This is a genomic window from Companilactobacillus tucceti DSM 20183 (assembly GCF_001434665.1).
Taxonomy (GTDB): Bacteria; Bacillota; Bacilli; order Lactobacillales; family Lactobacillaceae; genus Companilactobacillus; species Companilactobacillus tucceti.
In genome coordinates this window covers 1-57,671 of record NZ_AZDG01000003.1, presented here as the reverse complement: position 1 = coordinate 57,671, position 57,671 = coordinate 1, and the positions used below count along the sequence as shown (strand labels likewise).

Below are 57,671 nucleotides of genomic sequence, written 5' to 3'. Positions count from 1 at the left end.
AATCAATTAGAGGATTTAAGAAAGTTTGCAAAAACAATAGTTGTTGTTTTTGATAGGAAACAAATTCTAAAAACAGAAGAGTACTGGGAAAATAAAAAAATTCTAGATTTAGAGGATCAAGCAAAAAAAGATGATAATTATGTTGAATTGACACATCAGTTAAGAATGAAGGCTAGCAAAGAAACAACAGATTGGATAAATGACTTTGTATATAACGGTATATTGCAACCTTTACCTAGAGATGTTAATTATGATATTAAAATTATGAATTCTCCAAAAGAACTTCATGAAAAGATTATAAATAAAAATCGGAATAAAGAATATGGACATGGGCTTTCTAGAGTGCTGTCTACATTTGATTGGTCATATAAACAAAAAGGTAGTCCTGAAGGAGAGAAATATTGGAATGTTAGAATTGGTGATTGGAAATTACCTTGGAATTTACAGTTACCAGTTTCTGATAAGAAAGTTAAACACTTACCTTGGGCAGAACAACCACAAACTATTAATGAAGTTGGTTCAACTTATACGATTCAAGGGTTTGATTTAAATTATGCAGGTGTAATTATTGGCCCAGCTGTTAAATTTAGAGATGGTAAAGTTGTATTTTGTCCGAAGGATAGTAAAAATAATAACGCTATTCGTAATCGTACTTTAGAGGATGGAACTAAGGTCAATGTTGCACAAGAATTATTGAGAAATGAATTGAATGTTTTGCTTACTCGTGGTGTTAATGGTTTGTATTTGTATGCTGTTGATGAGAAACTTCAAAAGGAATTGATTAAATCAATTAGGTAATATTACATACTAAATGGATAATATATTAAATAATTTTTTAACTTCTGGTTGGGAGAACATAAACAATGATAAGAGTAGTAGATTTGTTTTCAGGTGTTGGTGGACTAACATTTGGATTTCAAAAAAAGATATATAGAAATAGGTTTGTAGATGATGACAGATTTGATGTATTATTTGCGAATGAATGGGATAAATCAGCGGCAGTGGCTTTTAAAAAAAACTTTTCTAATATAACAATGTTAAATACTGATATTAGTGAAGTTGATCGTAGTTATTTAGATAAATTGAATATTAATGTAAATAATGTAGATTTAGTTATTGGAGGTCCCCCGTGCCAATCTTTTAGTACTGTCGGTAAAAGACAGTATGACAATAGAGCTAAAATGTATAGAGAATACAGACGAATGTTATCTATTTTGAAACCCAAAATGTTTATATTTGAAAATGTTCTAGGTTTATTAACTATGCATAATGATTTAGGAAATCCAGTTATTGATGATGTTAAAAGTAGCTTTGAGAATCTAGAAGAGTTTGGCGAGAATTTTGGATATAAAGTGTATGAATCGGTGCTAAATGCAGAAGATTTTGGAGTTCCACAGAGTAGAAAGAGGGTATTTTTGGTAGGAGTGAGAAAAGATTTGAAATTGAATAGGGAGTGGAAATTTCCATCACCTGTTAATTCCAAACATATCACAGTTTCTGATGCTATAAGTGACTTGCCATATTTAGTTAGCGGATCAGGAACAAATGCTTATCATATGAAACCTAAATCAAGATATCAATATTTAATGAGAGGAAATCAAAAAATTCTAAAGGATCATATAAGTGGTGTCTATGGAGAAAGAATGAAAAAAATAATTGCAGCAGTTCCAGAGGGTGAAAGTAAGCCATATATTAATAAACTTGTATTGGAAAAGAAATTACCTAAAGAATTATATTTAAGTTCCGGATATAATAATACTTATGGAAGGCTTTGGTGGAATAAGCCGTCTACTACGATAACAAATAATTTGTCTACACCTTCTTCATTAAGATGTATACATCCAAAGCAAGATAGGGCCTTAACATCCAGAGAAGGTGCAAGAATCCAATCATTTCCGGATGATTTTTCATTTGTGGGGCCAAAAAATAAGATTAATTCTCAAATAGGAAATGCTGTTCCCCCTGTTTTGAGTATTCATCTTGCAGATAGTATCTTTGATTTCTTTAAAAATAATCTTTAATAAGGGGTTTCAAATGGGTAAAAAAAATAGTATAGGAAATAAAATTAAGTTTTCTTTTTCATACTCGGATTTAATTTTATTGGGTAAAAATTTATATTCAAATGCATGGGCTGCACTATCAGAGCTTGTCGCTAATGGATTAGATGCTAGAGCAAGTACGGTTAATCTTTATATAGATATGAGAGATAAAAAAACGCCACTATTGAAGTTTTTGATGATGGAGTTGGAATGTCGTATAGTGAATTAAACACAAATTATGTAAAGATTGGAAGAAATAGGAGACTTGATCAGGATGACACGGATAATGTTATGGGACGAAAAGGTATTGGGAAATTAGCTGCACTTTACCTTAGTAGAAATTACTATGTTTCTTCCAAACGTAAAAATGATCAATTACTTACTTATCAAATGAATTTTCCTAAAAGCAAAGATATTGTTGATAATGAAGAACCTGAAATGTCTTTTATAAACAACCCCAAATTTTGTAATGATAAATTTTTGAAATATGATAGCGGAACAATGATAAGTATGCGTGAAGTTGATTTGAGAGGCTATGCTAAAATTTCTGTGGACTCTTTAAATAATGTATTGTCTGATTTTTATTCTATTAACAATTTGTTAAATCAAAATATAAAATTAAAAATCGTGTCAAGTGATGAAGATATAAACTCAGATTTTAAAGAAATAAAGAAAGTCACTCCTTTTAAAAATATGGTAAAAATACTGTGTTTTGATGAAGATACCTTTAATAGAATAAATAGTTCGTACTAAGGTAATTCGTTTAATTTGCCATATAAGAAATATAAGAATAAAGAATATACAGGTATCACTGATATAGTGCAGGAGAATATTGGATCAGATGCAAAGGATGAATTACATTTTTTAACAGATAGTGGAGTGGATAAGGAAGGTGAAATTAAAGGATGGATGGGTATTCATTCAAGTATTAATTCAGAAGTGGCAAAAAAGAATGATGATAATTTCAAAAAAAATAAATTATACAATCCGCTAAAACTGAGAGTATATGTAAGAAACAAGTTAGCAATAGATGATTTCCTACCAGTTATAAATAATAATCAGATTTATGCAAACTTCATTGAGGGGGAAATTAGTTACAATATTTTAGATGATGATGATTTCCCTGATATAGCCACGACTAGTCGGCAAAATATGGACGAAAATGATGACAGAGTTATATCTTTAGCTCGAATTTTAAAAAGAGAAATTTCTAATTTAATTAGTTCTAGACTTAAAGTTAAAAATCTAATGAAATCAAGTGGAGATAAATTAGATGAAACATCTAACAGTAGTGCTAAAACAGAACTTTCAAATGTTTTAGATAAAACATTTAAAAAGTCTATTGATGAAGGTCATTTAGACGAAAGTAATTTGAATAATATGAAAAAGACAATATTGCAAAATGTTCGTGGAGAAGTTTTAAAGAAGGACCATATGATTTTCTTTTCACATTCAAGAAAAAATAAAAATATTATGGATTTTTTCTATTATTTATTGAAATCAATTGGAGTGAATGAAAGTGAGATGTTTTACACAAGTAGAGAAGATAGATCACAGATGAACGAAAATGAGGTTCTAGAAAAGGTATCTAAAAATAATATAATTAATACCAATACTGAGGTGTTTTTTTATACGACATCAGAGTTTCAAAAATCTGAATATTGTATGTTCGAAGGCGGTGCAGCTTGGGCCACTAGAACAGAGGATGATATATTTGTAATTTGCGATAATTATAACAATGTCCCCCGTTATCTAAATAACAACGATAAATTTTTATTTCAGATAAATAAAGATACTGATATATACAAAGGTGAAAATTATAATAAGATAATTCGGATTTTAAATTTTTTAATAAATCATATAAATAAAGGTAGAGAATTAAATTTTGGAAATAAAATACCATTATTTGAAGAATCTGAATTTCCAGATAGAGTTGAAGAAAAAAATGGAAAAAAGGCTCAGTTAAATAAAGATATAGAAGAATACTGGTCAACATTTGTATCAAATAAAGATTAGTATAAGATTTTAAATATAAAAGGTATTAAAGTATCTTTGATTATTTCCCCCCTCCAAAACAAAACTATTTTCAGAAAAAACTTACGAAAACAATTTTTTTCTGGTATATTAATCAACTGTTGCAACAAATTTGGAGGTATTTTATGAGTAAAACTCAAACTATGAGTGAACAAGTGAAACATCCATACCTTGCTTTAATGGGTGTTCTAATTGGTGGATTTGTTGGTATGTTCAGTGAAACTTCACTAAATATTGCTTTACCATCTATCATGAAAGCTTTTTCTATCGAAACTGGTACGGTTCAATGGTTGGTTACAGGGTACATGTTGGTCATTGCCATTGTCTTACCGCTATCAAGTTTATTAACAAAGCATTTTTCAACTAGAGGATTAGTTAGATTTGGATTGATCGACTTTATTATTGGTTCAATTATTGCCGCGGTTGCTATGAATTTCCCTATTTTATTAGTAGGTAGAATGATTCAAGGTATTGCTACTGGTATCATCTTGCCACTGATGTTCTCAATTGCTATGAGAATTTTCCCACCTAATAAATTGGGTGCTGCTCTTGGTGTAGCAGCGTTAGTTATCATGTTTGCACCGGCTATTGGACCTACACTTTCCGGTATTATTTTAGGTGTATTGTCATGGAGATTTATTTTCTGGTCATTCATTATTTTCTTAGTTATCGGTTTAGCATTTATGGAAAAGAATTTAGTTAATGTCTTCGAGGTTACAAAGCCTAAAGTAGACTGGTTGGCTATTATTCTTTCTACTATTAGTTTTGGATTGATTGTTTTTGGTATTAGTTTCTTGACTAAGAGCATTCCTGTAGCCTTGATTTCATTGGTTATTGGTTTGATTTTTTTAGTTGTATATATCAGACAACAATTACATGCTAAAACTCCAACTCTAGACTTCTCAGTATTGAGTAAGCCTGAATTCGTTACTGGCTCTGTTTTAGTTATGTTAAACTTTGGTATTACATTATCAGCCATGTACATTTTGCCAATGTATTTACAAAATGGATTAGGTATAGCTGTTGCCTTAACTGGTATGGTTATGCTTCCTGGTGGTATTGTTAATGCTTTAGTTTCATTCCTAGCTGGCCGTGCCTATGATAGTATCGGTGCTAAATTGATGTCACGTTTAGGATTTTTGATTTCAGCTATTGGTGCAGTAATGTTTCTTTTTAGTAATGAAAATAGTTCATTGGGTTACATTATTTTTGCCCATATTGTCTTAATGATCGGTGTTCCACTAGCAATGTCACCATCACAAACATATGGATTGAATTCACTTGATGAATATCAATCAGCTGATGGTTCAGCCATTATTAACACGTTCCAACAGGTTATTGGTGCGGTTGCTACTGGTATTGCTACGATCTTATTGAGTACAGGACAATCCAATTACTTAGCTAATGGTGGACATTCAATGTCACTAGCTTTTACACAAGGTGCACATTATGGATTTGCCTTTACTTTAGTATTAGCTCTTCTTGGTTTTCTATTGGCTTTCCGAGTTCATGCTAAAAAAGCCTAAATCAATTATTGAAAACAATTGAGAGAGTGTGACAAAAGGCGTTTTGTTACACGTTTGGGCTATAAAAGTTCAAAATGCAAAAGAGGCTGTGGCATTCACAGCTTCTTTTTGTATGATATACTATTAAAAAGTAGCTCTTGAATTAAGAGTCCATGTCCATTATAATGGTATGGTTGAATTAGAAATATACAAATGAGGGAGGAGGGATTCTAGATGTCACAAAATACACATAAAGGTTATACTGGTCACCGCCGTCCCGTTAACGCTAAGAATGGTGCTGAACGCGTAAACAAAACACAAGAAGTTAAAGAATTTTTGAAGAGCCGTGCTGAAAAGGACGCTAAATAATTAATTAAATGGGTCCCCAAGTTTACTGAACTTGGGGGCTTTTTTTGTTTTCATTAAGTATAATTGTACTTATACAAATATACTTCAGGGAGAATAAAGATGGAAAAAAGTAGGGCGAGGCATAAGATAAATAAAATATTATTAGCTACTCCATTTCTTGTGATTGGTGGAATAGTTGGAATTGATCAAGATATTGTAAAGGCAGATGTTACACCACAAGTAGATACAGCTAATACTGATATATCCACGAATTATATTGCTACAAGTAATGATTATGGAAAAATCGGTGGTGAGAATGGTAGTGATTGGACGATTGATTCTAACGGGGTTCTACGTATCCAATCTGGTACATGGAATGACGAATCTGTTGCTAAATTTTGGAGTAGTTTAAAATCTGATGATGGATCAAATATTAATGCAGGAAACAAAATAACATCAGTTATATTTGAGGGTAATATTATTACTGGAAACAGCTTAGCATCGCTATTTGATAGTTTGGAAAATTTGAAATCTGTGACTGTGGCTTTAGGTGCTAAGTTTGATACTTCAAAAACGGAAGATTTTCAAAATATGTTTTCGAATGACTCTTCCTTAGAGAGTATAGATATGCATATGTTTAATTGGGAAAATGTTACTAGTAGTTTGAGTATGTTTTATCAGACCGGGCTGAAATCTGTTGATATGACCAACATCAATGCTCCAAAATTATCTGATGCATCAAGTATGTTTTATAATTGTAAATCTTTAAAGAGTGCTAAATTTGATGGGACTAACTTTAGTAAGGATGGTGTTAAACTTCCTCAATTTTTAGCATCCTGCTCAGACTTAGCAGATGTGTCACTTCAAAATTCTTTTACTGGAAAAATTACAGACACTTCGTTGATGTTTGATGGTGACATCAATTTGGAAGACTTAGATGTTTCATCTATGAATCTTAGTAGCGACACAAAGACTAGTTTTATGTTTCAAACAAGTAATAATGTGCAAGATATTCGTAGAAAATCGATAACATTACCAGCTGATCCTAATATTACAAATAGTAAAATTGACGAGTATAACACGGATAGATATAAAGGTTGGTCTAGCAATTTATCGGGTGATATTGTTCCGAGTTTAGAAACTTATTACTCTAATAACGCTAATGTTGGGAAAACAACTTGGACGTTGGTGGAAAAGGATAAATCTCAATATAAGGTCAATTATATAGATCAAGACGGAAACTTAATTGAGACTAAAAATGAAAGTGGTATTATTGGCAATCCCATCAATACAACAAAAATATTAGGATATTCAGATCCTAAAAATTCCGAATCTCAACCTGATTTAATGTCAATTGCCGATAATAATGATCAGGAGTTTAATATAGTTTTGAAAAAGTTAGCTCCATATAAAGTAAAAATAGATGTTGAATATGGGGATGGTCATCCCAGTGAATCATTTAGTGTCGATATTCCTTATGGTTTGACCAGTTCATCTGCTCAAGTTGATCAATCAATACTAGATAAATTGGCAAGTAATGATAGCCTGGACTTGGATAAATCTAAGGCATTCATACAGAGAATTGCTTCAGGTAATCCTGCTACTGAGGGTGATGGTTTTTCTTTATCGACTGTTATAAGTGGATTTAATATAGATGGATCTGATTTTAAGAGTATCTTTAATGGAACTATAGATTTTGTAAATGAACAGGTAGATTCTGCTATTTTAGAAGGGGCATCAGGTCAAACTTTCGATGCTTTTGAAATTTACTTTGACAAATATGAACAGTCAGAAAGCCATAATAATGGTGGTTCAACTGTTTCTAAAGAAATAACTGACATCAACCAGAAGTCAGCAACCTTTGGCGATAAGGAAACAAAACTTTATAACAGTAATGGAGTCTTAATTCCAAATATTCAACTGGCTAAAAATTCTGATTGGAAAAATGATAAACAAATGATACTTGATGGAACAAAGTATTATAGAGTATCTACGGATGCCTGGGTAAAGGCTAGTGACGTCTATGTATATACTGATAATATTTCTAAGATTCGAGTTCATGCTGACAACCGCTCAAGAATTATAAGGCCAAATGGTGATTTATCTGATCGAGCTTTAGAAAAATCTACTGAATGGAAAACTGATCGATATACAACGATAAATGGCGAGAAGTACTATCGTGTTTCAACTGAAGGATTTGTTAAAGCTAGTGAAGTAAGTGAATATAAGTAAGAAGTTGTGGGCTGTATAAATATGCAGCGTAAACGTGCAACGATACACAGCTTTTTCCGCTTAAAACAAACGCCCCTATCAATCCAAAATCGGATTGATAGGGGCGTTTGCCTTAATGCTCGAAAGCTGAACGTGTATCATTACACTCTAAAACTTCAATCATATAATTCAACGAGTTTAAAAAGTTTAACAGGGCATGATAAGACATAATTATTGTTTCTGTATTAGTGCCAGCATGGAATCCTAAATCGTTTTTGCCTACTAAATTAGGATTGGCCAATATTCTTAAAGGCATGTCTGCTTCCAATATCAATGGGCTGACCATTCCGGAAAATGTTTTTAAAACTTTAGTGTCCGCAAAATTTAAGCTACTTTTGCTGGTATTTAATTGTTTCGCTAATTTTTTAAAATCTAGTCGGTCATCTGCTGTTTGTAATATCAAATAATATTTTTCGTGTTTTTTATCAAAGACAAATAAATTTTTGACTAAGGTGCACTTTTTCTTTATTTCAGGCAGATCATCCATGTGAAAAACTGGCTTATGCGTGATAACTCGATAATCTATATGTAATTTTTTGAGTCTGTTCAAATAGATATTATTTTCCAAGATAATCTACCTTTCTATATTTTCCACTATATTGTATCGCTCTTTACAAGGTATTGGAGTATACAGATACAAATAAAAAAAGCCGATTATTATTCGGCTTTTATTGGGTGTTTAACTTTGTATAGACATCGCTTGGCATATTTTTCTTGAATACTTCTTTATATGTATAAACGTAACTACCTTTAGTGTCTAATTTTAAGTAATGGTTTTGTTTCAGCTTTCCCATCCCCATAAACTCTATTTTGTGCGGGTTTCCGTTTTCATCATAACTGATTAAATTGTAAGTATAGTTACCATAACCATCCTTATCTTTAGCATCAGAATTATCGATTTTAACGTAACGTGATTCACGTTTAACTAGAAAATTGTATTGATTGATTGCTTGGGAGAATTGATCAGTACTATCTTTAGCATGAATACAAACTGCTAAATACAAACCTCCGGCAACAATAACTGATATAAATAAAAACTTTAGTAAATTTCTCATTTATCTTACCTCCTGAGAATATACTAAAGTTTTTGTTGTTATTTAGACATTTGTTCTACTTACAATACTCTTACGGATTTGTAAGTTCTACTTGAATCCCCACCAGTCGAAGTTGATGGTATAGTCTACAATTCCGTTGAATATGCGTGCAATTAAGTTCCACATAATAACACCTCCAACTTTTTATAAACCTTTTCTACAACTTCTTTATAACACTAATTGAAAACGTTTTCAATTATATTAACCCCATACTTCATCAATAATTGACTTAACTAATTTCAACTTATCCCATTCTTGATTTTCTGAAAGAGTATTACCTTCTTCGGTAGAAGCAAACCCACATTGAGTGGATAACCAAAGTCTATCTAATGGTAAATATTGGCTTGCTTCTTTAATACGATTGATGATAACTTGACGGTCCTCTAATTTTCCATCTTTAGAAGTGATCAATCCTAAAACAACATTTTTATCTCCGGAAACTTTGGCTAATGGTTCAAAATTACCGGCTCTGGAGGAATCGTATTCAAGAAAATAAGTTGAGACATTTTCATGGGCAAATAAAGTATCAGCAACTGGTCCATAACCACCAGCAAAGGCAAAATCAGAATGATAATTTCCGCGACAAACGTGAGTATTTATTGTCAGACCTTCAGGTAGATCTTTAATTGCGCCATTGTTTAGTTGTAAAAGAATGTCTTGAATTCCAGATTCGGCATAAGCCTTGCCGTCAGGAGTGGATAAGAATTTATCATCTAAGAATAATCCCCATGAACAATCATCTAGTTGTATAACACGTGCACCTTCATCATAGAGAGCGATAATTGCATCATGATAAGCTTTTTTAATATCTTCAAAGAGATCTTCATCAGTGTCGTAGAATTCTTTGATTTTATCGGCATTAGTGCCACGAATTAATTCGATATAAAGTTGAGCAGGGGCGGGAATAGTCTGCTTTGGTTTAGCTGTTGTTCCGTCTGTTAAAGATTTTAGAAACTTAAAGTGTTTGATAAAAGGGTGTGTATCTTTATTGAACTTGATTTTTACTGAAAGAATGGCTGTATCATCGCGAGTTTCTTCGTGAGCAAAATTATATCCTTCCCCATAATGAATATGGTCGATACCTTCGAATCCCCAGAAGAAATCAAGATGCCAGTAAGAACGTCTAAATTCACCGTCAGTTACATAGTCTAGGCCAGCATTTATTTCTTTATTTACCAAATCTCTGATGGCTTCATCTTCCACAATAGTTAAGTCTTCTTTGTTAATTTTTTTATCAGTAAAATCTTTTCTAGCCTGTTTTAGTACAGCTGGTCTTAAGAAACTTCCTACATGTTGAAATCCAATCTTTTGTTTTGTAATAGTCATATTTAAAATCCTCCAAAAATTATTATTTTTAAAATTTATTCAATAAAAAAATCGCCCCTACATATACAGAATTTATCTGTAATGTAGGGACGATCACCCGTGATACCACCCTAATTCATATCTTGCTTACACAAAATACCTCAACGACACTAACATGTCCGGGATGATATCGCATCCTTGCGTACCTTTGGCTTTCACCTAGATAAGACTCCAAGCTCATCTTCAATCAAGTTTTCGTTCCGCCTTTTCACTATCCAGCGGTCATTATGCAAACTACTAATTGATCTACTCTTCTCTTCAACGTCTAATAAAATTAAATAAGTTTTAATTGATTGGTGAATAAGTTACACCTTGCTAAATTACTTGTCAAGATTATTTATGAGTATCAACAATATTCTTTGCTTTTTTACCAGAAATCATTGCCTTATTGTCGTTCATAGAATCAAAAATCATATTGTGAACGGCACGTTCAGTATAAAAAGCTGTATGTGGCGTGATAATCACATTGTCACGATGAGCGAGATTTTGGAAAACCTCATCGTCAACAGCTTCGATACTATCAAATTCATTTTGGAAGATGCCATTTTCATTTTCCAAAACATCTAATCCAGCTCCAGCAATTTTTCCACTATCGAGGCCATCGATCAAGGCTTGATTATCCAATAATCCACCACGAGCGCAGTTTATCAAGTATACTCCGTTTTTCATTTTGGCTATAGCATTAGCGTCCAACATATGATGATCCTTCGGTGCAAGTGGAGTATGAATTGAAATAATATCAGATTTTTCCAGTAACTCATCAAGTGTGTCCACATAAATACCTAGATTTTCTAGAGCAGGGTTAGGGTCGATATCATAAGCAATAACATTAGCTCCGTAACCGAACTTCATAATGCGAGCGAAGACACTACCAATGTGTCCAGTTCCAATAACACCAACGGTCTTACCACTTATTTCTGTACCAATAGTAGGGAACCATTTGAAGTTTCCACTTTGGAATTTCTTATCAAATTCTGGAACACGGCGAAGCAGGCGACCAACTAAAAATGATGCATGCTCGGCGATAGCGTTGGGGGAATAGACAGGGACATACGTTAAAGTAAAACCAAAGTCATTTAAATCCTTAAAGTTAAATCCGTCTAATCCGACGTTTCTAACTGAGAATTTGCTGATGCCAAGGTCATGGATGATCTCAAGAGCTTTTCTACTATAGGGTTGTGTTTGTAACGCAACAACCCCATCTGCACCTTTAGCCAAATTAGCCGTGTCTTCAGTCAAAATATCAGCAGTATATTCAACATCGACATCTGTATTAGCGGCTTTCCATTGGTTTAAAGGTTCAATTTCGTCTTCTCGGAGACCAAAAACGTATATCTTCATAAAAATCCCTCTTTCTTTAAAATTAATTAGAAATCTAATGTTTTTCTAATTAAATGTTAATGTTTATTAGTGTAACTCAAATTTTGAAAAATGGAAGAGGGGATTTCGCCTCCGGTCAAGAGGACGTGTGGTCTGCTGTTGGAACGGTTCAAGCCTTGGTCTTGAACCTCGATTTCAAGCTTTGCTCCGCAAATCTTGGAATACGTCAGTGGTGTAAGGTTGCAAGCAACCAACACCACTGTAACTGCTGACCACACATCCTCTTGAACTCCGGCTTTTATAGTAATTTAGGAAATAAAAAAAGTAACAAAATATCAGCATCTAATCAGAGGATTGTTGATAGTTTTTGTTTGCTAAATTGCCAAGTAGTTTAAAGGCGAATAAAATTAATATAGAATATACTATATTTATAGCAAAGAGGTAAGGTCGCTCCCTATCAAACTGGCTTAGCAAGCGTGTGCGGTACTACACCCCTCAGTTTAATTTCAAAAAATCGAGGTGGTAGTTATGCATACTACTCTAGAAAGGTATTCGGCGTATGTCGTTAGTTGTAACGATATATATGTTGTCCATGTCGGCGGTTAACATTGCTAAGGTCATTTTATTATTAGCAAAAGCCTACATGGCAATAAAAAAAGCTAACCTAAAAGGTTAGCTTCACCAAATACCGTACTAGACTTGCGTTGCAGGAGTTCTCGCATAACTCCTGCTTTTTTGTACAAATGCATTATACTATCGCCGGAGGATTTTATCAATTATGATAAACATAAAAGAGGCCATTCAAAAATTACTAGCTTTTTATGAAGTTGTTGAAAATAATAAATAAACTATTTAACTAGCAGAAAATGTTTACTTTTCCTGCTTTTTTTTATGCTTTCATTTAGGTAAATAATTTCCTAATCTAGTTTCAAATATTTTTAACACTTCCAGATACAATCATTTAATAATCTTGTTATATATTTATGGGTTTATTTATTCTATTAATATCAGCTGGAGGATTTGAGTAATGGAACCAGTTGTGAAAGTGGAGTTGAACGCTTGCGTTCTTACTCCACCGACGATTCGAAGATTTGCGTAAGCAAAGCTTCAAATCGAGACTTCAGACCTCGGCTGAAGTCGTTCGCACAACAGGTGGAATTACTCAAATCCGGAAGCGACAACGCAACAAAAAAAGTAGCACGACTAACGTCGCACTACAAAAATTAAATACTATTTATTTGTGTCAATTAATGTATCTGGTGTTTTGCCTTCAATCAAAGCCTTATTTGAATCAAATGATATCTTGATCATATTGTGAACGGCTGTTTCAGTATAGAAGGCGTTATGTGGTGTGATGATAACATTCTTACGTTCAGCCAAATTCTTAATATCTGAACTTGGAAGGTTATCAATGCTACCCCATTTCTTACCGAAGACTCTGTTTTCGTTATCGAGAACATCAAGTCCGGCACCGGCAATTTTCTTATCATCAAGCCCTTTGATCAAAGCCTCTGAATCGATCAATTCACCACGAGCACAGTTGACGATGAATACACCGTCGTTCATTTGTTCGATAGCTTTCTCATTGATCATATGTTTGTTGCTGTCAAATAATGGGACATGAAGTGTTATAACGTCTGATTGCTTGTAAATATCTTCAAGTGAGTCTACGTATAATCCTTGTTTTTCAATATCAGGATTGTGGTAAACATCATAGGCAATAACCTTTGCACCGAATCCTTGCAAAATCTTGATAACTACGCGGCCAATATGACCAGTACCGATAACACCGACTGTTTGTTCACGGTATTCTTTACCAATAGTTGGAGCCCAAGTAAAGTCACCATTATCAAACTTAGTATCTACTTCTGGGACGCGACGAAGCAAGCGACCCATTAATAGAATAGTATGTTCAGCAATAGCATTTGGTGAATATACTGGTACATTAGTCAACTTAAAGCCTAAATCATTTAAATCTTTAAAATTAAAATTATCAACACCAACATTGCGAATAGAAATGGATTGGATACCTTGTTCCTTCAAAGCTTCAAGTGCACCTCTCTCGTAAGGCGTTGTTTGAAGTGTTACTACACCGTTGGCACCATCAGCTAATTTAGCTGTCTCCTGTGTCAACAATTGATCTGTATATCCAACCTCTACATCTGGATTTGCTTTCTCCCACTTCTCCATAGATGGTTTTTCATCATCACGAATTCCATAAGCAAAAATTTTCATAACTTGGTGTGACCTCCTTATTAATTTGTGTTGGTATCGTACCTGTTTAGAATGTAAATAGCGAAGATAACAATTATTGAACCTATAATTTCAACAAAATTGACGCTATAAGCAAGAAACATGACACTCAATACTAAGGTAGTGAAAGGTTGCACCGCATCGGTGATACTTATTGTAGCAGCGGTAGTGTATTTAGTACTGAATACCATCAACAAGAATGCAATAACATTACTAAGCAGAATAACAGCACCTACACCTAGTATACTCTTAGTTGACAGATGAGGGTGATTAATCCAGATTGGTGTAAAACAGTTTGAAACTAAACCAGCGACCAACATACCCCAACCAGTAACTAAAAGTCCATTATGTCTGGCAATAAGGCGTTGTTGTATAACGATATAAAGCGCAGCCGTTATACCGCTTCCGATTCCCCAAAGTAGTGATACAAAAGGGATAGAGAGGTGACCAAAGTCTCCTCTAGTAATTAATAGGAATACACCTAATAAGGCCAATGCAAATGAAATAATATCAATTCTTAGAACTTTTTTGTGCATAAATAAGACCGCACCCACCATGATGAATAGTGGCGATAAGTATTGTAATATCGTGGCAGTCGAAGAATTACCAGTTTGAATAGCGTAGAAAAATGTATACATATTGGCTAATAGTCCAAAGACAGCAAATGCAATCAAAGTTAGAGTATCTTTCCACGATTTAAAAATTGAAAAGAACTCCTTTTTTGGTAGTACAAATAATGAGATAACCAGCAGAATGACCCCGGCTATTGTTGTTCTGGTACCAACGAACCACATCGCTGGAATATTAGAATCTTTGGCAACGATTTGTTGAATAGCACCAGAGACCCCCCAAACCATAGATGCAGCGAAAGCAAGAATAAATCCCTTTCTCAGGGTTTTCTTGGCAAGCAGCTTACTTTCTTCCATAATTTCCTCCTAAAAACTCATACCCAATATTATACATGCAACTGAAGAGAAGGTTCATTTTTTTTTAATCAAACTGATTATAGATTCAATTGTAAAAAAAATAAAAAAACACGCCTTAAAAAATTAAGGTGTGTTTTGAGTTTAAAGATTTTTATCCATATTAAATGTCAATTTGGACATGTTGATCGACTTAGTAAATAGTTCTCCATAAAGTTTCTTAGTCTTATCTTCAGTTTCAGCGACAAGTTTTTGATTTCTGTCAGTTAAGAATTGAGTTAAATCATCTCCAGAGTGATCTTTTGACAATTTGTCAGTTTCAATAATACTTGCGCGGAATTTTTCATTTAGTTCAGTTATATAGTCAGTGTCATCTTGAACAAAATTATTGTAATGAGATTCAACTAGAGCTGAAAGTCCCTTGTACATCCAGTAAGAGTTTGTGACATCAAATGTCATAGATGTATTTTGGTAACTCTTAGCTGTATCATTCATATTTGTATAGAAAGGAATATAAGGTGAGAAGCTAGGGAAACCAACACATAACCACATAATAGCAGCAATTTCTTCAGGAACGTCATTTCTGATTTGAAGGACGTGTGAATTTTGTGTACGGTTCAAACCGATTGGGCGGTAACGATACTTATCGTCATCTGAAGCATCAGGACTGAATGGATCAAATTTTGTTTCGTTGTAATGTGATCCCAAAACATATTCGATATCTTCAACAGAGATTTTGTGGTCTGTCTTCATGATGAAAGGTAATTCACCATCTTCAGGATCTTGTTTTATTTCTGGATTGAAATATCTTTGACCGAACCAAACACGTGGAGTGTTATAGTGACGATCTTTAACATTGTCAGTACCAAAAATATGACGGAAGTTCCAGCCAGTTTTATCAGTATTTAAATGATTCTTTTCGACAAATTCTTGAATGCCATCTGACCACATGAATTGTTTAGTATCATTAAAGTCAACTTGTTGAATTGATACTCTATTGGCAGCAACAGCGTAACTGTCATCAGGAATTCTTTGTGCTACCCAGTGATGACCAGTAACGATTTCCATATACCAAACGTCATCTTTATCACTGAACAAAAGTGAGTTTCCGGCTGGTGAACCGTATTCTTTGATCAAATCACCAGTACGTTTAACAGCATCAACTGCAGAGTCAACAAATGGCAAAACCATTCTGACAATAACATCTTCGTCCATACCATCTTTTACAAGTGGGTCAACTGATAAGGCACGTTCGTTACCGTAAGTACTCTCTGTGGCAGACATTGCAACGTTTTTACCATTGATACCACTTTCGTCATAATATCCTTCGTTCTTATAGTCCACATTTGGAACAGCAGGCCATGAATAACCATTTTCAGGGATAGGAGCTTCAAAATTGTTAAGCCATGACTTAACAACTCGATTCTTTTCTCCTTTAACAGCTGGATTTAAGACAAAGTTATGTGGTGAAACGGGTAGAAAAGTATCATCGTTTCTGGCAATCATTGTTGATCCATCCAAACTAGCATTTTTACCAACTAAAATAGTTGTACATGCATCATCCAAATGATTCTTCTTCATACTATAATTCCTCCTCTAATATTACGTTATACGATAGAACATTCTATCACAAAAGAACTAAGCCATTTTAGAAAAAGATTCCTATTTAAGGAAGCTATGTTATATATTTTCTGAAAAAATGCTATAATTTGTGTAATTTATAGGAGGAAAAGTAAAAATATGGACTTAAAAATGCAGGATTCTGAAGATTCATTCTTAAAGAATCTTCTATTAGGGTTTCAACATCTTTTGGCAATGTATTCTGGGGATATTTTAATACCGATTTTAATTGGTGCGGCTCTAAACTTTACTGCTACGGAGATGACTTATCTTATTTCTGTAGATATTTTTATGTGTGGTGTAGCAACATTACTTCAAATCAAGCGTACACCTATCACAGGTATAGGATTGCCAGTTGTTTTAGGCTCAGCTGTTGAGTATGTAACGCCGTTACAAAATATTGGACATCATTATGGTATTGCTTATATGTATGGCGGTATTATTGCATCAGGAATTTTCATTCTATTAATATCAAAGTTCTTTGCTAAATTAAAACGTTTCTTCCCTCCAGTAGTAACTGGATCTTTGATCACATTGATCGGTTTTACTTTGATCCCAGTTGCCTTTCAAAATATTGGTGGTGGAGATGCTACTGCTAAAGGTTTTGGTGGTTCAACTGATTTAATATTAGGGTTTACAACTGCTTTGATCATTGTTTTGATTAATATTTTAGGAAAAGGTTTTATAAAACAAATTTCTGTATTAATTGGAATTGTTGTCGGTTCAGTTATGGCCGGATTTATGGGAACAATGGGATTTGCTAGTGTACACAACGCACATTGGTTCCAACTTCCAGTACCATTTTATTTTTCCGCTCCTAAATTTGAATGGTCATCAATAATTATCATGATTTTAGCAGCTTTAACATGTATGATCGAATCTACTGGTGTTTATTATGCATTAGCCGAAATAACTAAACGTGATCTAAATGAAAAGGATCTTCAACATGGATATGCTTCTGAAGGTATTGCCGCTATTTTAGGCGGAATCTTCAATACCTTCCCATATTCAACTTTTTCTCAAAATGTTGCTATTGTTCAATTATCAGGAATTAAGAAAAACAAGCCCGTTTATTTCTCCGCTTTTCTTCTAATTATTTTAGGATTGATACCAAAAGTCGGTGCCATTGCCACATTGATCCCGACATCAGTTCTAGGTGGAGCAATGTTGATAATGTTTGGTACCGTTGGTGCTGAAGGAATCAAAATGCTAACTAAAGTGAGAATGGATAACAATAATCTATTAATAATGGCCGTAGCCATTGGATTGGGATTAGGAGTTACCGTTCAACCAACATTACTTCATATCTTGCCATCAAGTTTACAAACAATTTTGAATAACGGATTAGTTGTCGGAAGTTTTGCAGCTATTTTGTTAAATATTTTGTTAAATCCTCAAGGCGAGAAGAAGTTTCATAGTTAAGAGCGTGATTAAACACGCCCAGCTTCTGAGTATAACGTAAAAAATGGACCGTATTTACAAAGTAAATGCGGTCCATTTTTGTAGTTAAACGGAGGAAGCTGTGTTTAATCACGCGTTTAAGCAGCAGTAAGAATAAGAAGAAATAAAACGAGAATTCTTTAAAAAGATAAAGTAGTTAAACGGAGGAAGCTGTGTTTAATCACACGTTTAAGCAGCAAGAGGATATGTTTAAACATAAATCACAAAAACTTCACATTTTATTTATATAATCGCCGAAAATAAAGATGAAGGCGGGTTAAATATTATGACAGCAACTAAATATTATTTCCCAAGTCGAATTATAGAAGCGATGGGCATTCCATTCATCATAAAATTGGCTACTAAGAATTATGATGAAGTTACTCAAGATATTTTTCACCAAACCTGTTATTCAGTAGAAAAAGAAATTGCTGAAATTATTGAAGAGCCTTATCCATTTAGAGGTAGTTCTTTAATATCTGAATTTCAGAACAATAACGATGATTCTGTGGATTATGACACATTTCAGTCGGTAATTGATCAAGTAAAGATTTCTTCAAGAGTAACCAATCGAGCTTTTTTGAGCCATAAATTAGATGAAGATTCACATAACCTACTCAAAGGATGGACTATTGAAAGAATTTTTGAAAAAGATCTATGTCCCTTATTAGGCAATTCGGAAATTAGTGGTATTTCTCTAGGCGGTAGTGGGGATATGCGAGTGGCTACAAAAAAAGATGATGATTTTTATTGGAAAATAGGAATCAAAAATCCCGGTAATCCTCAAATGATGACGGGATACTATTTGAAAAATGGTGCAGTTTCAACTTCTGTAGCTGAGAAAAATAATCCAGATAACAGTATTCAACAAGTCACTGTTTTTAGTAATGATTTAGTCGGTGCTGATATTTGGTCAGTTACCGGAGCGTCAGTAGGTATGGAAAAATTTTCTCGCATTATTTGGAAATCAAAACTTACAGGCATTTTGTTTGATTGTAATCAAGGCGGTATTCCTTTTAGAGATGGAATTTTAGGTCGAGCATAAACTTCTTATTAACGACACCTTAAAGTCATAGGAACTTCATAAATAGATTTTATACTTATGTATACAATCAAATAAAAAGGAGCTTGCCTATGGTAGAAAAATATAATTCGTTAAGCTGTAAGGTTGGCGAAACGAATAATCAATATTCAATCAAACTAATTACAAGTGATAATAATGAATCTGTAAAAGAACTTTTTAAAAATGCTTCAAAAAATATCGAAAATTACTTAATTGAGATGGATAAGGAATTCTCTCCTGAAAGAAAGGATTCATTGATCTCTAAGTTTCAATCAGGTAGTCAAAAACCTTTGATAGAATCAGATGCTTTTAGTGATATCTATACTCAAACGGTCATTGCTGAACAAATGACGCATCACTATTTCAGTACAAACTTTGGAAGTAAATATGATCCAACAGAACTTATCAAAGGATGGATAATTGATGAAGGATTCAATAAATATCTCAAACCACTATTGAATAAAAGTGACATTGTAGCAGTTAAGTTCAATGATTCCAGTAACATTAAAATAAGTACTAAGTCTGGAAGCGATTATCGTTGGGTAGTTAATATCCCAAAACCTGATTCTGATAAAATAGCGGCAACTTATTACTTACAAAATGCATCCATTTCAACTTTACAAGATAAAGATGTTAAACATGCCCTAATAAGTAATAAGAGTCATATTCAACAAGTTACAGTGATCAATAGTAATGTAACTGACGCTAGAGTTTGGGCAATCGCTGGGTTAGCTGTTGGAACAAAAGAATTTCCTAAATTAATTTCTGAAGCTCATTTAACAGGAATGATGATCGATAAGAAACTTGGAAATATTAATTTTAGAGAAGGGTCTTTAGGTGATATCTTGATTAAAAAATATTAAAAAAGCTTGAAAGATAAAATCTTCCAAGCTTTTTATTTGCAGTGAATTGTTAATTAGTCGTCCCATTCTTCGACGGAATCTTTATAACCATCTGGATTACCATGCCATGTAAAGCTTCCATACCAAAGACTTCTCTTATCAAGATCAAAGCCATTGATTTCATTTACATCGTCATCGCTTAATTCGAAATCGAATATGTCAGCGTTTTGTTCGATTCTAGCTTCATGAGATGACTTAGGGATAGTAATGATGTCACGTTGTAAGTCCCAACGTAAAATAACTTGAGCTACTGATTTATTATATTTATCAGCAATTTTTTGTAGTCTTGTATCTTTTAGAACGGAGCCACTTCCTAGTGGCGACCATGCTTCTAGATAAATATTTTGTTCATCACAGAAATTCTTGATGTCTTCTTCTTGGCAAAGAGGATGAAATTCCATTTGGTTAACAGCTGGTTTAACTGAAGCGGTCTTTAAAATATCTTGTAATTTAGTGATATTAAAGTTTGAGACCCCAATTGCACGTGCTTTTCCTTGACGATATATTTCTTCAAGGGCTTTCCAAGTTGATAAGTAAGTTCCATCAACTGGCCAGTGAATCAATAATAGATCTACATAATCAGTTTGTAGATTTTTTAATTGACCTTCAAATTGTTCCAAAGTTGATTCATAGCCTTGATCACCATTATAAATTTTAGTAGTTAAGAAGATATCTTCGCGCTTAAGGTTGTTATCGGCGAGTCCTTTTTTAAGACCAATACCGACACCTTTTTCGTTACCATATTGTTTTGCCGTGTCGATTGCTTTATATCCATGTTTCAAAGCCCATTCAACTGATTGAGCAGCTTGGGTATTGTTAACTTGCCAAACTCCCATACCTAATTGGGGCATTTTAACACCGTTGTTCAAAGTTACACATGATTCAATATTTAAACTCATAAATATACCTCCATAAATAATATTTTAACGCAATTTATATTGTGAAACTTGGAAAACAATTGAATATTTGGTATAGTTCAAGTTGTTGCATAGTGTCAACGTATAAAACCTTTACATTAGAAAGAGGTCTACTAGGGATTATGGAAAAAATATTCACAACCAGTAATGAAATTAAATCAGAAATTATCAACCTTTCGGCGATTTTAAACTTACCAAAGGGAACTGAAGCTTTTGTAAGTGATATTCACGGTGAATATGATGAATTTGCTCATATTTTAAGAAATGGTTCTGGAAATACTCGTCAAAAAATTTCCGAATTATTTACTGGTCGACTTACAGCTGATAGTCAAAAAAAGTTGGCCTTTTTAATATATTATCCTTCAGAAATTTTAAAGCAGACTAAAGAAAGCATGCCAGATGAGGCTAGTTTATCTCAATGGTATATTGATACCTTTAATGAATTGATTGAAATGCTTCGTTATACATCAAGCAAATACACTCGTTCCAAGGTCAGAAAAGCTATTAAAGATGATTTTGTTTATATAACCGAGGAGCTTCTTTATGCTGATTCGAACGATAATGCTAAATATAAATATTACTATGAAGTAATGGATAGTATCGTTCGATTAGGTATGGCTGATTCATTTATTATTTCCACATGTCATACTATTCAAAGATTAGTGGTAGATCATCTTCATATTATTGGGGATGTTTATGATCGTGGACCACATCCTGATTACATTATTGACCATTTGATGAAACGTTGGGGTAGCCTTGATTTTCAATGGGGAAATCATGATATTTTGTGGATCGGTAGTGCAGCTGGATCCAAACTTTGCATGGCTAACTTAATTAGAATCAGTGCTCGTTATAATAACCTGCGTTTATTGACTAATTATGGAATAGGATTAAGTGATTTACGTGAATTTGCTGAAAAAAATTATAAGCCACTGGATTCATTTAAACCTAAGTCAGATACCGGCGCCAAAATACCAGATGACGATGCTTGTTATGACAATTGTGTTCAACAAGCTATTGCAATTATGCAATTTAAACTTGAAGGTCAAGCTATTCAGCGTAATCCTGAATTTCAAATGTCAGGCAGAATGTTATTAGATAAATTGAGTCCAGACAGAAAGACTGTAGAAATTGATGGGAAGAAGTACCCAGTTATTGATGGTTGTTTCCAACTAGTTGATCCGGATGATCCATATAAATTGACTGATGAAGAAGAGAAAATCTTGATCGATTTATCTCAACAATTTATCGATGCACCTAAATTACGTTATCACATGGCATATATGATGAATAACGGATCTATGTATTTGAAATATAATGGTAATTTATTGCTTCACGGTTGTGTGCCAGTTGATGAAGAAGGAAAAATGCTTAGTTGGACCGTTGATGGCAAAACATATGCCGGCAAGAGTTTATTTGATTTCTTCGAGAAAGTTCTTAAGGAAGGTTTTCAAAAACCTAGTTTAGTTGATTGCAAGAAATCTGATATTATTTGGTATCTTTGGACAGGTAAAATGTCACCATTATTTGGTAAGTTAGCAATGACCACCTTTGAAAGATATTTTGTTGAAGATACGCAAACACATCATGAAGTTAAGAATCCATATTATTCTTTGAGAAAAGAAGAATGGTTTGCTGATGAGTTGCTAAAAGAATTTGGACTAGATCCAGAAAATGGCCATATTATTAACGGTCATACTCCAGTCAAGTTGGGTCATTCACCAATCATGGCTAATCGTAAAATTTTTGTTATCGATGGTGGTATGTCAAAGCCTTATCATAAGACTACGGGAATTGGTGGATATACTCTATTATCTAATTCATATGGGTTCCAATTAGTGACACATGAACCATTTACGACTCGCAAAAAAGCTATTGCTGATATGACCGATGTTGTCTCGACTAAGCGTGTTATTGAACAGTCGGTCAAACGTACAACAGTGGGAGATACAGATATTGGTGCTAGTTTGAAGAAACAAATTGAACAATTGACAGCCAGATTAGAAGCAATTGATAAAAACCAAACAATCCGAGTTTAATTGATTAGTTCATCTTTGATTTAAAGCCTTTTTTAGACTATATTTTTAATGAAAATATTCACAATCCCCCTTTACTTAAAAAAATATAATCCTATACTGGTGTTGTAAGGGAGGCGGAACAATAATGATGAAGAAGAGTTCCGATTGTACAGAAATATTAGTAGGAAAGGGAGCAACAATGGACGGTTCGACTATTGTAGCCCGTAATCAAGATGGTTATGGTCCTATCAATCCAATCAAATACATCGTCCATGAGGCAAAAGATCAAAAGAATGCAACATTCAAGTCAGTTGTAACAGGTGTCAGTGTACCTCTACCAGATAATGCATATCACTATACTTGTACACCACAAGCCGATCAAAGTGACGGTCAATGGGAAGAATCAGGTATTAATGAATTTAATGTTGGTATGAGTGCAACTGAAACTACTGCTACAAATACACGTGTTCTAGGGTATGATCCATTAGTTCACGATGGTGTTGACGAAGAAGCCATGGTTTCACTAGTTTTGCCATATATCAAGACTGCTAAAGAGGGTGTCGAAAGACTCGGAGCTATAATTGAAAAATATGGTACCGGTGAAAGTAATAGTATTGCATTTAATGATAATAATGATGTTTGGTTATTAGAAATCGTTGGTGGACACCACTGGGCAGCTATGCGTTTGCCAGAAGATACATATGCTATAGTTCCTAACCAAACTTTGATTCAAGAAATTGATCCTAATGATAAAGACAATTTCTTAGTTGCTACAGATTTAGTTGAATTTGTTGAAAAATATCATTTGAATCCAAATCCTGGTAAATTTAATTTCCGTGAGATCTTTGGTACTCAAGGTGAAGATGATGCTTATTACAACACTCCACGTACTTGGTATGGACAAAAGCTATTCAATCCAGAAATCACAGATCAAAAACCAACTGATCAAGATATGCCATTGACTCGTAAACCAGCTAAGAAATTGGCTATTGAAGATGTACAAAAATTCCTATCATCACATTATAACGGCACACCATATGATCCATTCGGTACATACGCTTCAGGTACAGCTGATGAGCAAAGAAAGTATCGTTCGATTGCTATGGACCGTAATCAAATTTCGTCTATTCTACAAATTAGAAATGGTGTTCCAGCAGAATATGCTGCTGTACAATGGATCGCAATGGGATTCTTTGCATATGCACCATATGTTCCATTCTATACAAACGCTAATGACACTCCAGAAGACTACAAGAATACAACTCAAGAGGTTGATGTTCACAACGTTTACTGGTTGAATAAGACATTGTCAGTATTGATCGAGCCTCATTTCCATGAATATGTTGAAGCTATCAATGCCTTTAGAAGCGCTTGCCAATCATATGCTCGTTCAAGAATTGCAGCTACAGATGAAGAAGTTTCTGGTAAGAAAGATATTACAGATACTTTGACAAAGAGCAATATTGAAACAGCTAATGAAATTTCCAAGAGAACATATAAGTTATTTGATGAATTAGTAAAGCATGGATTGCTATTATCAAAGACAACTTGGGAAAAAGGTCAAAACTTATAAAAAAGTGTAAAAAAAGGCGGTTTGCCACCGAAGCATAGCCTAGAATCACGAATGATTGGTATTATCAATCATTTGTGGTTCGTAGCTATGTGGAGGTTGCAGCCTTTTTTTACACGTTTAGGCTATAAAAATTAATAACTAATACAAAAAGCCATCTGAAATTATCTTCAGATGACTTTTTGTATATATATATAGCATAAACGTGGAAAAAATATAGCTTTTTCCGCTTAAAATAAGTAGGCTCAATAATCCAAAATCGGATTACTGAGCCTACTTGCCTTAATGCTCGAAAGCTGAGCATATTTTTTTCCACTCTGTTATTTTATTGTTCAGATAAAGCACGTTTAGGAAGAACTAGGTTTAATAAAATACCTACGATCGTAGCAACACCAATACCTGTGAATTGGAAAGTTCCAATCTTTAAGTAGGCATTACCGATACCGATAACTAGAATTGCAGATGCAATCATTAAATTGTGCTTTTTGTTAAAGTCAACTTTGTTATCAACCAAGATTCTTAAACCACTAGATGCGATAACACCGAATAATACAAAACTGATACCGCCAATTACTGGTCCGGGAATTGTTTGAATCAAAGCACTTAATTTACCGACAAATCCAAATAGTGCGGCAAAGACAGCGGCACCAATGATTACGTAAACACTAAAAATCTTATTAACAGCCATAACACCAATGTTTTCACCATATGATGTTATTGGTGGACCACCGACTAAACCAGCAAAGATGGAAGCTGTACCATCACCAGCAAGTGTTCTGTGTAGTCCAGGATTCTTGAAAAAGTTTCTATGTGTTAATTCGTCAAGCACCATAATGTGTCCTAGATGTTCAGCCATAGTAACAAATGCTATCGGGGCAAAACTTAGGATCGCGTCCCAATAGATTTTTTTAGGAGTATAACTTATAAATGGAAATTCAAAGTTTGGTAATTGGAACCAAGGTGTTGAAATTACCTTTGAAAAGTCAACGATACCAAAGGCAACAGAGATAATATATCCACAAACGATACCTAAGAGGATCGCAATGTTACTCCAAAATCCTTTAAAATACATATTGAATAATACCGTTAAGAATAAAGTGATCATAGCTATAATGAAGTATTTTAAATCGTAGTGCCCGTTGTTCATCATAGCGTTGTCAGCCGCATTACCCGCAACTGATAGTCCAATAACAATGATGATTGGGCCAACAACGATTGGTGGTAATGCCTTGTCGATCCAATCAGAACCGATGAATGCAATCATTAGGGCAACTATTAAGTAAACAAGACCAACGGCGATTGTACCTTGAGCTACTCCAGCATATCCGGCTGTTTTCATTAAAGCGATACTTGGAACAATGAATGAAAAACTAGAACTCATATAGGCAGGAATTCTACCTTTTGTAATTAAAATATGAAGAATTGTACCGATACCGGAACTGAATAATGCGATACCGGGATCTAGTCCAATTAGCAATGGTACTAATACTGTTGCACCAAACATTGAGAATAAGTGCTGTAATGATAAGAGCCACCAGCTACCTAACGGTGGACGCTCGTATAAATCAATGACCGCGTCAGGATTTCGATAATTCTTGTCGTTTGTATCCAAAATAATATCCTCCTGTATTTTAATCCGGTAACTTGGGTAATGCAGCTGTGCGCTTTGCTTCTGAAACGAGCTACGAAAGGACAAACCTCTGTGCTTGCTACAAACAATGATTATGGCAAAAACCGCCATCATCATTGTTCTAGGCAATGCTCAAGGTTTGAGCGTCCTTTCTCCGCTCTCTTATTTGAAACGAGCTGCGCAAAACAACTCTCTGCGCTTACTACGACCATCAATCGCACCAACTGCGTTGGCACAATCACTGTTCTAGGTAATGCTCAAGAGCTGACCGTTTTGCTCCGCTCTCTGCAAAAAAAAAGTCCTCTATCCCGTGTGTATGCAAACGAAATAAAAGACATAAGTGAACCTTTTTAGCCTCACGGGACCAAAGTTAAAGGACTGTTTAATTTTCTTAACTATAATAAAGTTGAAAACTAATGTCAACAATGGAATACTAAAAAAGTAAAGATAAAGCGTTAACAAATAGTTAGGAGTAGATACTTTTTATGGTGGAATTATACGTTGTAAGGCATGGAGAGACCGACTCTAATTCACAGAAAAGGCTTAATGGTGGTTTGACTGATTTGCCTTTAAATGATGTTGGTGTTGCACAGGCTGAAAGATTATCGAAGGAAATCAATATTGAGGATTTCGATGAAATATATACTAGTCCGTTGATTAGGGCTAAACAAACTGCTGAGATTTTGAATCATGGTGTTCATGATGTTAAAGTGGATGAACGATTGATCGAAGCAAGGTATGGTAGTTGGGATGGCGCTAGCGAAGCAGAATTGATGTCTGAATATCCAGAAGTGTTTGATGAGAATGAATTTCTTTTTCCAGAATATAAGAAATATGTCTCTGATGGAGAAGACTATGATGATGTTTACAAGCGTGTTGATGAATTTATCAGTGATATGTCCAAAAAAGGTGATAAGAAAATAATGGCTGTTTGTCATGGATTTATTAGTCGTTCTTTTCTAAAAGTGATAACTGGTGCCCAAAATATTTCGGCAATCGTTCAACCTGATAATGCGGGTGTATCTAAATATCGACTTAGCAAATCAGGTACGAGATTCTTAACATATTATGGCCGTCAAACGGATATAGATTAGAGGGTAAATAATGGGATTAACTAATAAAGTTCCAGAAAAGGACGTTGAAAATACGTTTAATTCAATTGCCGATAATTATGACAAATTGAATTCTATTATGAGTTTAGGAACTCATAACAAATGGCGAAAAAAAGCTACTGATATGATAGATAATCATCCAAGGAGAATTTTGGATCTTTGTTGTGGAACAGCCGATTGGACGATTCTTTTAGGAAATAAATTTCCTGAAGCCAAAATTTCTGGAGTTGATTTTAGTCAGGAAATGTTAAGGATCGGACAGTCCAAAGTAGCTAAATCAAAATTGGAAAATGTTGAACTATTAGCAGGAGATGCAATGAATTTGAATTTTCCAGATCAAACTTTTGACGTTGTAACAATTGGATTTGGACTACGTAACGTTCCCGATGCTAATAAAGTATTAAAAGAAATATATCGTATTTTGAAGCCAGGTGGAGAGATCATTTGCCTAGAAGCTTTTAAAGTTGAGACACCAGTTATTCGATTGGGCTGGAAAGTTTATTTTGATAAAATCATGCCAATGATGGGGAAGGTATTTGCCTCAAAAAAGGATGAGTATCAGTATTTAGACGATTCAGTTAATAAGTTCGTCAGTATTTCTAAGCTAGTTGAGATGTATCACAATGCTGGTTTTATTGACGTTCGTGTTGAGAATTTGATGTTGAAGTCGGCAGCTGTACATTTTGGTAAAAGAGCGTAAACATACATGTTCAGCTTTCGAGCATTAAAGTAAACTAGCCCAACAATCCGGAGGATTGCTGGGCTAGTTTACTTTAAGCGGAAAAAGCTATGTATGTTTACGCGTTTAAGCTGCATGTTTGAGATAAGTAGAAGCAACAATCCAAAGGATTGCTGGGCTAGTTTATTTTAAGCGGAAAAAGCTATGTATGTTTACGCGTTTAAGCTGCATATTTGAGAAAAGTAGAAGCAACAATCCGAAGGATTGCTGGGCTGGTTTACTTTAAGCAAAAAAGCTATGTATGTTTACGCGTTTAGGCTGCATATCATACATACTTAAATTTTACTTTTACCAGCATGATGACTTAAAAACCAGGCTGGAATAACAGCTATAAGAGTCATGATAACTGTAAAAATGAAAGCTCCTTGATATGCGGAATTTAAATGTGCTGGAGTAATTATTTCGCCATTTAATTGGTTTTGGATACAAGTGGCCAACAAAGCAGTTCCAAAAGCTCCGCCAATATTTTGAAGCATTCGTGATGCAGTAGTTGCTTCAGATACTAGTTCAATAGGGACACCGGTATATGCATCAGACATAATAGGTATAGTCATACCACCTTGAGCAATTCCTCTTATAAATAGTGTTATTAAGATAGCCCAATCTGATGTTTTAGCATTGAAGAAAGCAAATGGTAAAGTACCGATGACAGCAATGATGATCGATATTAAAACGACCCAACGTGCGCCAATTTGGTCAGTTAATTTACCAATTTGACTACGTGCAATAAGTAAACCTAATCCTTGTGAGATTAAATAAGTACCTGACATAATAACGCTTAAACCTCTGATGTTTTGTAGGTATAGAGGTAAGAGAAACATTGCGCCATTAACGGTCAAACCTGATAATAATAGTAAAATACTTGAGGCAGTAAAGCTTTTAAACTTAAATAATTTTAGACTAACGAGTGCTTTTTTAGGGAAAATAGCTGCGTATATTACGTAACTTAGTAAAAGAACTAATCCTAATAAAATAGGTCCGATGACGTTAAAATTAGTGAATTTTCCACTTGTGCTTAATTTGGTTATACCAAGGATCAGTGATGTAAATGCACCACCTAAAAGCATGATACTTGGCCAATCAAAACTATGTTTAGTATTTTTAGGAGCAAAAGTTGGCATCGTAAAATAAATTAAGAGTAGTGAAGCTATAGCAATGGGAATATTAACGTAAAAAATCCAGTGCCAATTTAGATTTTTAATAATAAATCCACCAAAAGTTGGTCCTAGAATAGGAGCTAATACGGCTGGCAAACCGATTATTGCCATAATACTGCCAAGCCCTTTACTTCCTGCTGCTCTAACTACAAGAGTAGAGATGATCGAAATGATAACTCCGGCTCCAATTCCTTGGATTATTCGACCAATAATTAAAACATTAATAGAATTAGATAAACCAGAAACAATTGAACCACCTAGAAATATTGCAAGAGCAGATAAATAAATATTTTTCCCACTAAAACGATCGACAGCCCAACCTGCGATTGGAACAACGATTCCTAGTGCTAAAATATAACTAGTTGTTATCCATTGTACCAAGTTGACGGAACTATTAAGATCTTTCATGATTGTATTTATAGCAACATTTGTCATTGTTGTATCAAGCATTGGTGCTAGTGCACCAAGTACTAAAATTATCGAGATCTTGATTATGGATGAGCGGTTATTAGAAGTACTGTTTGTTAATTGCATACAAAACACCTCGAATTTCAAATATTAAGATACTAGAGTTTCTTAATATTTGAAATAGTATACCGTAGTATCTTAAAATGCAAGAAATGGAGCACATTATTTTGTCAAAATTAAGTTCAGAACACTCAACACGCCGTCGTGGCAAGGAATTAGAAGATGCAGTTTTATCTGCCGCATGGGATTTAGTAAATGAGGTAGGATACAAAGATTTTACCATGTCAGAAGTTGCTAAAAGAGCTGATGCTGCTAAGCCAGTCCTATATCGCAGATGGTCTGAAAAATCGGAGTTAGTTGCTAGTGCCATAATAAAATTCGGACCTAAAATCGATGTTACAATTCCTGATACTGGTTCTTTGCGCGGAGACCTTATTAAATTGTTTGGTCAATTGACAGTAGTATTTGATACCTTTGGAACTGATAAACTTCGTGGATTATTAGCGGATAGATTGAAAACTATACCACTAGATAAAATATTAAGTGCAACAAGTGACGAGAATAAATTTACGGATATGGTTTCTAAAGTTTTAAAACAAGCCGATAAACGTGGAGAATTGAATTTTTCTAATCTATCAAAAAGAGTTTTGAATTTACCGGGTTTATTACTGATCAATGAAGTTATTTCCAATGAAACTTTAAATAAAGATGTGATAGTTAATATAGTTGATCAAATTTTAGTTCCGGTATTTTTAGGCCAAAAAAAAGCTGCCGACAACGATTAAGTTGTCCGACAGCTTTTTAATTTTATTTATAAAAGGGAAAAAGAACATTCTGGGGAGGAATGTTCTTTTTATATTTTTAGGGGATTAAATATATGTTATAGGGGGGATGAGAAGAGAAATACTTTATGTATCTCTCATCTACAATTACTAATATACAGGCAAAGTGTGAATCAAATATATGTAAAATGTGAAGAAAATGTGAATTTTACTATTTTTGTATATAAACCTCTATTTTATTCAGAATATTGATGTTAGTTAACTAACATATACTGATTTGCTACCACTTACGTAAATGTTAGTTAACTAACATATACAACTTTTACTAATTTTTGCTGTGGAACTGGTTCTATGCTTTATAGTAATAATAGAGGTGATAAAATGGCAAATATTCGTGATGTAGCTAAGGCTTCTGGACATTCAGTATCTACTGTATCAAGGGTACTTAATCAAAAAGGATATGTTTCTGAGCAAACTAAGTCAGAGATTTTATCTGCAATGGAAAAATTAAACTATCATCGAAATGATTTGGCACGTGCTCTTAGTTTGGGAAAGTCTTATCGTATTGGAGTGATCTTGCCATATATAAATCATCCATATTTCCAAAAGTTAGCTGACGCAATAGCTGAAAAGGCCTTGATGGAAAATTATCAAGTAACGTTACTACCAACTAATTATGACTCCAAGTATGAAATGAAGTATTTAGATATGTTAAAGCATCGTGCTTTTGATGGTTTGATCTTTACCTCAAGAGCCATTTCATTCAGTCAAATTATTAAGTATCGAAGTTTTGGTGGTTTAGTTTGTTGTGAGGATACTTTTGATTATCCTTTATCATGTGCTTTTACAGACAGAAAAAAATCATTTGGAAATGTTTTAAAAATTTTAAAGGATGCTGGATATTCGCATATTGGATTGACTGTTAGTCGAAGTGAAGTCGTTAGTCAAAGTGCAAAGCTCACAACACAGTCTTATGAGTCTGTTTTTGGTCACGCTATTCCTGAAGGTATGTTATACCGTGATGCTAAGAATATGTATGATGGAATTACTGCAGCTGGCAAATTGGTGGAAAATGATCCTGATTTAGAAGTGATCTTCGCTAATGGTGATCAAATTGCTGCAGGCGCATTAAAAAAGCTTGAAGAAATTAATCATCAAGCTTTAGTTATTGGTCAAGAGAATTTATCAAGTAGTTTCTTACTTGATTTTTCTACGGTTGACCATAGATTAGACAGTATTGGAGAAACTGCGTTTGATTTATTATTTGAAGATAAAATAATTAAAAAGGAAATTCCATCAAGATTTATTGTTCGCGGAGAATTAAGTGAAATAATTCCCAATGAAGACGAAGATCCCTTAGATAAAATTATAGACAAATAAAAAAAGCATCTGGGGAAGATGCTTTTTTTTAGGGGATTAAATATATGTTATAGGGGGGATGAGAAAAGAGAAATTATCAATCTCTTATCTACAATTAATACAGTACAGGCTCGTCATGAAGTAATTATTACAAAAATATGAATAATTTATGAAGACTTCGGCGGGTCTTTTTATTTATAAATTCTCAAGTCCATCAAAAAATAGTTAGGTATTTTTCAATACCATCCCTGTAAGGAATATTACTAATCCCTACAGGAATAGTATAACCTAAATTGATTTTTACTACTACTAACATTACTTAAAATAGTAAAAAAGACGCTCTGGGGAGGAGCGTCTTTTAATAGGGGATTAAATATATGTTATAGGGGATGAGAAGAGGGATATCTTTATCTCTTTTCTACAGTTACTATAATATTCTGATACTATGAATTAATTATTTACAAAATATGAATAATTTGTGAAATTTACATTTATCTTTTCAATTCTATTAGCTTTTAGTATACTAATCTCATAAATTAAAGAGAAGTCGGTCTAGGCTGAAAGCTGGCTATTAAATAATTGGTGTTTTAAAAAAGGTTGCTACCTTTATCAGCACAAGAGGCACGATGCTTTTGCATTGTAAAACTTGGGTGGAACCGCGTATAAGACGCCCCTAGTACTTAACGGGTACTAGGGGCGTATTTTTTTTAATTAAGGAGAGATTCGATGCAGGAAGAAACTGAAAACACACTTTCCCGTTCATTAGGAAGCAGACATATTCAAATGATTGCCATTGGTGGAGCCATTGGTACAGGTCTGTTTTTAGGATCTGGAGATGCCATTCATGAATCAGGTCCTTCAATAATCTTGGCATATATGATTGCCGGAATATTTTGTTTCTTTATGATGCGGGCGATTGGAGAACTATTGTTATCAGATACCAATGAACATTCCTTTTTGGAATTTATCAGAAGGTATTTAGGAGATAGGTTTGAATTCGCTGCTGGCTGGGCATATTGGTTATGTTGGATAACCGTTGCTATGGCCGATTTAACGGCGTCGGGTATTTATATTAGATATTGGTTTCCAGAAGTTCCGCAATGGCTTTCTGCCTTAGTAATATTGATATTGTTATTTGCAATGAATTTTGTCGACGTGAAATTGTTTGGAGAAATGGAATCAGGATTTTCAACCATTAAAGTTGTCGCCATTATTTTACTTGTCGTTATAGGATTTGGAATGGCTATATTCCGTTTTCCTGTTGATGGCGGTGGCAATGCTAGCTTTAGTAATCTGTTCAATCAAGGTGGATTTTTCCCTACAGGATTTGAGGGCTTTGTTACATCATTTCAAATGGTTATCTTTGCCTTTGTAGGAATTGAGATGGTCGGCATAACGGCGGGTGAAACTAGTGATCCAGAAGTTAACTTGCCAAAAGCTATCAATAGTTTGCCAATTAGAATTGGGTTGTTTTATGTTGGTTCAATGATCGCTATTATGAGCGTCTATCCTTGGGATAAAATCACTACAACCGCTAGTCCGTTCGTACAAGTTTTCTCAGGTATAGGGATTAAAGGTGCAGCCGGTATTTTGAACTTCGTAGTTTTAACGGCTGCTCTATCAGCAACAAATAGTTGCTTATTCAGTACTAGTCGTACATTGTATTCTTTGAGTTTAAAAGGAAACGCTCCCAAAAAATTTAATATAATCGGTAAAAATGGTGTACCACTTTGGGCATTAATATTTTCAGCAGCCGCATTATTAGTGATAGTTATATTAAACTTCTTTATTCCATCAGATGTTTTCGGAATAATTGCAACAGTTTCAACGATCAACTTTATTATCATCTGGATGATTTTGATCTTTTGTCATTTATTATATAGAAAGAAACATCCAGAAGGCACAAAAGCATTTTTGATGCCGTTATATCCTTTTAGTAACTATTTAAGTTTATTATTCTTTGGATCCATCTTGGTTTTATTACTTTTTCTAAAATCAACTAGAATACCAATGTTAGTAACAATAGCATTTTGGATAGTGCTGTTAGTTATCTATGGAAAGAGAACAATCAAAAAAGCCTAAATTTAAATAATAATGTAAAGGAGACTTTACAACCACCAAAAAAACGTGCTATTCTTTTTTTAACTTAATACTTAGGATTTTAAAAAGAAGAAGTACTAATTACTTAATTTTCAGTGAGTTAAGGATAGTGTGAACTTAACATGCGAGTATTTACGAATAACATCTTTTTACATCGGCCTGAACCAATAGTAGGGTTTGACGTATGTGACACGTTATAGTCATAAAGCATGTTTGTGCTTGTTTGAGATGTTTTCGGAAGAAAACAAATTTGGGTGGTACCGCGAATGACTTTCGTCCCTTTTACCGAGGGATGGGGGTCATTTTTTAGTTGCCCTTAACGTCTGCGACGTTTAGGGCAACTTATGCGAATGGCCAGAGGCCATCCGCGAACCGATTGTTTTTTATGCCAGTGACGTTTAGGGCAACTTATGCGAATGGTCGAAAGACCATCCGCGACCCGATTGTTTTATAATGCTAGTGGCATTTAGGGCAACTTATGTGAATGGTTATTAATTTCAAAGTAGTTTTTAAAATCCTAAGTTTTTGCATTAAGGGTAACCTACATTAATGTGTTTTTAGGTTTTTGATTTTATATATATGGTACGCGGACGTCTTTAGACGTTCGCATAATTTGCCCTAAACGTCGTAGACGTTAAGGGCAACTAAAAGGAGAAATTCGTAATGGAAAAAGTTTTAGCAAAAGATTTATTCACTAAAGAATTTAAAGATGGTGAAGAAATCACCATTGAAGGTTGGATCAGAACTATCAGAGGTTCAAAGAAAATTGGTTTTATTGAAGTTAATGACGGTTCATTTTTAAAAAATGTTCAAGTTGTTTTTAGCAACGATCTTGAAGACTTTGATGAAATCAAAAAGTTTCCAATCAGTACAACAATCGAAGTAGTTGGGGAACTAGCTTTGACACCAGGTGCACAACAACCATTTGAAATTCATGCTACAGCGGTTAAAGAATTAGGTACATCTGATAGTGATTACCCATTACAAAAGAAGGCACATACTTATGAGTACTTAAGAACTATTGCTCATTTGCGCCCTAGAACTAATACTTTTTATTCAATCTTTAAAGTACGTTCATTAGCATCATTTGCTATTCATGAATACTTACAACATCACGGATTTTCATACATCCAAACACCTATTATCACAAGTAGTGATGCTGAAGGTGCTGGTGAAATGTTCCAAGTTACAACTTTAGATATGAATAATGTTCCAAAAACTGATGAAGGTAAAGTTGATTACAACGAAGACTTCTTCAAAAAAGAAACTAACCTTACAGTTAGTGGACAACTTGAAGTTGAGGCTTTTGCCTTGGCCTTAAGAAATGTATATACATTTGGACCAACATTTAGAGCTGAAAACTCACATACTGGTCGTCATGCTTCAGAATTCTGGATGATCGAACCTGAAATGGCTTTTGCCGATATGCAAGATGAAATCAACGTTTCTGAAGAGTTGTTGAAATATGTTGTTCAATATGTATTCGACCATGCTAAAGAAGAGATTCAATTCTTAAACGATAATATAGATGAACATTTGATTGAAAGATTATCAAATACCGTTTCAGAAGATTTTGCTCAAATTACTTATACAAAAGCTATTGAATTACTTGAAAAAGCTGATGTTGATTTTGATGTTCCAGTTAGTTGGGGACTTGATCTTGAATCAGAACATGAACGTTATCTAAGTGAAAAGGTCTTTGGTAAGCCAGTATTCTTAACAGACTATCCAAAAGACTTCAAAGCTTTCTATATGCGTGCAAATGATGATGGCAAGACAGTTGCTGCTGCTGATTTACTTGTCCCAGAAATTGGTGAGTTGATCGGTGGATCACAACGTGAAGAAAGACTTGATGTTTTGGAAGAAAAAATCAAAGATTTCGGTTTAAATTCAGACGAATACAAATGGTATCTTGAATTACGTAAGTATGGTGGCACAGTTCACTCAGGATTTGGTATCGGATTTGAAAGACTAGTTATGTACTTAACAGGTATGAAGAATATTCGTGACGTCATTGCATACCCAAGAACACCAGGAAACGCTGAATTTTAATATAGAGAGTGTGACAACACATGGTCAGCTTTCGAGCATTAAAGTAAATAAAGTAGGTAATCCAACTGGATTACCTACTTTATTTGATTTAAGCAAAAAAAGCTATGTGTTGTCACACGTTTATGCCGCATATTTAAGTTTTTTCTTAGGGTTAAGGGTTTATGTTGATAAATGATATAATCATTAGCGTTAATTCAATAAAAATTTAATATGAACTAGAAATATAAATCATCTTCGATAATCAATTTGAGTAAAAATGGAGGATCATATGTCAGCAAGTAAGACAGAAAAAGATATAGTAGATTTTGCTAAACCAGTTCATCGACAATTAGATCAGTATAAAGTTCCACAGATTAAGGCAGTGTTAGAACTGTTGAATGAAGGGAATACTGTACCCTTTATTGCCCGTTATCGAAAAGAACGTACTGGTACCCTAGATGAAGTCGCAATTCGTGAAATCGAAGATGAAGCGCACCGATTGATGAAATTAGATCAACGCCGTGAAGATGTAATGAATTTGATCCAAGAGCAAGGTAAGTTAACACCTAAATTGAAGAATCAGTTTGAGCAAGCGACAGTATTACAACAAGTAGAAGATTTATATCTTCCGTATAAACAAAAAAAGCAAACCAAGGCTAGCATTGCTAGAGAAGCAGGTCTAGAGCCTTTAGCAAATTGGTTATTGAGCTTCCCATCAGATAATTTGAATGATAAGGCAAGTTCTTTCATAGATTCCAGTAAAAATCTGCCTGATTTAGAATCCGTTTGGACCGGGGTTAATGAAATTTTGGCTGAGAAATTCAGTGAAAAAGCTAACTTCCGTGAATGGATAAGAAGATATACTTGGCGAAATGGTGAGTTGACTAGCAAAATTAAGCGTAATGCCAAAGAAAAAGACGAAAATCAAACTTATGAAACATATTATGACTTCCAACAATCTTTGAAGCAGATTCCACCATATCGAATTTTGGCAATCAATCGTGGCGAACATGAAAAAATATTAACAGTTGGTATTTCAGTCGATACTGATGCAATTTTGAATTATGGATATTCTCAAATAATAGGTAAAAGGCAAGGACCGGCTGTTGAAAAGGTAGAGAATGCTTTTGCAGACGCGTATAAACGATTTTTAGGCCCATCTATCGAAAGAGAAATTCGTCGTAAGCTGTCTGATCAAGCAAATGAACATGCAATTAAAGTTTTTGGTAATAACTTATATCATCTTTTAATGGCATCACCGCTAAAAGGTAAAGTGGTCATGGGATTTGATCCGGCCTATCGTACTGGATGTAAATTGGCGATAATGGATGCCAACGGTCGTTTTTTGGCTAAGCAAGTAATTTATCCACATAAGCCAGCAAGTGCAGAAAAAAGAGCCGCTGCAAGTGCAGAATTTAAGAAGTTGCTTGAAGACTATCAAGTTGAAATGATTGCTATCGGTAATGGAACTGCCAGTCGAGAATCAGAAGAATTTGTTAGTGAGATTTTAAAGACTTTAAAACGTCCAGTTTATTATGTAATTGTTAATGAAGCAGGGGCTTCAGTTTATTCAGCAAGTGAAAATGCCCGTAAAGAATTTGGTGATCTGCATGTTGAAGAACGTTCGGCAATTAGTATTGGTCGTAGATTACAAGACCCTCTAGCTGAGTTGATCAAAGTTGATCCTAAAGCAATCGGTGTAGGTCAGTACCAGCATGATGTACCGGAAAAAGATTTAGATGAACAATTAGACCGAGTGGTAGAAACAGCGGTAAATCAAGTTGGAGTTAACGTTAATACAGCTAGCCCTGAATTGTTGACTCATATTTCTGGATTGAATACCACTACGGCCAAGAATATTGTTAATTTTAGAAATGATAAAGGTACTTTTAACGACCGTAAATCTTTAAAATCGGTTCCACGATTAGGACCTAAAGCCTACCAACAATCAGTGGGATTTTTGAGAATCATATCTGGAGACAATCCTTTAGACAATACTGATATTCATCCAGAAAGTTATGCGGCTACATTAAAATTGTTAGCTGGAATCGGAATGTCCACTGACATGATCGGTACGGATGAAATTCAGCAGAATTTAATGAAATTGAATAAAGCCGAGTGGGCTCAAAAATTAGATATTGGTGAAGAAACTTTGACCGATATTATGGAAGGTTTAAGTAAGCCAGGACGAGATCTTCGTGATAGCATGCCTGCACCGCTACTTAGACAAGATGTGTTGAGTATTTCTGATCTTAAACCCGGGATGGAACTTCAAGGTACCGTTCGCAATGTAATTGATTTTGGCGCATTCGTTGATATTGGAGTAAAGCAGGATGGATTAGTTCATATTTCGCAACTGGCAGATCGATATGTTAGTGATCCAAGTACAGTGGTTACAATTGGTGATATTGTGACTGTTTGGGTATTAAGTGTCGATGAAGTTCGCAATCGTATTCAATTGACGATGAGAAAAGATCACAATATTAATGAAAAAGCTTAGATTGTAATAAAAAAAGAAATCGCATATGCGGTTTCTTTTTTTGATTAAATATTAACTTACTTTAATGAATTGATTTGTGGAAACTCTGTAATAGTCGGTTCCATTAATAGTAGCAATTCTATCAGTCTTATAAGAACCTGATTTTAAAGTTTTACCAGTGTCAGTGCCATAATCATCATAGATTTCAGTACCATCAGTATTCACAACTTTATTTGAAATTGGTTTATATGGATAAACATTGTCGGAACTTACAAATTCATTGGTGGAGACACGATAATATTTAGTTCCAGAAATGTCTATAAAGCGATCCGTCTTCCAATCACTTGAAGCACGTAGACCACGGTTACTTTCTACATTTTTAAAGTTAACTAATTTAGCAAACTTGTCGTTATGTACAGAAACGTATGAATCTTCGTACTTAAATGGATAAACATCACTAGCTTTTACCCAAGCATTGGTAGAAACACGGTAATATGTTACACCGTTAAGAACTAATTGCTTATCACTTTGCCAATCTGAGTTTTTGGCTAAAGCATAGGCAGGTAGTAGTTCACCTTTACTGTTATATAGTGGAACGGTTTTTTCACCAGTAGCGATAACTTGCTTGTTATCAGTTATAGTTCCTGTATCAACATTTCCGCCATTGTTATTATTGTTATTGCCGGAATTTCCTGAATCTCCGGAATCCGTTTTCTTATAAACAGCATTGATAGAGAGTGGATTCTTCCCACTGTTACTATCTTGATACATAGGAACGGATTTTGTTGAACCGTCAACGAGTGCATCTTTTTTAGTCATTGAATTAGTTATTTCAGATGACAAAATGCTATTTAAATCAGTATCTGAACTCTTGCTACCTTTTGTGTAGTCTGTTAGAGGTTCTTCTGTACCATTTATAGTTATAGTTGATTTATCTAAATCCAATTCCTGGCTAGGGAAGTCGATATTTTTGTATGAATAATCAGTGTCATTCACAGGAATAGTAAAGGATTTGTCTGAAGTTGTACCATTTTCATCAGTTATATTTACGTTTATTTTGACAGGATCTAATTTCTTTAATTTAACGGGGATAGCATGGGCTGTTGAGTCATGTGCTGGAATAGTAATAGTATTTGTTGGGTCTTCAGTTTTATCTGCTTCATAACCTGAGAAATAAAGGTTGTTTTCGCTAGGATTGTATTTTCCAGTAAATGAGTTAACAATGTCTACATTTGAGTTCTCATCAAAAGTAGTAGTACCAGCATTGTTGTTTTCGTCACCGTATAAGACTTTTGTGGTATCGTCTGCATCAACATATTGTAGGTACATTTTTGTCTTGTAGCTTTTTACTACTGGGACCCAAGTTATAGTTTCACTTGGTCTGTGAAAATTTATATCAAGAAAATATGTTTGCATTAAATCATCGGCTGATCTAGTCGTTGAACCATCGGTATCGTCGGATTGTTTCCAATTTTCATAGGTCGTAGTATCAGTGGATATTGTATTGGGCAGGCCGACATTTCCGTTACTACCCTTCAAAACATTATTTTGACTTAAAGTTAATGATTCTAGTTTGGTATCACCTGATAGCATATTTTGTATACCTGCGTCATTTGCGTAAGTCATGTTAAGTACAGACAAGTCCAATGAAGTTAATGAATAATCATTAGCAAACATATAAGAGAAATCTTTTATTTTATCCGTATCCAAATAATTTAAATTTTCAATAGTTTTAAGATTTGAATAGCCAGCAAATATTTTATTTAAATTACCAGCAGTAGTTTTATCATTAAATACTATTTTACTTATCTTAGTTATATCTACACCTGTAACGTCCTTCCAACCAGTATAGTTGGGTGATAAAGTACCGCCGTCAATATATAGAACTAAATTATTTTTGTCGCCATTTATTGCATATATAGACCATTGTAAAGCATCCCAATCAGGATCACTTTGACCTAATAAAACATCATTAGTATTACTGTCATCACTAGTAGTAGCAGCAAAAACATTAGTAGGGTGAGTAATAGCAATTGTTCCACCAGCTATTAATGCGGACATTAATAATAAAGTTGTTCCGGTTTTATACATTATATTCTTCATTAGGATCCCTTCTCTCTGACTTAATTATTAAAAAATTAATGAATAAATACAACAAAAAAGTGTAAAAAAAAAGAAACCGCCTAAGCGATTTCTTTTAAATATTAGTCAATTTCGATATGATGTTCTGAATTTTTCTTTTCTTCAATCTTTGGAAGAATAATCTTCAATACACCATTATCATATGTTGCATTGATATTATTTTCATCAACTGCGGGTAGATGATATTGTCTTGTGAAGCGGCCGCCTGAACGTTCGTTCATAATCATATCACCGTTTTTATCTTCGTGATCATTGAAACTGTCACGATGTCCGCTAATTGTTAAAGTGTTGTTTTGATAATTGATATCAATGTTCTTTTTGTCGAATGCTGGCATATCTACATGTAATTCGTAGTTCTTGTCAGATTCCTTAATATCTGTTTTTAGTGTATCTGTTGTTGGAATGTTATCTCCAAAAAATGTTGGGAAATTGCTCCATTGGTCATTAAACCAGTTTCTCATAATGTCATTAGGACGATCCATAATTTCGTTTGTCATAAATCTCATTACTTCCTTTCCTCATTACAAATACATTGTAGTACCTGCTGAGGGGAGAATTCAAATATTTAGCACTCTAAAGTTGGGAGTGCTAAATATTATTTTTTATGGAGGTTATTTGGTTCGAAATATTTTTGAAGTGAGCCGATTACTAGGTCAGTAATAACGGCCATTAATGCAGTTGGTAAAGCACCAGCTAAAATAAGTGGGGCTCCATCAGTAGCATTTGTTCCACGAATTATCATATCACCAAGTCCACCAGCACCAACGAAGGCACCGATAGCTGTATTTCCGATAGCAACGACCATAGCAGTTCTAATACCTGACATAATGACAGACATTGCTAGTGGAAGTTTTACCATATATAGCAACTGTAATCCTGTCATACCCATACCTTTGGCAGAATCGATAATATTTGGGTCGACATTTTTCATACCAGTATAGGTATTTTTTAAAATAGGTAGAATTGAATATAAGAAAATTGTGACAATTACAGTGTTTGCACCTAATCCTAACACCAGCATGACAATTGATAACATGGCTAGGGATGGAATAGTTTGAATAACATTAGCGACACTGATAATAAAGTCACCTAATCGATAATGGTTAGCAATATAAATTCCTAGAGGAATTCCAATAACGGCAGCTAATAAAACTCCGTAGAACGAAATTAAAAAGTGGCGACCGAATTGTTGCAAGATATAAAGTCCATTATGTGTGAAATAAAAAATCAATTGATTCCACAACGGCTGATCAGCCATTATTTATCACCTCTGAAGTAATTATTTTTAACTAAGAATTGATGTGCAACTTCAGAAGGTTCTCGTAAGTTGTTATCAACTTCATAGTTCATGCTTTGCATTTGAGATAATGAGATATTTCCATCTAAACGATGAAGTAGTGGTTTAAGTTTTGGATGATTTCTTAAGATCTGATTATTAACAACCATACTTACATCATATGGTGGGAAGAATTTCTTATCGTCTGGAAGTATTTTTAAGTTATAACTCTTAATACGACCATCAGTGGAATATCCTAGAACAGCGTCCATTTTACCGGCAGCTACAGCGGAATAAACTAGTCCGATTTGCATTGGATAAACACGTTTAAATTCAAAACCATAAGCTTGTGCGAAAGCAGGATAGCCATCATCAGGACGATTTATCCAAATGTTATCAGCACCAATATTTGTTTTTGAGGCGATTTTTTTCATATCGCTGATTTTGTTCAAATGATACTTCTTAGCGGTTTTTTGAGTTACCAACATGTTATATGTATTCGAAAATCCATAAGTTGGGAACCAAGTTTCATCAAATTGCTTCTTATATAGTTTTGTAACTACTCGATTAGCTTTTTTACGATTTTTGATTGCTGGATGATTTAATGTAGTGATCAATTCATTACCAGTAAAGTTCTCAGCAGCAATGTCAGCATCACCGCGCATTAAAGCCTCATGGATCAGTTGTCCGGAACCAAGGTTATTAACTAAAGCTGTTTTATAATGCGTTTCATGAGAAATCAATTGCATGATTATTTCTGAAACGATCATTGATTCAGTAGTAGATAAACTTGCGACTTTAATAGTGTCTTTTGAAGAATCACCAAGTCCAGGCCATCCACAACCTGAAACTGTTAGTAAGGTTAAGAGTGAAATAATGGTAAAAATCTTTTTGAGGAATTTCACTTTTTCACCCCGCTTTTCGTAACAGGAGTGACCTTTTTCTCAAATTTTCCTAAGAGATAGTCGGTTAAAATTGCCAAAATGGACACGGGGATGGTACCACCAATAATTAAAGCAGGATTGTAAAGGTTTAATCCATTGAAAATGAAATCACCAAGTCCACCAGCTCCAATATAAGAAGCTAAAGTTGACCATGAGATAACATAAACAGCTGAAAGTCTGACTCCGGCCATGATGATAGGCATCGCCATTGGTATTTCAACTTTAAAAATTGACTGAGCGGTAGTCATCCCTAATCCCTTAGCAGCATCAATAAGGTTTTTATTGACCTTATTCATTCCAATATATGTATTACGTAAAATAGGTAGTAATGAATAAATAAATAACGCTACGATAGAAGGTAACTTACCGATACCAAAGATCGGGATCATTAGGGTAAGTAGCGCTAGTGAAGGAATAGTTTGTAGCATACTTGAAATCGACATAACGTATTTGGCCGTTTTTTCATATCTGGTCAAAATGATTCCAAGTGGTACAGCAACTAATATTCCTAAGAACAGGGCTAGAGCTGAAATATAAATTTGCTCCCAAGTTTTGATGATTAGTTCAGAACCATGTTGGTTGAGAAAGTTAATCACGATTTATCACTTCCCTTAGCAATTGAAGCGGGAAGCTTGATTTCATCAGGGTTATCTAGCTCTTCTTTACCCCAAATAGCATCGTAAATAATATTTACTAGTGATGCTCTTGTAACAGTTCCAATCAAATAATTATCTTTGTCAACGATAGGAACATATTTATAACCTTGTTTAAGGATTTTTTCACTAGTGTCTCGTAAGTATGAATCTTTTCTGAATTTCATTCTTGTACAATTATAGATGTCACTTACACTAGCATCTTTTGAATATCTTTCATTGATTGTTTCTAGATCAATATAACCTTTTAGCTTATTATCGTCGTCAGTTACTAAAAGATAGTCAACGTGACGCAAACTCATTGTTCTAATAGCTTCAGCTAAGGATTTACCTAAAGTGATTTTAGCGGGGTTAGTCGACATGATATCACTTACTGAGAGCGTATTTTGTTGAGCTTGCAATAGTCTTTCTTCACCCAATAAATCTTTGACAAAGTCGTTTGCTGGGTGTTGCAGGATATTATCCGGCGTATCATCTTGAATTACATGACCGCTATCCATTATTACAATATGGGTGGCTAGTTTTAAAGCCTCATCCATATCATGGGTAACGAAGACAATCGTCTTACCAAGTTCTTCCTGAAGATGTTTGATTAATTCCTGCAAGTCATCACGAGTGATCGGATCTAGCGCACCAAAAGGTTCATCCATTAAAATTAAATCCTGGTCAGCAGCAAGTGCACGGACGACACCGATTCTTTGTTGTTGTCCACCAGATAATTCAGCTGGATAACGATCTAAGTAACTTTCTGGTAAATCAGCTAACTTGATCAACTCATGAGCTTTTTTATCCATTTTTTCTTGTGGCCATTTGAGAAGTTTAGGAACCAGCGTGATATTTTCTTGAATAGTCATATGGGGCATTAATCCGTTGTTTTGAATTACGTATCCGATAGTACGTCTTAATCTAACTGGATCGTAATGTCTGATATTGTGTCCCTTGAATGTGATCTTTCCCTTGCTAGGATCAATCATTCGATTTATCATTCGCATGGTGGTAGTTTTACCAGAACCAGAAGTTCCAATAAAACAAACAAATTCTCCCTCTTTGATGGTTACATTGATGTTTTCAACACCAACGGAACCGCCACGGTATTTCTTTGCTACATTTCTAAATGAAACTATTTCTTTAGCAGTAGACATAAAACCTCCTATAAAATTTAACAACATCTGCTATGATACAATTATAGGAACATTAATTCAAAAGGCTTGCGTCCTAAAAAAAACGCTGAAGTACGCTAAACGTATATATGATAAGGGAACGCCCGGTATGGACAAATTTTAGTTAAATTTAAATGTTCATTCGGACACCCTAAAATAAGGATTTGTTCACTAATATTAAACAAAAAATAAAAGCCCTTCCATTTATTTTCAGAAAGGGCTCTTATACGAAAAATATCAATATATACTATGATATAATTATCAAGTATAAAATCAAAAGAGGCTCAAAATTATTATGCATAATTTAATTGTTAAACGTATATATGATAAAGATTTACCTGAAGGATATAGGATCTTGATCGATCGTGTATGGCCTAGGGGTATGTCAAAAGTTAGAGCTAACTTAGATATTTGGGCAAAAGAAATTGCGCCTACTACTGAACTAAGAAAATGGTTTGGACATGATCCAGAAAAATTTGATGAGTTTAAAGAAAAGTATTTGGAAGAGTTAAAAAATAACGAGAATACTGATAAATTCATCGAAGAGGTCAAGTCTGCACTTAAAGATCAAGATGTATTGATTTTATACAGTGCCAAGGACCAAGAAAATAATAATGCAAAGGTATTAATACAATTTTTAAAAACGAAAATAAAATAGTCGGTGGATATTATGGAAGAATTTGATCTGAACGCCTTACTCTCGAGTAACGAAAAGATGCTAATTCGATTGCTGCAAAGCTATGCAATATCCAATAATATAGTTATTTGTGTCTTAGATAATAATTCCTTAGTTGTGAAAACTGTTGGTGATACTAGTGGGAATGAATTCTTACCACTATTAAATGAGAAATTTAATCTATCCAATATTCAAAGCCACAAACTTCTTTACCACATAGAGTACGCTGATAGATCGATTATGATCAGTGAAGTAGATCAAATAGTCGGCAAAGTAGCTACAATTTTTCCCGTTGGTGGAAATAGCAAAGACAATGTTTCAATCTATAAAGAATTAAAGTTACACAGTATGTTTTTAAAGAATATGATTGAGAATATAGCCCAATTAATGATCGAGAATACTGGAGTCGATAAATTTATAATTAAATATCAGCTTAAAGTGGAAGATATTATTGATGGTTTAGACGAGAACGAAGCCACAGCATTACAACAACTTAGTAATTTATCTACATCTAATGAAGCAATTATTTCAGCAATTGAATTTATTGATAATAATTTAGATAAAAGATTGACGCTTGATCAAGTAGCTAAAAGCGTTTATTTGTCAGATTTTTATTTTAGTAAACTTTTTAAAAAGGAAACAAAGTTGAGCTTTTCCGTTTATTTGAATGCTAGAAAAATTCAACAGGCAATGTTGCTATTGAAAGAAACTGATTTAAGTATTAATGAGGTTTCAAAACGATTAGGTTTTCGAAGAATGAGTTACTTCAGTCAGACTTTTAAAAAATATACCGGTTTTGCACCATCAAGATTTAGAAATAAAAAAAACTAGGACAGCTGTCCTAGTTTTTTTGCTTCTTGTTGTTATTAATATAATGAATAATCAAAGTTACTATTATTGCTCCAGCTAAGAAGATGACGAAGACCATATTTGGAATATGGATGTCGATCATTGGGATGGATAAGAATAACTTAATAGCGATAAAGAGAATCAATACATAAGCCATACCTTGAAGTTCTGGTATTTTACCCATAAGTCCCATAATTATTTCAGCGATACCTCTCATAGCCAGAATACCGATCATACCACCAATCAATACGATAACCGGGTTATGTGAAACAGCCAGAGAAGCAAGAACTGAATCAATTGAGAATACAATATCCATCAACTCAATTGATATAACAACTTGCCAGAATTTAGAAATGTGAAGATGTTTTTTCCAACCTGTATGTTGAACTTTCTTTTTAGGAGCCTCAGTTTGCTTCTTGTTTTTATCTAAGAAAAAGTGTTTTACAAACAAGTAGAATAAATATAGAGCACCAAAGGCTTTGATAGCCCAGAAATTAATTAGGTAAACACCAATACCAATTACTAAGAATCTAAAAATATAAGCACCGATCAAACCGTAGAAAAGAGATTTTTCTTGGTCTTTTTTGTCAGGTAAAGATTGAGTTTGAGCAGCTAATACCACTGCGTTATCCACTGATAGGATACACTCCATGATTACCAACGAGAAGATAATTAGCCAATCTTCACCTGATTCAATAACCGTTGCCCAGTTATTTAAGTCAAAGAATGGTGCGTACATATTAATAATTGCATTCAATCAGAACATTTCCTCACTTTATGTTTTTGTCATTGAAGATATATAATACACAAATTTCCCCTAAATGTATAGCTTCAATAACTCCCTTTATTTTTCATTCTACTAGATATGTTCAAGAAATTATACTGTAAATAAAAAAAGCTGCCATTTGGCAGCTTTTTAAACAGTAGGTACGAATGTTGTGTAGATCAACCAGATATTCAATATTGTAAGAATAACGGCGATTAAATAACCGATCCATTTAACAGTATTGTTGTTGGCAAATTTACCCATCATCTTTTTACTACTTGAGTATTTTATCAGTGGGAAAATTGAGAATGGTAAAGCCACACTCAAGAATACTTGAGAGAAAGTCAAAAGTGATTCGATCTTTGCCTCGTTACCACGATAAATAACAGCGAATGCAATAACAGGGATGATTGAAAGCAAACGTGTGATAACACGTCTAGCCCACAATTTCATCTTCATGTGGACAAAACCTTCCATTACTATTTGACCAGATAGGGTACCAGTAATAGTTGAGTTTTGACCAGATGCTAGTAATGCAACGGCGAAAAGAATACTTAAGATAGGACTAGCAACTGCCCCAGCAATTTTTGGATCTTGTAAAGCGTTGTATAAGTCTACAAAACGACCCAAATCACTCTTAGTTCCATAGAAAAGTGCGGCACCTAAAAGTAATAATAAAGTATTAACAACAAAAGCTAATGTTAATTGAATATTTGAATCCCAAGTAGAGAAACGAACAGCTTTTTTAACACTGTTGTAGTCATTACGATCATATTTTCTTGCTTGAGAAATTGAAGAATGCAAGTAAAGATTATGTGGCATAACCGTTGCACCAACAATACCTAAAGAAATATAAAGCATGCTTTGGTTTTGTAAGATAACTGGATCTGGTACAAAGCCTACGACCATTTGACCCATATTAGGTTTTGCTAAGATTACTTCGTACATGAATACCGCTAAAATTACCATAATTAATGCGGCAACAATTGCTTCGATCTTTCTGAAGCCAAGTTTCATTAGAACTAATAGTAATAAAACGTCAAATGCGGTGATCAAAACACCCCAAAGAATCGGAATATTAAATAATAATTTTAAGGCGATAGCCGAACCTATAATTTCAGCAATATCAGTTGCCATAATTGCTAATTCGGTGACTATCCATAATATAAAACCAACACCCTTACTAGTGTTATCTCTGGTTAATTGTGCTAAATCTCGACCGGTTACAATTCCTAGCTTTGCTGCCATGTATTGTAATAACATAGCAATCAAACTGGATATCAAAATAACTGTTAACAGTTTATATTTGAATTGCGCTCCACCAGCGATAGATGTGACCCAGTTACCTGGATCCATATAACCAACAGCAACCAAGGCTCCAGGGCCGCTATAGGCAAGTAATGTTTTAAAAAAGCCAGCATTATCAGGTACTTCAACAGTATCGTTGATTTCTTCAAGTGAAGGACCATTTGCGTAGTGAATCAGGCTCTCACGTTTTTTCTCATTGTCTTTCAAGCCTACTACCTCCTTATTAATCTTTAAACATAATAACATGGTCTTATAAGATTTTAAACAAAATAAAAAATAAAATTAGGTTGGCTTAACAATAACAAAAATAGTTATAAAAACAGAGGTATCGAATGATTTGTATTAAACATGATAGTCATTTTCAATTATTAGAAAGGGGATGAAAATCATGAATGTAATAATAATAGTTATTGATGTAATGTTCTTCTTGAGTGCCGTATATAACATTTATTGGCAATCACAAATTGAGATTCGTTCGATATACAAAGTTTCGACGTTGATTTTTGCGGTTGTAATGGGTGCTTGGTTGCTATTTTCACCAGTGAATCAATTAGCCTATATTGTTATGGTCGCAGAATTTTTGACCTTGACCATAATGAACGGAGTCGGAGGCATTGGTAATAATAAGATTATTTTGAATGGCTTTTATTCCGGTGTCCTTGATTATTCACGTATAATTCATGTTACCCTTATACCAATAGAAATTACTGGTAGAAAACCTAAGGTTGCGGTTGTTTTTAATACTAACCGCCCTCAGCAAATTCAGATGAGTTTTAATAAATCATACAAAGATATTGAAAATTATTTAAGCGACAAACTGAATAGTGGCGTACAAATGGAAATAGGCCAAATCTAAAAGAGCGCAGTAAAACATGATTAGCTTTTGAGCATTAACGCAAATAGCCTCCAACGATTCGATTCTGAATCGTTAGAGGCTATTTATTTTTTTCTATAGGCTAGTTAGAACTATTCAAGTCACGAATATGATATCCAATATAACCTAAGATAATTAATATTGCAGCAATCGCTAATTGCCACCAAAAAGTTTCAATATCCATTTTATGGACGGGTACTTTTGTTATATATCCAAATGGAGTTAACTTAGAAACCCATTTTGGTAAGTCTATCAATTTACCAAAGTATTCTACAAATAATGCAAATCCAGCATATAAATAGCTAACTGATGTGATCTTTGGCAACCAACCAACTATAAAAGCAGTAATCGCAAGCATTATCAATACTGGAGGAATATAAGCATAGAATCCCTTTAAGAATACTGATAATTCAATAGGGTGCTTCATAACAGAAGCTCCACCCAATTGTAAGCCCCACATTCCGGCAAATAATGCAACTATACTTGTTAATGCGCCAAGAATTAGAACACTTGTAAATAAGTAATTACGACTTACTGGTTTTGAATGTATCAACTCTAAGTAGCCTTTGTTTTCACCGGATTTAAGATAATTTATTATCTGCATGCCAGGGAATAAAGCTAAGACTCCAAAGACGATCATAAGAAGAGCCACGAATTGTTTGATTATCATGACATTTGCTTTATTGATCTCTGAAGCACCAACTAATTGTTTCATAGCTGGATTTGTTTTTAGAATATCACCGATAGTATTGAAAATAGAACCATAAGTAAATCCTAAAATCAATAAACCGATAACCCAAACAATGATGGAAGTTCTGTGAAGTCTCCAAAATAGGCTAAGGGGTCCTCTTAAAAAGACAGAGGCATTAGCACGACCAGGTTTAGTTGCAATAATTCCTGAACCAATATCACGATGATTGTTTATCCATAGTGATGCTATTGAAAGAATTAATGATAGTGTCAACATCAAAAATACTGGTAACCAATTATTATCTTGATAGGTAGAGAATTTTTCTACCCAACCGAAAGGAATAAACCAAGTTGCTTTTGGGTGAGATACATCGGTAGTCATTCTAGCAATGTACATTACACCTAAAACAATATAAGACAAAATAATGGCTGAACGAGAATTATCAACTAATTGTGAGAAGAAAGCAGCAATAGTTGCATACATGAATCCGGCTGCGCCAAGTCCTAATCCTAGAAGGAAATTACCATTAAGATCGGTACCTGGTAAATCAGCTATTTGTAAACCAATACTGTATAGAAATCCAATAATTGTATTTATTATTAGTAATTCAATTAAAGATGAAGATAGGTTAGACAACTTACCAACTGAGTGAGACTGAACTATTTCTAGTAATCCGGAGTCTTCATCTCCACGAGTATTTTTAATAATAATTGAAAAATTCATAATTGCTGCCATGATTGCCATGAAGACGGTCATTTCGCCAGCAAAAACGTCAGCTGTAGTGTAAGGACCACTTCCAGGCAATTTACCAAATAGAGAAATCATTGAGGGAGATTTTAGTGTTTTAACTATCTCATCAATTGAAGCCTGTGTGTCATAAATGGAAGTGAACTTTGCAGCAATAGATGCAAATAATACAACTAATAATACTGACCAAGTGGTTAACTTAAACCAGTCACGTTTTAAACTAAAACGAGTTAAAAACAATGTTCGATGATAGTTACGATTTTCCATGATACTTATCTCCCTTCATCTGAGTTGTAATATCTCATGAATAAATCTTCCAAAGTTGGAGGGGTTGATTGAAGTGAAACAATTTTCTTACTTGATAGGTAATCCATGACGGGACTAATTTGGTCAGAATCTACTGAAAAAGTTGTAAGTCCATCAGTTTCCAAAGTTACATTATGGACACCTTTAAAATCTTTTAGTTCAGTTGTTGGATTGATCGTTTGATATTGAATAACTGTTCTAGTTAAATGACGCATATCAGATAAAGAACCAGTTTCAACTATCACGCCGTCACGGATAATACCAATTCGATCACACATCTTTTCTACTTCAGATAAAATATGGCTTGATAATAGGACAGCTTTTCCAGCCTCTTTTAATTCTAGAACTGATTTTTGAAATATTTCTTCATTCAAAGGATCTAAACCTGAAGTAGGTTCGTCAAAGATATAGAAGTCGGCATCAGTCGAAAATGCTGCCACCAAGGCAACTTTTTGACGATTACCTTTAGAATAGGTTCTTGCTTTTTTAGTAGTATCTAATTGAAATCGCTTGATCATTTCGTCTGTCCTGGCGGAGTGTTTAGTATTTCCTAATTTTAAAAATAAGTCGATTATTTCTCCACCAGTTAAATTAGGCCACAGGTAGACATCCCCAGGTACATAAGCCAATTTTTTATGAATTGATACTGAATCTTTATAAACATCTTTTCCAAAAAGAGTGGCAGTACCACCGGATGCTCGTAATATTCCAAGCAAGGTTCTTATGGTAGTTGATTTACCAGCTCCGTTAGGGCCAATGAATCCGAACACTTCACCTGGATAAACATCAAAGGTGACGTTTTTTAAGGCCTGAAACTTACCAAATCTTTTTTGTAGATGATCAATATGTAAGATCGCATTTTTTTCTTGTGTCATCGTTATGATCCCCTTTATATCAAATTAAGTTTTATAAGCATTAAACTTGAATTTTTACTAATAAAATGAAATATTTCCCTTGAATAGTTCATTTATCAAAGAGTATATTAGTTGTGCGAAAGGGTAGTGTCAACCATAAAAAGTGGGCAAAGTGAACTATCTGATCGACTAAATATAACTATATTGATTTGACAATAAAGAAAGTGAAATATGGTGAAAAAATAATTTTAGGAGAAAGATATGGCAAATAATATAAAACGTAAAGAGAAGAAGAAATTAGACATATTAAATGCCGCAAGTTTGGCTTTTAGTACTAATGGTTACAAAAATACCTCCATTGCAGAAATAGCAAAGGAGGCAAATTCATCGCAGGTAACTTTATATAAGTATTTTCCCAGTAAAATCGAATTAGCTAGGGAAGTGATGATTAAAATGATTGTTGATGGTTATGCTGGTTATAATCAGAGATTGGAAGAATCAGATTTGAGTTTCAAGGAAAAAATTGAGAGTATTTTGAATTTTGGAAGCAGTGAAGTGGAACATATTAATGCTGATTTTATGAGTTTTATGATCGATGAATTCCAGGGATCAAATGGGGATGATCGAGTTATGAAAGCCTATGATGATGGGAAAGAGAATTTTTGGAAAAATATTTTAAAGCAAGGTCGAGCAGAAGGGGATATATCCGATGATATTAAAGATGAAGTCATTTTGATGTATGTTGATATGATCTTGACTTATTTCATGAGCCCGGCTACTTCAAGAAAGACTAAAAATTTAGTCACAAAAAAATATTCCAATGGGTTAGCCCACGTGTTCTTTTATGGAATTATGGGTAAGTGATTTAGGTAAAATAAGTTGGTAATCTTCAAAAAAGTTACTTTTTAATTTTCCGAATTCATCAATCAAAGCGTGAAATTCTCCAGCTTCATCTGGAGTATAGTTGAAATCTGATTCTACTAAATTCTTTAATTGCATATAAGTTGGTTTCTTATCGAAGGCATTTAGAGTTTTAAAAAGTTTCATACAGTAATTGTCAGCTACAAAAGTTGAGCGGTGGAAGTAATATAGTAGTAAGACATCGGCAGTTTCATTGCCAATTCCTTTTAGGGATAATAATTTCTTACGCAAAAGCTTAGTAGATAATTTTTCCCATTCATCAAAATTGTCGCGATAGGCTGTTAATAATGATTGTAGATATATTGATTTATTATTGAAAAATCCACTTGGCTGAATTAATTCTCTTAGTTGATCTAGAGGCAGACTAAGTAATTTGTTCAAGTTGAAATTTGTTGCTTTACGTAGATTTTCTAGTGAACGATCTACATTTTTCCAATTAGTATTTTGAATCAAAACCATACCCACTAGCATTTCTTCAGTACTTTTAGTTGGCCACCAATTTTGTCGTCCAAGCTTTTTACTTAGTAATTCAAATAATTCTCTAACAGTTATTTCTTTTTTCAAAATATCCCTCCAAGATATTTCTATTATCGTATAAAATTTAAAAAATGTCTTTTGTTACACGTTAGGCTATAAAAACTTGGAAATGCAAAAGAAGGCTGTGACGCATGTCACGGCCTTCTTTTTTATAGCTATTATTCTGATCTAAGTGCTGTTGCAGCATCTTTTTTAGCAGCCATACGAGCTGGAATATGTCCACCAAGGACTGTAAGTATTGTACTTACTATTATTAAAATCAATGCGTGCATTGGATTTAATTGAGCCACATTGCTCAAATCGGTCATGCTCTTAAGTACAGCATTTATTGGGAAAGTTGCTAACCAAGCAATTACTACACCAAGAACACCAGAAGCTACACCGAGAATAGTAGTTTCAGCATCAAAGACGCGAGTAATATCTTTCTTTCTAGCACCTAAGGCTTTTAGAATACCAATTTCTTTAGTACGTTCAAGAACGGAAGTATAGGTAATGATTGAAATCATAATCATACTTGTAACTAATGAAATTCCGGCAAAGGCAATCAAGACGTACGTTATAGCGTCCATTAGTCCACCAGTTAAATTAGAAACAGAACCAGCTAAATCAGTATAGATGATTTTATCTGATTTACTCTTACCTTTATTGTACTTATCTAGGTAATTCAATACTTTATCTTTGTTCTTGAAAGTACTTGGATAAATCATAATACTTGCTGGTGTTTTAGAGCCACCAAGGTAGCTAACTAGTCCATCTTTAGTAGTCGAATCAACTGTTTCACCCGTTATAACGTTGTTGTCACTCGATTTTTGAGCGGTTACTATATCAGAACTTTCATTTTGTTTAATAATGTTTTTAGTTAGTTGGTCACTATAGGCAATACCAGAAGCAAGGATATTTTCAGATGATTTTGATTTAACACGTAAAATACCTGATATTTTCAAAGTTGTATTGTCATCTTTATTGTACATTGAAGAATCAGCACTATTAGGTACGAAGTTGCCAGTAGGTAGTTTTTGATAATAATTATTATTTGAAACTACCTTAGTTTTTGTACCAATCAGTTTATCAAAGTTTATTTTTTGACCATTTTTAACTGAAAAGCCAAGATTCTTTAGAGCATTGATATTAGTAGAGTTATCTTTATCTACTATTAAAACAATGTCGTTAGCGTTAGTTGGAAGTGATCCAGAAATGACTTTATAGTGTTTCTTTAAAAATGATTGGCCGTTTTTACCACCAGGGTAAACTGAGCCGCCAACACCAGTAGATGTTGCCATAGCGCTTGTCATAGAGCTAGTGGAACTAGCTTTACTGTCCGCATTTGAAAATTTGACAGTCTTAACTTTTCCATTTACTTCACGTAGTAAATTCATTCCTGTCGAATAAGTATAAGTGATTGTTTTACTTAATTTTGGATCGATGTTATCAACGTAATCTGTATACTTTTTATTGATTTTGTTAACATGAGTAGCTTTGTCGGCCTCGCTTAATTTAGCCGTTACTTTGTTCGATTTGGATGTTTTCTTATCTTTGGTACTTGGGGCAGTTTGATTTGACGCTACCTGTGAGATAGTGATCGGAAATTGAGCTAATGTATTTGATTGTGTTTTATCAATTTGGGTTTGGAATCCAGATGATAAAGCCAAAACAATTGCAATACTGATGATACCAATACTAGAGGCAAAGGCTGTTAAGAATGTTCGAGCCTTTTTTGTCTTGATATTTGTAAATGAAAGTTTAAGCGCCGTCCAAAAGGTCATTTTGGTTTTCTTTAGAGAAAACTTATCATCTTTCAAATCTTCTGTATAAGGGTTTGAATCATTTTGAATCTTACCATCAGCGAATTCAATAATACGATTAGCATATTGCTCAGCTAAATCGGGATTATGTGTGACCATGATAACTAAGCGTTCTTTTGACAATTCTTTGATGAGTTCCATAATTTGAACACTAGTTTCAGTATCTAAAGCACCGGTTGGTTCATCACAAAGTAGAATTTCAGGATCATTAGCGATCGCACGTGCAATTGCTACACGTTGCATTTGACCACCAGAAAGTTGGTTGGGTTTTTTATCCATATGTGGTCCTAAGCCAACACGCTCTAAAGCTTTGACTGCTTTTTAACGTTTTTCACCATTGGAAACCCCACTTAAAGTCATTCCCATTTCGACGTTATCAAGAATACTTAAATGTCCGATAATGTTATAGCTTTGAAAAATGAAGCCAACTGAATTGTTACGGTAGGCGTCCCAGTCGGATTCAGAGAAATCCTTTGTGGATTTTCCCTTAATGATCAAGTCACCTGAATCATAGATGTCTAATCCACCAATTCCATTAAGCATAGTAGTTTTACCAGAGCCACTTGGCCCTAGTATCGCGACAAATTCTTTAGATCTAAATGACACGGAGACGTCATCTAAAGCTTTAGTTACAGAATCGCCGACATAGAAATATTTTTTAATATGTTTTAATTCCAGCATTTTATTAATCCTTTTGTTTTAAATTTGTAATGTTTAAATTTTAATTCTTTGTTAGAATATCATTATTGCAACACCATGTCTCATATAATAAGAATTTTATATCTATTACGCAATCATCAATTTAAGACAAATTGTTTTTAAAGCAACATATTAATTTAATTTGTTGCATATTTGGAGGACAAAATGGTTGGAATCAAGAATAATCGTCGAGCACGTTACACAAAGAAAGTTGTTCAAGAAACGGTTTTAGATCTTTTAGAAAATAAGCCTATCAACAATATAACGGTGACGGAAGTGTGCAAAAAAGCTGATGTTAATAGAACGACATTCTATCGATACTATGAAGATATTTATCACTGTGTTGATGATATTGAATTAGATTTTTTAAATTCGGTTGATACTCCTGAAAAAGTGGAACCAACTTCTGCATTGGAGAGCTTGCTGACAGCATTTTATAACAAAAAAAAGCTCAGTAATTTAGTTTTTGTAGAAGGTAAAACTAGAATACTTGAAAGAATGCAGAATTCAATGAACCAAAATGGAAAAAATTTGGATCAATATCAATCTGCCTATTTGATGTCTGGAATGCAAAGTATTATGAAGATATGGGTCAAGAATGGAATGAAGGAAACTCCGTCTGAATTGACACAAGTTATCATTAAAATTGTTTTTGCAGATGAGCTGCAACCATTACGTAAATTAGTCGTAAATGATAGTTCTGAGTGCGATAAGTTTGTTTGAATACGTTTTCTGAGTTTAAACCTTTATGCGATAAAAATAATTGTGTTAGGATATTATTCGTGCGCAAAAAATCAAGTAGGGGGAAAGGCATATGCAAGAAATTTTATTTGTTGTGGGATCATTGGGGATCTTATTGTTAGAAAAATATGTCTTAGCTAATAATTCTAGCTTTTGGATAGGAGCTATTGTACCTATCATTTCAATAGTTTTTGTTATTTGGTTACTATCAACTGATAGATTACAGCTGAATTTTGTAGATATTTTAGTTTCGCTAGTTTATATTTCATTAAGCTTTATATTCTGGGGTCAAGGACAAGATTTGTATCATAGAAGAACTGTTAAAAAGGTAAATGAGAGAATCTACGATTAATGGTTAAATAATTTGAATAATACCCAAGTAGGACCGATAATGGCTTCAGATTTAGGATAGTGTTTCTTAAATCTTACTTTAGACTTAAAGAAAGAAGTCATGATAATGAAAGCTGAAAAAAGAGATCGAATATATTTGATCCTACTTGCTTTGTTTATTATTGCGGGCATTATAGCGTTATTCGTATCTAAACCATTAGCAATAATCAGTTTCATTGCCGCAGCAGTATCTTGCGTTGCATATTTTTGGGATATTGTGGCTAAACATCACGGATATAAACATAAAACAAGCTAATTAAAAACTTTAAGGTATACTCTTTGTGAGTATATCTTTTTTTGTGGAGGAATTAGCGTGCTGAAAAAATTTGAATTGATGTTGTATGTGGATGATGTTGCGATGATAGGTGAATTTTTTGAAAAGGCCTTAGATGCTAAAATTATCAGTAAAACTAGAATGGTTGATGATAGTTTTTCATTGAAATTGTCTTTATTGGATCAAGTTGAAATTAATTTGTACAATACGGAATTTGTTAAAAAGTATTCACCGATGGTTTCTCTTGAAATGCCTTCGTTGATGTTTGTTGTTGATGATATTGAAGAAACTCATGAACAAGTTGCTAAGTATGCTAAGGATATCAGTACTGTTTCAGTACAAGGGAATCAAAAAGTCTTTAGTTTTGCGGATCCAGAAGGACATTATTTTGCAGTAGGTAACTAAATATTGGAATAATTTTATTTTTTAGCGTTAAAAAAGGAGCAGTGGCAAAAGCCACAACTCGGTACTGCAACTATTTTTTGAGACAATAAAATAAAAGCACTTCTATTATTGGGTTAT

At 34.0% G+C, this 57,671-nt stretch carries 49 protein-coding genes, 1 pseudogene and 1 other annotated feature (1 of these 51 running past the window's edge); of the genes and pseudogenes, 28 read left to right on the top strand and 22 right to left on the bottom strand.

The features are described 5' to 3' along the window. The 8 genes from FC72_RS02120 to FC72_RS02100 all read left to right on the top strand — a co-directional run. Positions 1-798: the 3' end of a DUF2075 domain-containing protein gene (locus FC72_RS02120; RefSeq protein WP_083480718.1), read on the top strand. The gene continues 939 nt to the left of window position 1, outside the view; 798 of the gene's 1,737 nt are visible here — the last part of the coding sequence; its start codon lies beyond the left edge, outside the window; the stop codon is at positions 796-798. A 65-nt stretch (positions 799-863) separates the two neighbouring features. Then, a complete protein-coding gene (locus FC72_RS02115; protein ID WP_057764302.1) occupies positions 864-2,021 on the top strand; it encodes a DNA cytosine methyltransferase in 1,158 nt (385 codons plus the stop codon). 13 nt (positions 2,022-2,034) lie between these two features. Next, the gene (locus FC72_RS10960; RefSeq protein ID WP_235805131.1) at positions 2,035-2,268 is read left to right on the top strand and encodes a hypothetical protein; all 234 of its coding nucleotides are present in this window, start codon (positions 2,035-2,037) and stop codon (positions 2,266-2,268) included. Continuing rightward, complete coding sequence (locus FC72_RS10955) at positions 2,250-2,792, top strand: ATP-binding protein (protein ID WP_235805130.1); 543 nt, start codon at positions 2,250-2,252, stop codon at positions 2,790-2,792. Before FC72_RS10960 ends, FC72_RS10955 begins: the two co-directional genes overlap by 19 nt. Before the next feature lie 15 nt (positions 2,793-2,807). Next, positions 2,808-4,055: a hypothetical protein gene (locus FC72_RS10950; RefSeq protein ID WP_235805129.1), complete on the top strand. Its 1,248-nt coding sequence runs from the start codon at positions 2,808-2,810 to the stop codon at positions 4,053-4,055. Between the two features lie 143 nt (positions 4,056-4,198). Next, the gene (locus FC72_RS02105) at positions 4,199-5,599 is read left to right on the top strand and encodes a DHA2 family efflux MFS transporter permease subunit (RefSeq protein ID WP_057764300.1); all 1,401 of its coding nucleotides are present in this window, start codon (positions 4,199-4,201) and stop codon (positions 5,597-5,599) included. Positions 5,600-5,812: 213 nt separating this feature from the next. Then, positions 5,813-5,947, top strand: coding sequence for a hypothetical protein (locus tag FC72_RS11055; RefSeq protein ID WP_263852824.1), 135 nt, complete (start codon positions 5,813-5,815; stop codon positions 5,945-5,947). 99 nt (positions 5,948-6,046) lie between these two features. Further along, positions 6,047-8,158: an SLAP domain-containing protein gene (locus FC72_RS02100; protein ID WP_057764298.1), complete on the top strand. Its 2,112-nt coding sequence runs from the start codon at positions 6,047-6,049 to the stop codon at positions 8,156-8,158. Positions 8,159-8,270: 112 nt separating this feature from the next. On the opposite strand, the gene FC72_RS02095 is transcribed toward FC72_RS02100, so the two are convergent. From FC72_RS02095 to FC72_RS02065, 7 genes are all read right to left on the bottom strand, one after another. Then, entirely contained in the window at positions 8,271-8,765 is a 495-nt protein-coding gene (locus FC72_RS02095) for a YbaK/EbsC family protein (RefSeq protein WP_057764296.1), read from the bottom strand. 100 nt (positions 8,766-8,865) lie between these two features. Then, positions 8,866-9,252 carry a YxeA family protein gene (locus FC72_RS02090; protein WP_057764294.1) on the bottom strand — a complete coding sequence of 129 codons (387 nt, stop codon included), beginning with the start codon at positions 9,250-9,252 and terminating at the stop codon, positions 8,866-8,868. A gap of 240 nt (positions 9,253-9,492) precedes the next feature. Further along, positions 9,493-10,617, bottom strand: a complete 1,125-nt coding sequence (locus FC72_RS02085; protein ID WP_057764291.1) for a 5-methyltetrahydropteroyltriglutamate--homocysteine S-methyltransferase — start codon at positions 10,615-10,617, stop codon at positions 9,493-9,495. Between the two features lie 372 nt (positions 10,618-10,989). Next, positions 10,990-11,997, bottom strand: coding sequence for a D-2-hydroxyacid dehydrogenase (locus FC72_RS02080; protein ID WP_057764289.1), 1,008 nt, complete (start codon positions 11,995-11,997; stop codon positions 10,990-10,992). A gap of 1,209 nt (positions 11,998-13,206) precedes the next feature. Further along, positions 13,207-14,211 (bottom strand): D-2-hydroxyacid dehydrogenase, encoded by a 1,005-nt coding sequence (locus tag FC72_RS02075; protein ID WP_057764287.1) that lies wholly within the window; start codon positions 14,209-14,211, stop codon positions 13,207-13,209. Positions 14,212-14,231: 20 nt separating this feature from the next. Continuing rightward, on the bottom strand, positions 14,232-15,155 hold the full coding sequence (locus tag FC72_RS02070; RefSeq protein ID WP_057764285.1) for a DMT family transporter: 924 nt from the start codon (positions 15,153-15,155) through the stop codon (positions 14,232-14,234). Between the two features lie 141 nt (positions 15,156-15,296). Then, positions 15,297-16,733, bottom strand: coding sequence for a C69 family dipeptidase (locus tag FC72_RS02065; protein WP_057764283.1), 1,437 nt, complete (start codon positions 16,731-16,733; stop codon positions 15,297-15,299). Positions 16,734-16,892: 159 nt separating this feature from the next. Here FC72_RS02065 and FC72_RS02060 point away from each other — a divergent pair, with 159 nt between their 5' ends. The 3 genes from FC72_RS02060 to FC72_RS02050 all read left to right on the top strand — a co-directional run bounded on the left by FC72_RS02060 (position 16,893) and on the right by FC72_RS02050 (position 20,138). Next, the gene (locus FC72_RS02060; RefSeq protein WP_057764281.1) at positions 16,893-18,194 is read left to right on the top strand and encodes a nucleobase:cation symporter-2 family protein; all 1,302 of its coding nucleotides are present in this window, start codon (positions 16,893-16,895) and stop codon (positions 18,192-18,194) included. 304 nt (positions 18,195-18,498) lie between these two features. After that, on the top strand, positions 18,499-19,257 hold the full coding sequence (locus FC72_RS02055; protein ID WP_057764279.1) for a hypothetical protein: 759 nt from the start codon (positions 18,499-18,501) through the stop codon (positions 19,255-19,257). Positions 19,258-19,346: 89 nt separating this feature from the next. Then, the gene (locus tag FC72_RS02050; protein WP_057764276.1) at positions 19,347-20,138 is read left to right on the top strand and encodes a hypothetical protein; all 792 of its coding nucleotides are present in this window, start codon (positions 19,347-19,349) and stop codon (positions 20,136-20,138) included. Between the two features lie 53 nt (positions 20,139-20,191). Here the strand turns inward: FC72_RS02050 and FC72_RS02045 are convergent, their stop codons facing one another. Continuing rightward, positions 20,192-21,076: an aldo/keto reductase gene (locus FC72_RS02045; protein WP_057764274.1), complete on the bottom strand. Its 885-nt coding sequence runs from the start codon at positions 21,074-21,076 to the stop codon at positions 20,192-20,194. A gap of 140 nt (positions 21,077-21,216) precedes the next feature. Between FC72_RS02045 and FC72_RS02040 the strand changes: the two genes are divergently transcribed. Together FC72_RS02040 and FC72_RS02035 are read left to right on the top strand one after the other, a co-directional pair. After that, positions 21,217-23,133, top strand: a complete 1,917-nt coding sequence (locus tag FC72_RS02040; RefSeq protein ID WP_057764272.1) for a fructose-bisphosphatase class III — start codon at positions 21,217-21,219, stop codon at positions 23,131-23,133. A gap of 127 nt (positions 23,134-23,260) precedes the next feature. Continuing rightward, positions 23,261-24,685 (top strand): C69 family dipeptidase, encoded by a 1,425-nt coding sequence (locus FC72_RS02035; RefSeq protein ID WP_157051090.1) that lies wholly within the window; start codon positions 23,261-23,263, stop codon positions 24,683-24,685. A 322-nt stretch (positions 24,686-25,007) separates the two neighbouring features. On the opposite strand, the gene FC72_RS02030 is transcribed toward FC72_RS02035, so the two are convergent. Next, positions 25,008-26,294, bottom strand: coding sequence for a uracil-xanthine permease family protein (locus tag FC72_RS02030; protein ID WP_057764268.1), 1,287 nt, complete (start codon positions 26,292-26,294; stop codon positions 25,008-25,010). Positions 26,295-26,797: 503 nt separating this feature from the next. On the opposite strand from FC72_RS02030, the gene FC72_RS02025 reads away from it, so the two are divergent. Together FC72_RS02025 and FC72_RS02020 are read left to right on the top strand one after the other, a co-directional pair. Beyond that, positions 26,798-27,406 (top strand): histidine phosphatase family protein, encoded by a 609-nt coding sequence (locus tag FC72_RS02025; RefSeq protein WP_057764266.1) that lies wholly within the window; start codon positions 26,798-26,800, stop codon positions 27,404-27,406. A 10-nt stretch (positions 27,407-27,416) separates the two neighbouring features. Beyond that, the gene (locus FC72_RS02020; protein WP_057764264.1) at positions 27,417-28,124 is read left to right on the top strand and encodes a demethylmenaquinone methyltransferase; all 708 of its coding nucleotides are present in this window, start codon (positions 27,417-27,419) and stop codon (positions 28,122-28,124) included. Between the two features lie 314 nt (positions 28,125-28,438). Here FC72_RS02020 and FC72_RS02015 read toward each other — a convergent pair whose 3' ends face one another. Continuing rightward, on the bottom strand, positions 28,439-29,854 hold the full coding sequence (locus FC72_RS02015; protein WP_083480717.1) for a DHA2 family efflux MFS transporter permease subunit: 1,416 nt from the start codon (positions 29,852-29,854) through the stop codon (positions 28,439-28,441). A gap of 101 nt (positions 29,855-29,955) precedes the next feature. Here FC72_RS02015 and FC72_RS02010 point away from each other — a divergent pair, with 101 nt between their 5' ends. From FC72_RS02010 to FC72_RS01990, 5 genes are all read left to right on the top strand, one after another. Then, positions 29,956-30,573, top strand: a complete 618-nt coding sequence (locus FC72_RS02010) for a TetR/AcrR family transcriptional regulator (protein WP_057764263.1) — start codon at positions 29,956-29,958, stop codon at positions 30,571-30,573. A gap of 378 nt (positions 30,574-30,951) precedes the next feature. Then, positions 30,952-31,950 carry a LacI family DNA-binding transcriptional regulator gene (locus FC72_RS02005; RefSeq protein WP_083480715.1) on the top strand — a complete coding sequence of 333 codons (999 nt, stop codon included), beginning with the start codon at positions 30,952-30,954 and terminating at the stop codon, positions 31,948-31,950. Between the two features lie 705 nt (positions 31,951-32,655). Then, a complete protein-coding gene (locus FC72_RS02000; protein ID WP_057764262.1) occupies positions 32,656-34,011 on the top strand; it encodes an amino acid permease in 1,356 nt (451 codons plus the stop codon). A 70-nt stretch (positions 34,012-34,081) separates the two neighbouring features. Then, positions 34,082-34,313 (top strand) — a binding site (T-box leader). A 379-nt stretch (positions 34,314-34,692) separates the two neighbouring features. Then, positions 34,693-36,081, top strand: a complete 1,389-nt coding sequence (gene asnS, locus FC72_RS01995; protein WP_057764261.1) for an asparagine--tRNA ligase — start codon at positions 34,693-34,695, stop codon at positions 36,079-36,081. A gap of 268 nt (positions 36,082-36,349) precedes the next feature. Continuing rightward, a complete protein-coding gene (locus FC72_RS01990; protein ID WP_057764260.1) occupies positions 36,350-38,560 on the top strand; it encodes a Tex family protein in 2,211 nt (736 codons plus the stop codon). 51 nt (positions 38,561-38,611) lie between these two features. On the opposite strand, the gene FC72_RS01985 is transcribed toward FC72_RS01990, so the two are convergent. The 6 genes from FC72_RS01985 to FC72_RS01960 form a co-directional block, all read right to left on the bottom strand. Next, positions 38,612-40,642, bottom strand: coding sequence for an SLAP domain-containing protein (locus FC72_RS01985; RefSeq protein WP_057764259.1), 2,031 nt, complete (start codon positions 40,640-40,642; stop codon positions 38,612-38,614). Positions 40,643-40,743: 101 nt separating this feature from the next. Further along, a complete protein-coding gene (locus FC72_RS01980; protein WP_057764449.1) occupies positions 40,744-41,178 on the bottom strand; it encodes an Hsp20/alpha crystallin family protein in 435 nt (144 codons plus the stop codon). Between the two features lie 98 nt (positions 41,179-41,276). Further along, the gene (locus tag FC72_RS01975) at positions 41,277-41,939 is read right to left on the bottom strand and encodes an ABC transporter permease (RefSeq protein WP_057764258.1); all 663 of its coding nucleotides are present in this window, start codon (positions 41,937-41,939) and stop codon (positions 41,277-41,279) included. Continuing rightward, positions 41,939-42,862, bottom strand: coding sequence for an osmoprotectant ABC transporter substrate-binding protein (locus tag FC72_RS01970; protein ID WP_057764257.1), 924 nt, complete (start codon positions 42,860-42,862; stop codon positions 41,939-41,941). Before FC72_RS01970 ends, FC72_RS01975 begins: the two co-directional genes overlap by 1 nt. Continuing rightward, on the bottom strand, positions 42,859-43,497 hold the full coding sequence (locus FC72_RS01965; protein WP_057764256.1) for an ABC transporter permease: 639 nt from the start codon (positions 43,495-43,497) through the stop codon (positions 42,859-42,861). Before FC72_RS01965 ends, FC72_RS01970 begins: the two co-directional genes overlap by 4 nt. Further along, complete coding sequence (locus tag FC72_RS01960; RefSeq protein WP_057764255.1) at positions 43,494-44,696, bottom strand: betaine/proline/choline family ABC transporter ATP-binding protein; 1,203 nt, start codon at positions 44,694-44,696, stop codon at positions 43,494-43,496. The genes FC72_RS01965 and FC72_RS01960 overlap by 4 nt, the downstream gene beginning before the upstream one ends. A gap of 313 nt (positions 44,697-45,009) precedes the next feature. Between FC72_RS01960 and FC72_RS01955 the strand changes: the two genes are divergently transcribed. Beyond that, a complete protein-coding gene (locus FC72_RS01955) occupies positions 45,010-45,372 on the top strand; it encodes a DUF488 domain-containing protein (protein WP_057764253.1) in 363 nt (120 codons plus the stop codon). Positions 45,373-45,384: 12 nt separating this feature from the next. Continuing rightward, complete coding sequence (locus tag FC72_RS01950) at positions 45,385-46,221, top strand: helix-turn-helix domain-containing protein (protein ID WP_057764252.1); 837 nt, start codon at positions 45,385-45,387, stop codon at positions 46,219-46,221. A gap of 10 nt (positions 46,222-46,231) precedes the next feature. Here FC72_RS01950 and FC72_RS01945 read toward each other — a convergent pair whose 3' ends face one another. Further along, positions 46,232-46,978 (bottom strand): TerC family protein, encoded by a 747-nt coding sequence (locus FC72_RS01945; protein WP_420806035.1) that lies wholly within the window; start codon positions 46,976-46,978, stop codon positions 46,232-46,234. Positions 46,979-47,155: 177 nt separating this feature from the next. After that, entirely contained in the window at positions 47,156-48,559 is a 1,404-nt protein-coding gene (locus FC72_RS01940) for an Nramp family divalent metal transporter (protein ID WP_057764247.1), read from the bottom strand. Between the two features lie 142 nt (positions 48,560-48,701). Here FC72_RS01940 and FC72_RS01935 point away from each other — a divergent pair, with 142 nt between their 5' ends. Beyond that, positions 48,702-49,169: a hypothetical protein gene (locus FC72_RS01935; protein ID WP_057764245.1), complete on the top strand. Its 468-nt coding sequence runs from the start codon at positions 48,702-48,704 to the stop codon at positions 49,167-49,169. Positions 49,170-49,269: 100 nt separating this feature from the next. Here FC72_RS01935 and FC72_RS01930 read toward each other — a convergent pair whose 3' ends face one another. Continuing rightward, a complete protein-coding gene (locus tag FC72_RS01930) occupies positions 49,270-50,892 on the bottom strand; it encodes an ABC transporter permease (RefSeq protein ID WP_057764243.1) in 1,623 nt (540 codons plus the stop codon). 5 nt (positions 50,893-50,897) lie between these two features. Then, the gene (locus FC72_RS01925; RefSeq protein ID WP_057764241.1) at positions 50,898-51,806 is read right to left on the bottom strand and encodes an ABC transporter ATP-binding protein; all 909 of its coding nucleotides are present in this window, start codon (positions 51,804-51,806) and stop codon (positions 50,898-50,900) included. A gap of 240 nt (positions 51,807-52,046) precedes the next feature. On the opposite strand from FC72_RS01925, the gene FC72_RS01920 reads away from it, so the two are divergent. Further along, complete coding sequence (locus FC72_RS01920) at positions 52,047-52,649, top strand: TetR/AcrR family transcriptional regulator (RefSeq protein WP_057764240.1); 603 nt, start codon at positions 52,047-52,049, stop codon at positions 52,647-52,649. Here the strand turns inward: FC72_RS01920 and FC72_RS01915 are convergent. Together FC72_RS01915 and FC72_RS01910 are read right to left on the bottom strand one after the other, a co-directional pair. Then, complete coding sequence (locus tag FC72_RS01915) at positions 52,611-53,270, bottom strand: endonuclease III domain-containing protein (RefSeq protein WP_057764238.1); 660 nt, start codon at positions 53,268-53,270, stop codon at positions 52,611-52,613. The two genes, FC72_RS01920 and FC72_RS01915, sit on opposite strands and share 39 nt — an antisense overlap. A 131-nt stretch (positions 53,271-53,401) precedes the next feature. Continuing rightward, a pseudogene (locus tag FC72_RS01910) lies at positions 53,402-55,726 on the bottom strand (ABC transporter ATP-binding protein/permease). Between the two features lie 183 nt (positions 55,727-55,909). Here FC72_RS01910 and FC72_RS01905 point away from each other — a divergent pair. The 4 genes from FC72_RS01905 (at position 55,910) to FC72_RS01890 (ending at position 57,554) form a co-directional block, all read left to right on the top strand. Next, positions 55,910-56,467 carry a TetR/AcrR family transcriptional regulator gene (locus FC72_RS01905; protein WP_057764236.1) on the top strand — a complete coding sequence of 186 codons (558 nt, stop codon included), beginning with the start codon at positions 55,910-55,912 and terminating at the stop codon, positions 56,465-56,467. A 91-nt stretch (positions 56,468-56,558) separates the two neighbouring features. Continuing rightward, complete coding sequence (locus FC72_RS01900; RefSeq protein WP_057764234.1) at positions 56,559-56,837, top strand: hypothetical protein; 279 nt, start codon at positions 56,559-56,561, stop codon at positions 56,835-56,837. 105 nt (positions 56,838-56,942) lie between these two features. Continuing rightward, complete coding sequence (locus FC72_RS01895; RefSeq protein WP_057764232.1) at positions 56,943-57,131, top strand: hypothetical protein; 189 nt, start codon at positions 56,943-56,945, stop codon at positions 57,129-57,131. Positions 57,132-57,188: 57 nt separating this feature from the next. Beyond that, a complete protein-coding gene (locus tag FC72_RS01890) occupies positions 57,189-57,554 on the top strand; it encodes a VOC family protein (RefSeq protein WP_057764230.1) in 366 nt (121 codons plus the stop codon). Positions 57,555-57,671: the final 117 nt, after the last annotated feature.

Excerpts from the sequence above, each read along its gene's own strand:
- FC72_RS02115 (WP_057764302.1), top strand. The coding sequence starts at position 864 with ATGATAAGAGTAGTAGATTTGTTTTCAGGTGTTGGTGGACTAACATTT.
- FC72_RS10960 (WP_235805131.1), top strand. The coding sequence starts at position 2,035 with ATGGGTAAAAAAAATAGTATAGGAAATAAAATTAAGTTTTCTTTTTCA.
- FC72_RS10955 (WP_235805130.1), top strand. The coding sequence starts at position 2,250 with ATGTCGTATAGTGAATTAAACACAAATTATGTAAAGATTGGAAGAAAT.
- FC72_RS02105 (WP_057764300.1), top strand. The coding sequence starts at position 4,199 with ATGAGTAAAACTCAAACTATGAGTGAACAAGTGAAACATCCATACCTT.
- FC72_RS11055 (WP_263852824.1), top strand. The coding sequence starts at position 5,813 with ATGTCACAAAATACACATAAAGGTTATACTGGTCACCGCCGTCCCGTT.
- FC72_RS02100 (WP_057764298.1), top strand. The coding sequence starts at position 6,047 with ATGGAAAAAAGTAGGGCGAGGCATAAGATAAATAAAATATTATTAGCT.
- FC72_RS02090 (WP_057764294.1), bottom strand. The coding sequence starts at position 9,252 with ATGAGAAATTTACTAAAGTTTTTATTTATATCAGTTATTGTTGCCGGA.
- FC72_RS02085 (WP_057764291.1), bottom strand. The coding sequence starts at position 10,617 with ATGACTATTACAAAACAAAAGATTGGATTTCAACATGTAGGAAGTTTC.
- FC72_RS02080 (WP_057764289.1), bottom strand. The coding sequence starts at position 11,997 with ATGAAGATATACGTTTTTGGTCTCCGAGAAGACGAAATTGAACCTTTA.
- FC72_RS02075 (WP_057764287.1), bottom strand. The coding sequence starts at position 14,211 with ATGAAAATTTTTGCTTATGGAATTCGTGATGATGAAAAACCATCTATG.
- FC72_RS02070 (WP_057764285.1), bottom strand. The coding sequence starts at position 15,155 with ATGGAAGAAAGTAAGCTGCTTGCCAAGAAAACCCTGAGAAAGGGATTT.
- FC72_RS02065 (WP_057764283.1), bottom strand. The coding sequence starts at position 16,733 with ATGAAGAAGAATCATTTGGATGATGCATGTACAACTATTTTAGTTGGT.
- FC72_RS02060 (WP_057764281.1), top strand. The coding sequence starts at position 16,893 with ATGGACTTAAAAATGCAGGATTCTGAAGATTCATTCTTAAAGAATCTT.
- FC72_RS02055 (WP_057764279.1), top strand. The coding sequence starts at position 18,499 with ATGACAGCAACTAAATATTATTTCCCAAGTCGAATTATAGAAGCGATG.
- FC72_RS02050 (WP_057764276.1), top strand. The coding sequence starts at position 19,347 with ATGGTAGAAAAATATAATTCGTTAAGCTGTAAGGTTGGCGAAACGAAT.
- FC72_RS02045 (WP_057764274.1), bottom strand. The coding sequence starts at position 21,076 with ATGAGTTTAAATATTGAATCATGTGTAACTTTGAACAACGGTGTTAAA.
- FC72_RS02040 (WP_057764272.1), top strand. The coding sequence starts at position 21,217 with ATGGAAAAAATATTCACAACCAGTAATGAAATTAAATCAGAAATTATC.
- FC72_RS02035 (WP_157051090.1), top strand. The coding sequence starts at position 23,261 with ATGAAGAAGAGTTCCGATTGTACAGAAATATTAGTAGGAAAGGGAGCA.
- FC72_RS02025 (WP_057764266.1), top strand. The coding sequence starts at position 26,798 with ATGGTGGAATTATACGTTGTAAGGCATGGAGAGACCGACTCTAATTCA.
- FC72_RS02020 (WP_057764264.1), top strand. The coding sequence starts at position 27,417 with ATGGGATTAACTAATAAAGTTCCAGAAAAGGACGTTGAAAATACGTTT.
- FC72_RS02015 (WP_083480717.1), bottom strand. The coding sequence starts at position 29,854 with ATGCAATTAACAAACAGTACTTCTAATAACCGCTCATCCATAATCAAG.
- FC72_RS02005 (WP_083480715.1), top strand. The coding sequence starts at position 30,952 with ATGGCAAATATTCGTGATGTAGCTAAGGCTTCTGGACATTCAGTATCT.
- FC72_RS02000 (WP_057764262.1), top strand. The coding sequence starts at position 32,656 with ATGCAGGAAGAAACTGAAAACACACTTTCCCGTTCATTAGGAAGCAGA.
- asnS (WP_057764261.1), top strand. The coding sequence starts at position 34,693 with ATGGAAAAAGTTTTAGCAAAAGATTTATTCACTAAAGAATTTAAAGAT.
- FC72_RS01990 (WP_057764260.1), top strand. The coding sequence starts at position 36,350 with ATGTCAGCAAGTAAGACAGAAAAAGATATAGTAGATTTTGCTAAACCA.
- FC72_RS01985 (WP_057764259.1), bottom strand. The coding sequence starts at position 40,642 with ATGAAGAATATAATGTATAAAACCGGAACAACTTTATTATTAATGTCC.
- FC72_RS01980 (WP_057764449.1), bottom strand. The coding sequence starts at position 41,178 with ATGACAAACGAAATTATGGATCGTCCTAATGACATTATGAGAAACTGG.
- FC72_RS01975 (WP_057764258.1), bottom strand. The coding sequence starts at position 41,939 with ATGGCTGATCAGCCGTTGTGGAATCAATTGATTTTTTATTTCACACAT.
- FC72_RS01960 (WP_057764255.1), bottom strand. The coding sequence starts at position 44,696 with ATGTCTACTGCTAAAGAAATAGTTTCATTTAGAAATGTAGCAAAGAAA.
- FC72_RS01955 (WP_057764253.1), top strand. The coding sequence starts at position 45,010 with ATGCATAATTTAATTGTTAAACGTATATATGATAAAGATTTACCTGAA.
- FC72_RS01950 (WP_057764252.1), top strand. The coding sequence starts at position 45,385 with ATGGAAGAATTTGATCTGAACGCCTTACTCTCGAGTAACGAAAAGATG.
- FC72_RS01945 (WP_420806035.1), bottom strand. The coding sequence starts at position 46,978 with ATGTACGCACCATTCTTTGACTTAAATAACTGGGCAACGGTTATTGAA.
- FC72_RS01940 (WP_057764247.1), bottom strand. The coding sequence starts at position 48,559 with ATGTTATTATGTTTAAAGATTAATAAGGAGGTAGTAGGCTTGAAAGAC.
- FC72_RS01935 (WP_057764245.1), top strand. The coding sequence starts at position 48,702 with ATGAATGTAATAATAATAGTTATTGATGTAATGTTCTTCTTGAGTGCC.
- FC72_RS01930 (WP_057764243.1), bottom strand. The coding sequence starts at position 50,892 with ATGGAAAATCGTAACTATCATCGAACATTGTTTTTAACTCGTTTTAGT.
- FC72_RS01925 (WP_057764241.1), bottom strand. The coding sequence starts at position 51,806 with ATGACACAAGAAAAAAATGCGATCTTACATATTGATCATCTACAAAAA.
- FC72_RS01920 (WP_057764240.1), top strand. The coding sequence starts at position 52,047 with ATGGCAAATAATATAAAACGTAAAGAGAAGAAGAAATTAGACATATTA.
- FC72_RS01905 (WP_057764236.1), top strand. The coding sequence starts at position 55,910 with ATGGTTGGAATCAAGAATAATCGTCGAGCACGTTACACAAAGAAAGTT.
- FC72_RS01900 (WP_057764234.1), top strand. The coding sequence starts at position 56,559 with ATGCAAGAAATTTTATTTGTTGTGGGATCATTGGGGATCTTATTGTTA.
- FC72_RS01895 (WP_057764232.1), top strand. The coding sequence starts at position 56,943 with ATGAAAGCTGAAAAAAGAGATCGAATATATTTGATCCTACTTGCTTTG.